Here is a 55,002-nt window from a genome sequence, read left to right on the forward strand (position 1 = left end):
ATCCAGCTTCCGATCCGCCAGACCGCGTTCCTGGAGATTCTCGATACTGCGCGCATTACGTCCGATGAACGCTTCGCCCCGCAGTCGGCGCAGCTCACGGAACTCGGGGTCGATATTGGCGACCTGTTCGAGCAGCACCATCAGTTTCGCATTGCGCTGGTAGGCGGTGAAGTAGGCACGGTTGGAGGCCTCGATGATCGACGCCGGATCGCCGTCCTCGGCCATCCGGGGCATGCCGGGGTGCATCATGTCCTCTTGGGCGACCACGAGCACGGCGGCGAAGATCTCCTCTTTGCTGCCGAAATACGTATAGAAGGTCCCGGCGGAGCATTTCGCGGCCGTGGTGATGTCGGACAGTTTCGTCTCGAGGTAGCCGCGGCTCTCGAACACGCTGCGCGCGGCGGCGATCAGCGCCGACCTGGTCCGCAGACCGCGCGGGGTCGCCGGTAGTTCGCGCAGCAGTGACGCCCGCGCCATCGACGGCGGCGCCTGCTCATCATCGATCTCGGGACCGGGGCTTTCCATGCAGCATTTATACGTCAGCTCGATCGACCGGGTCGGCAGCCGCTCGGCGCCGACGGCGTGGCCGGAACCCCCGTCCGAGTCCGGCCGATTCGAGATGCCGGCGCGAGCGACCAGAACGTGATCAGGCTCACTATCCGATTTCGGTTCCCGTGAGAATGGCTGCTGATCAGCGGTTTCCGAGGACCTCGCGGGTGGATCCGCGGGAAAAGCGGATGATTCGTGTCGGTGCCAACCGGAATACTTACGCGCGCCCGATGAGTTCGAGCGACCGATTCCGTCACAACCACCGTGGCGCCGGGACTCGATCTTGCGGCGTCACAGATGTCCCGCCAACACCCGACTCTCCGGAGGTACCGATGTCCGCCGACCCATCCGCTCCAGCCTCGGAAGGACGGACACCGACCGTCATCCGGGTGCTGGTACTCGCGACCTTCGTGGTGATCCTGAACGAGACCATCATGATCAACGCGATCCCGCGTCTGATGGCGGACCTCGAGGTCACCGAGCGGACGGCGCAGTGGGTGTCCACCGCGTTCATGCTCACGATGGCGGCCGTCATCCCGACCACCGGCTGGTTCCTCCAGCGGGTGTCGACCCGGCAGGCATATTCGGTGGCGATGGGGGTCTTCCTGGCCGGTACCGCGTTGTCGGCCGTCGCGCCGTCGTTCGCGGTACTCCTACTCGGGCGGATCATCCAGGCCGGCGGCACCGCGGTGATGATGCCGCTACTGATGACCACGCTGATGACCGTTGTGCCCGAGCACGACCGCGGTCGCGTGATGGGCAATGTCACCCTTGCCATTTCGGTGGCACCCGCGATGGGTCCGGTGATTTCGGGGTTGGTGCTGCAGGTCGGTTCGTGGCGTTGGCTTTTCGTGCTGGTGCTGCCCATCACCGGGATCATCACCTGGCTCGGCCTGCGTCAGCTGGAGAACGTCGGTGAACCGCAAGCCGGCGCGATCGACCCGGTCAGTGTGGCGCTGGCCGCGATCGGGTTCGGCGGGCTGGTGTTCGGGCTCAGTCGGTTCGAGAGCGACAACCTGGCCGGCCCGGCGCTGATCGTGGCGGCAGGCGCGGCCCTCATCGCGGTGTTCGCGCTCCGTCAGCTGCGCCTGCAGCGCACCGGCACTCCACTGCTGGATCTGCGGGTCCTGCTGGCAGGCACCTACACCAAGGCTCTGGTTCTGATGTCGGTCGCGTTCATGGCGATGCTCGGATCGATGATCCTGCTGCCGTTGTATCTGCAGAACCTGCGTGGTCTGAGTCCCTTGGCGACCGGTCTGCTGGTGATGCCGGGCGGGTTGGCGATGGGTCTGCTCGGACCGACCGTCGGGCGCCTGTTCGATCGGTTCGGCGGACGCATGCTGGTGATTCCCGGATCGATCGGAATCGCCGCGGCACTGGCCGGATTCACCCAGATTTCGATGACCATGCCCTACTGGCAGCTGATCGCGCTGCACATCCTGATGATGGTGTCGCTGGCCGCGACCTTCACCCCGGTCTTCACCCTCGGCCTCGGCGCGCTCCCGCAGCAGCTGTATTCGCACGGCAGTTCCATGCTCGGCACCCTGCAGCAGGTCGCCGCGGCCTTCGGGACCGCACTGGTGGTGACGGTGATGTCGGCTCGCAGCACCGAACTCGTCGCCGACGGTACCGACCCCATCGCCGCCCACCTCGACGGTATGCGCCTGGCCTTCCTCGTTTCCGCGGCACTCGCGCTGATCGTGATCGTGATGGCGGCGCTGCTGCCGAGCCGGGCCGCCGCCCCGGAAGCAGCCGAGGAGCCCGACGCCCCCGAACTGGTCAAGGGCTGAACGGGATTCAGTAGGACGAAGCCCCTGGCGACATCCTTCGCCGGGGGCTTCGTCGTACTCGGGCGTGGTACCTTGCCCCGTTTCAGCGTGAAGCCCACCAGCGTTCGGCGGCTTGCATCATGTCGTTTCCGACGTGTCCGAGGAACTCACCCATGTCGTGGAGCCGGGCTCCGGCGGGGGAAGTGACGCCGAAGGTCTGCGCGCCCTGCTGGACGGCTTCGGCGAGCATGAGGTTGGCGCGCGCACTCGCCAACCAGGAGCGGTACAGGGCGTCGTCGTCGATGATGTAGCGGTCGCGTCGCAGCAGAGGGTCGCGTTCTCTACGAATCATCTGCTGTTCTTCGAGGTAGATGACGGCGTTGGAGATCGACGCCGGGCTGACCTGTAGTTGCTGGGTCAATTCGGCGGCGGTCAGGCTGCCGCTGTCGGTGGTGCACAGGCGGGCGAGGACCCTGGCCATCATGCGTGGGAGTCCGGTCCCTGCCAGTACCGCGCCGAACCATTCCTCGAAGTCGCGTTCCGCCTGAGGTTTTCGCTCGGCGGCGGCCGTGGGCCGGGTAGCCGATCCGCTCCGGCGAGCGCGTTGGCCGGTGGCCTGTTGTGCGTGGTCGGCCCGATAGCCGTCGAGTCCCCCGTTACGGGATACCTCCCGGGCAATGGTCGAGGTCGGCCGTGCGAGGCGTCGGGCTATCTCGGCGAGGGAGAGTCCTTCGGCCAGCCCTTCGGCGATCTGCTGGCGGTCCTCATCGGTCAGCCTTTCTCCCGGCATGCGCTCCTCCTCGGCTTCGATGTCGTCGACAGCATGCACCCGACACTTCCTTCATTGCAACTGACACGCAGCAACCGTTGCATTAAAGATGCATAGTCATTGCAACGATGGTTTCTAATGACCTGGTAATTCATCCAATTTAGCAGATTCTGATTGACAAACTTTTGAATGCAACGTAGCTTTTGCGTCGTACTGAAATTGCTTCGACAGAGGATGAACCCATGGCAACCCCCGCGATCACGGCCACCGGGCTACGGAAGGCCTACGGCGACAAGGTCGTTCTGGACGGCGTCGACCTCACCGTCGACGAAGGGACGATCTTCTCGTTGCTCGGCCCGAATGGCGCGGGCAAGACCACGATGGTCCAGGTCTTGTCCACGCTGATCCGCCCCGACGGCGGCCGAATCCAGGTCGCGGGCCACGACCTGATCACCGACGGTGACGCCGTCCGCGCCGCGATCGGCGTCACCGGCCAATATTCCGCGGTAGACGGCATACTCACCGGACGCGAAAACATGATGTTGATGGCGAACCTGCACCGGCTGAGCCGGGCGGAAGGTAAGCGGCGCACCGCCGAACTGCTGGAGCGGTTCGAACTGACCGAGGCTGCGGACAAACCCCCGGCGACCTACTCGGGCGGCATGCGCCGCAAGCTCGATCTGGCGATGACCCTGGTCGGCAACCCTCGGATCATCTTCCTGGACGAGCCGACCACCGGCCTCGACCCGCGCAGCCGACGCACCATGTGGGATATCGTCCGCGGCCTGGTCGACGACGGCGTCACCATCTTCCTCACCACGCAGTACTTGGAGGAGGCCGATCAGCTTGCCGACCGGATCGCGCTACTCGATCACGGAAACCTGATCGCCGAGGGCACCGCGGAAGAACTCAAGCGTCAGATCCCCGGCGGCCACATCGTGCTGCGATTCGCCGACCCGGGCCTGCTCTCCGCCGCCCGCGCGGCCCTCGGCCAGGGATCCCCCGACGGCGAAGCACTCACCCTGCAAGTCCCCGGCGACGGCAGCAGCGCCTCCCTGCGAGCTCTGCTCGCCCGGCTCGACGAACACCAAATCGCCTTCGAAGACCTGTCGGTTCACACCCCGGACCTCGACGACGTCTTCCTCACCCTCACCGGCACCGCCCGCACCACCGATAAGGAATCCGTCCGATGAGCACTCTCGCCCACACCGCACACGATTCGGCGACGATGCTGCGCCGCAACCTTCAGCACATGCTGCGCTACCCGACCCTGACTTTGATGATCATCGGCATGCCGATCGTCTTCCTACTGTTGTTCGTCTACGTCTTCGGCGGCACCCTGGGCGCGGGTCTACCCGGGCATTCGGGTGGCAGCCGCACCGACTACCTCACCTACATCGCCCCCGGAATCATCCTGATGACAGTGGCTTCCGCGACCACCGCCACCGCGGTGTCGGTGGCCACCGATATGACCGAGGGCATCGTCGCCCGCTTCCGCACCATGGCGATCTCCCGAGCGTCGGTACCGATCGGACACGTCGTCGGCAGCATGATTCAAGCGCTGCTCGGCACCGCCGTCGTTACCGGCATCGCGGTACTGCTCGGCTTCCGCGCCACCACCAGCCCGCTGCATTGGCTCGGCGCCGCAGGCATCGTTGTCCTGTTCACCCTCGGCCTCACCTGGCTGTCGGCCGCACTCGGCCTGATCGCCCCTTCGGTCGAGATCGCCAGCAATATCCCTATGCCGCTGATGCTGCTGCCGCTGTTCGGCAGCGGTTTCGTCCCGACCGACTCGATGCCGACCGCACTGCGCTGGTTCGCCGAATACCAGCCCTTCACACCCATGATCGAGACGGTCCGCGGACTGCTGACCGGCACACCGATCGGCAATAACGGGATCATGGCCATCGCGTGGAGCCTCAGCATCACCCTGGTCGGAGCGCTGTGGGCCAGAAAGCTCTACAACCGCGACCCCCGCTGACCGCACCCCCGAAACAGCCCGTCGTGCAATGCGCGACGGGCTGTGGGCCGTCGGCCGGACAAGATTCGCTGGCATAGGCTCACGGAATGGCAAGCGCGAGTATGTGGTCCGTGATCACTACGACACCTATATCGGAGCTGTCGGTCTCGACTGCCGAACCGTATGCGGCCCGGCAAGGGTTCTCGGTCTGCGGCGATCGTCAGACGCGAATGTTGTTGAGTGCCGCGAGATAGTCGGTCGGGTCGATGGCCTTTCCATCGCGCCTGACCTCGTAGTGCAGATGGGGCCTTGTGGATTTGCCGGTGGATCCCACGGCGCCGATCTGGGTCCCCGCGGGGATCTCGTCGCCGACCTTGACGCGGATACTGCCCTCGGTTTGGTGGGCGTAGATGGATACGGTGCCGTCCGGCGCGCGAACTTAGGTCGACGCCCTCGGTGCGATCACGTTCAGCTCGCACAGCCGCACCAGGGTTTCGGGCACCTCGCCGTCGAAATGGGCCAGGCTGGGTGCGATCACGGCGTCGGCGTCCATCGCCCGGACGGCGTTGACCAGGCGCTGTTCGGGGTCGTCGGTCTGGTCGCCGAATACGACCGTCTTGGCGAGTGCGTAGCCGAGACACTTAGCGCGAGCGCGAATCCCGGTCTCGTCCCATTGCTGTGTGCCGCGCGAGATATCCCTGCGAAGGTAGCCGATCGCGGTCGGCGCCGACCTCATGATGTCCTCGACTGACGCGCCGGGACATCGATGACAGCCCGCCGCGAGTCGACCGCACGAAGGCTTTTCCGCGCTCGCTGAGACCCCACGTGGTCGACCGCAGGGTTGGGACAGCGGTGATCAGTCCGCGGTCAGCGAGCGCCATCACTGCCTTGTGTATCTCGTGCCGTTTCAGCACTTCGATAACTTCACGGAGCTCATCCTCACTGTGCGGGCCGGTAGTTCGGATGGCCCTCACGACCCGGGCCTCGTGTGTATTCATACGATCCCCTCACACCCCTGCTGGCGCGATCCGGTTGGAGGGCTGGCGCGATCCGGTTGGAGGCACCCGACACCGGGGATCGAGCTCGCCGATGCCCGGCGGGACCGGGCCGGTGGGGGCTACCACCAGCACCGCCAGAGGTGGCCGATCACGACGATGAACCCGAACGTGATCCATCCGTCGCTGATCATCGAATCTCGTTGTTCTGCACAGAGATCGGTTCGATGTCGATCACCGGCATAGACACTGCCGCAATCGTCGACGTCACTTCGGCGTGGAGTTCTTCGGGGTCGACCGGCCAACCATCGTCATCGACGAACGACCATGTGCCGTCGTCGTGGTGCAGGAATGTCATGCCGCCATCCGGGGCCAGCGCCAGCTTGCGGAGGTCTTCATCGTCGCGTTGTGCGGGTAGGTCCATCTCCAGCCCCCTTCGCTGTCGGCGTTGGCAATCCCCGCGCTTAGGCGTCCGGCTGGACCCGACGCGGGGGCTGAAACAAACGCTAGGCGTGCGTATTTCGCTCGGTAACCACCTTGCGGTCCACAAGAGTCCACAAGCGCGACAACGCCCGGTTAACGTTGGTCTCATGAACTCCAGCGGGGAGAACGTCACAGGTGAGAGGCTCCGTGCTGCGCGGGAAGCGGCCGGACTCAGCCTGTCCGCCCTGGCGGCGCGGGCGAACTTCTCCAAGTCGTTGCTCGGGATGCTGGAGAACGGGCAGCGCCAGGTCAGGCCCGAGCACATCACCGCCTATGCCCACGCCCTGGGGATCGGATCGGCGCTGTTCGTGGAACCAGCCGACGGTGAGCGGGCAACGGCGGAATGGATTCACCGAGTCGCCGCGTCCGACCTGGGCGGGGACACGCTGGACCGCCTGGAGCTGGCCGTGGACGAACTGGCAGCGGCGTACCCCACCACGCCACCAGGCGAACTCCTGGTGCGTATCCGGCAGCATCTCGGCTACGCCGGACGTCTGATGGACAGCCGGAAGACCTTGATCCAGCACCGCCGGTTGCTGGTCACGGTCGGCTGGATGTCGCTGCTGGCCAGCACATGTCATATCGACTTGGGCGAGCCCTCCGCCGCAGCGGCGCGGGGACACCTGGCGTGGAAGCTGGCAGACGAAGCGGGGCACCGCGAGATCGCCGCATGGTGCCTGGAGACGCGGGCATGGCAACAGCTGATCGGCGGCGAGTTCACCGCTGCGGCAGAGCTGTCCCGCGCCGCGCAGTCCCTTGCCCCGGAGGGCAGTTCGGCGTTCATCCAGGCCACCGCCCAGGAGGGCCGCGTGTTGGCACGGCTTGGGGACAGCAAGGGCACATACGGGGCGCTACGCCGCGTCGCCAGGCTGGTTTCCGGGCTGAGCACGCCCGACCGGCCGGAGCACCATTTCCGGTACGACCCGGCGAAATCGGATACCTACGTGGCCACCACACTGGCGTGGATCGGTGATCCGGCGGCGGAGTCCTACGCCCGGCACGTCCTCGCCGATCTGGTGGGGGCCGCGTCCGTCCGACCGCGTCGCATCGCGATGGCGAACCTGGACCTTGGGCTGGCTCTGGTCGCGGCCGACAAGCCTGATGAGGCGGCGGACGTGGCGCTGGCCGTGGTGACCTCCGGCAACCTGGTGCCCTCCCACTACTGGCGCGTGTCCGAGGTAGTCTCCGGTATCGAACACCGGGATGTTACGGACGCGGCCATGGTGCGCGAAGCGTTCCGCGATACCTACCAGGTTCAGGCCGCATCCACAGCTCGACGCCGAATTTGGAGTTGACCAGAACCGAGCTCAGTCAGCCGTCGTCGTATCGGAGGATTCTTTCGGCCGAGCGGCGGTGATACTTGCTCCCTCAGACCTGCCAGCGCAACGATAACCGGCACCGGCGGCCAACGAGAAGTCTGTGTTCGCCCTGAATCAAGCTGCCTGGGGCGAGCGAGGAGTACCTAGAGGTGTCACCCGATTCCAGAAGATCGCGGTTGCTGCCGCGCGGGAAGACCACTACCGCTGCTCAGTTCCGCTCATCCTGATAGCCTTCCGGTCGGTACCGTTCCGGCTTCGCCGGTCAGTTCTATCGGGGGATAGCATGCGCACGTCCGGACTTTTCGCTGCGGCAATGGTTTTCGCGATCGCCGCAGCTGGATGTTCGTCGGTCTCGGGTACCGCACTGCCTGAAGGCGCTGTCGATCCCTGTTCGGTGCTGCCGCTCGAGGTCGCCGCCAAATACATCCAGGCAGATAAGCCGGTGGCGCTGCGCAAGGGCATCGGCGCGGACGCTCACCATCCGGCTGGTTTCGCCGAGTGCAGGTACGGCACGGTCCTCGACACCGGCGTGACGCTCGGGTTCCCGCTCGGCAAGGCAGCGCCGGACCTCGCGGATCTCGCCAAGTCCGCATACAAGTCCTCCGGCGGCGACACCACTGTCGGTTCCGACAAGGCGTACCTGACAACCACCGAGGTCGAGGCCGTGATCGCGGTGCAGCACGGCTCGGTTCAGTTCGTCGTGCGCTGGCGGCGCCTGAGCCAGGGACAATCCATCACCGAAGATCAGCTCAAAGATCTGGCCACCACGGTGGCCGGGCGGCTCCCGGTCCAATTCACGCTGCCGAACCGAGATATCCCGCCGCAATGCCACAAACTCGCCCGCATCATCGATATCACCGGAGCACCGACAACATCCTTCGGCAGCGCCACCGACGACAAACTCACTTGCGATTTCGCCGGGCCCGACGGCATCCTGCAAGCGGAGTCCTGGGCGGTGTCGGACACGGTGATCCAGGGCTCCATCCGCACGAGTCGCAAGGTAAGTCCCGAAACCGAATTCAACCCGCCGTTGGCTGCTGGAACCGTCACCTTCGTACAGGAAAGCCAATTCGATGGGCTCGCGGTAGAGGTGCTCGGGGAGAAATGCGGCCTGATCACCGTGCGCTTCAAGGCGCCCGCCTATGACCGTAAGCGCGGCAAAGACTTCGACGACGCCGAACGCGGGTTTGTCACCAACTTCATCGGTGCCGCCGAGAACTGGAAGAAGTGACGGCTATGCCGAGATCGAACAACATCCCGACTTCGCACCCCCGCACATCCCGGACCGGCAGGCTCACCACGCTGCTCCTGCTGGCAGCGGTCCTCACCATCTCGGCGTGCATGTCGGTTACCGGAAAACCGGTCCCCTCCAACGATCCGACCACCGGCGATCCCCCCGAATACGCAGCCGAACTGAGCGACGACGACCGCGCAACACTGGCCTATTTCGCCATGATCCGCTCGCTGGATCCGTGCGGCTTCCTCGACGAAACTGCCATGCAGAAACTCGGTGTCCTGCGAAAGTTCGACGCCTCGCAATCACCAGGGGACTGCGAAGCGTGGATCGAGGTCGACCGCGATTCCAACAAGCAACTCGAGGTCCGCACCACCATCTACCCGAAGGACAACGGATACGCCAAGAAGGCGAAACCCATCACCGTCGCCGGCCAGCAGATCGCGGAAGCGATCGAGTACGGGCCCGGCGAGGCCAAAGGTAACAACAGCTGCCGCAACCTGATCCCCTTCGATGACCGCAGTTCGCTGTTCATCCAGGTCTTCCGCCGCACCAACGATGCCCCATGCGCGGAAGCGCACCGTATAGTCGAAGCGTCACTGGGATTGCTGCATCGACGGCCACAACGAATGGATTCGACCAAGAAAGCCCGGCACGCGGTGTCTTTGAAGGACCCGTGCGAAGCACTGGGGACGCTGTCCGAGGAGCACCAAATCACCCTCTCCTCCGGAACACAGGTTCGCGAATGCAGCTTCCAAGTGGGCAGCGCCGCGGATGCCCGCACCATCAAACTGGATTGGACCACCCTGTCCACCTACGACAACCCATACGGCGGCAGGCAGACCACCGTGGAGGGGCGCAAAGCCATCGAGTCACAGCCCGGACGCACCTGTCGGGTAGAAGTATTCGTTCCCGATCCCAGTGACGGAATCCAATACGACCCCGTAGGCGATCCTCGGTACACCTCCAGTACCGTGGCGGCGACCGCCAAAACCTGTGCCATCGCAACAGAAACCGCCTCGCTCGCGGTACGCACATTCTTGCAGTAGACGCGCCGATCTCGAGCTACGAGGGCGCCACGATTACCTCCGACCGCATCCCCCGACGATATCGTCCGTGTCCCGCGACGAGACGTTATGCCGGGGTCAATCGACTATCTGATGCAAGTACCGGAATCCTTTGTGCGGCGAGTGATTTACGACTTCAACAAGAAGTGGTTCGACGCGACGCCGACCTCTCGTTGGTCGATGTGCGGCCGCGTTCGCGTTCAGGGCAGCCGGTCGAGGAATCTGCGGACCTGGGCGGTTTCGCAGCTTCCGGTGGTCGGCAGGCGCGACAGCGGGAAGTCGTAGCGACGGCAGATCTCGTTCTTCAACGCATCGCGGGCGAGCTGCTCCGGATTTGCTTCATGGGTGCTGAAGCCGTCCACTTCGATGGCGCAAAGGTTCGCGTTGGTGATCCGCTCCCACACACAGCGAGACAACCGATTCCGCACACGGCCGAAACCCGCCGATACCGGAGTGACCCACACAAGCGGCAGCGAGTTCGAGCAGTTCTACTGACAGCAATTGGGATCGAGAACCAGGCACAGCGCCGACAGCGCATCACGGAGAGCGCGATGATAGGTGTTCATACCCCGGCGTTCGGACTCGATCAGACCGGCCTTCTTCAGCTGACCGAGATGATGGCTCACGGTGGACTCGGCCAGACCGACCAGCCCAGCGAGATCACCGGTGTTCTCCTCGGCACGCGGGCTGGTGAGCAGTAGCGACAGCAGCTTGACGCGGACCGGGTCGGCGATCGCCTTGAGTCGCAATGCGATTTCCAGCGCCGCGGCATCGTCCACCGGGGCGGCGGCGACGGGGGCGCAGCAGACCGGGGCGGACATGTCGATCACGGGCAGTGCCTTGGGCATGCGATCAACTCTACCCACCTTCTTGACATATGTCGAAAAGGTGGCGCAGACTCGAACGTGTCAGATTTTCGATATATGTCTCACAAGTGGAGGTACGACCATGTCCCGTGTCCAGCTCGCCCTCAATGTCGACGACCTCGACCAGGCGGTGACGTTCTATTCGACCCTGTTCCGGGCCGAGCCCGCCAAGCGCAAGCCGGGGTACGCCAATTTCGCCATCGCGGAGCCGCCGCTGAAGTTGGTGCTGATCGAGAATCCCGGCCATGGCGGCAGCCTCAATCACCTCGGTGTCGAGGTGGAATCCAGCGATCAGGTGCACACCGAGATCGCTCGCCTGTCGGAGGCGGGCATGTTCACCGAGGAGCAGATCGCGACCACATGTTGTTTCGCCACGCAGGACAAGGTGTGGGTGACCGCACCGGACACCGAGCGCTGGGAGATCTACACCGTGCTGGCCGACAGTGAAACCTTCGGCGTCGCACCGCAACTGGCGACCGGCGAAACAGTAAGCGACGAAGAAGCGGTCTCGGCGTGCTGCGGCACCGCGGAGGAAGCTGCCGCCGAGGGCGCGTGCTGCGGTAGTGCCGCCAAGGCCGACGCCATTGCGTCCGGCGCATCCTGCTGCGGGTGAACCCGCGCTCCCGCGTTCGTTCACTCGTTGTTCGCTTGCCTTCGGATTCGATAACCATCAATATCGATGCGTGTCGAATCGAGAGCTCCCGCTGACCGACGTGACCTCGCCCGGTTGTGAGGTCACGCCCCTGGCCCGGCAACCCTTGACCCCGCACGCCGCCACCGAGCTCGCGGCGGTGTTCAAGGCGTTGTCGGACCCGGTTCGGCTGCGACTGCTGAGTCTGGTAGCCAGCCACACCGGGCAGGAAGCCTGCGTCTGCGATATCTCCGCCGGGTTCGACGTCTCTCAACCCACCATCTCCCACCATCTGAAGGTGCTGCGCGAAGCCGGGCTGCTGTCGAGTGAGCGGCGCGGCTCGTGGGTGTACTACCGCGTCGAACCCGCTGCCTTGCAACAACTCTCGACACTGCTCAAGATCGCCGCTCCCGCGGAGTTCGCCCGATGACCGTACTGGCGCGGCGGCTGCTCGCCGAATTCGTCGGCACCGGTCTGCTTGTGTGCATCGTCGTCGGGTCCGGCATCGCCGCACAGCAGTTGTCACCGGGTGATGTCGGGGTGCAGTTGCTGGAGAATTCGATCGCGACCGTGTTCGGGCTCGGCGTCCTGATCCTGGTGTTCGGCCCGATCTCCGGTGCGCACTTCAATCCCGTGGTCTCAGTGGCTGATTGGCTGACCGGACGCCGTCGCGGAACCGGACTGACCCCTATCGAACTCGGCGCGTACATCGGTGCGCAGGTTCTCGGTGGTGTAGCCGGGGCAGTGCTGGCCAACATCATGTTCGACCAGTCCGCGATCCAGATCTCCACTCATCACCGAGCCACGACCGGGCACCTGGTCGGTGAGGTCGTTGCCACGGCGGGGCTGATCGCGGTCATCTTCGCTCTCGCCCGCACCGGTCGCGCAGCGCTGTCGGCCGCGGCGGTCGCCGCTTACATCGGCGCGGCATACTGGTTCACCAGCTCGACTTCCTTCGCCAATCCCGCCGTCTCGATCGGCCGTATCTTCTCCGACACCTTCGCCGGTATCGCGCCTGCCACAGTGCCCGCGTTCATCGCCGCCCAAATCGTCGGCGCCGCGATCGGACTCGGCTTGATCGGGCTCATCTACCCCGACCCGGCCCCTGCCGAGAACGTCGTCACTCCCCACCCCGAACGTCCGCTCACCGATCCCCGGATCACACCGTGATCGATCGGATGGCGCCCGGCCACTTCACCCATCTCGCCGCAGACGCGGCGATGACCTGGTCCGGCGGCTCCGAACCCGGCGAGCAGATCTGCGGTGATGCGTGCCCCATCTACCCCCGGCCGCCGCTGGGACCTGCCCGACCTCGACGGCCCAAACCCTCGAGACCGTGCGCGAGATCCGCGAGCAGATCGAAACCCGCGTCCACACGCTACTCACCGAACTCAGCATCCCCGCCCACTGAAAGGTGAACTCCACCAATGACGTTCATCCCCAGCGTGCTGTTCGTTTGCGTCCACAACGCTGGACGCTCCCAAATGGCCGCCGCCTTCCTCACCCACCTCGCCGGTGACCGCGTCGAAGTCCGCTCCGCGGGTTCCGCACCCGCCGACCAGGTCAACCCGGTAGCCGTGGAGGCCATGCACGAAATCGGCATCGACATCTCCACCGAATCTCCGAAGGTGCTCACCACCGACGCTGTCCAAGCCTCCGACGTGGTGATCACGATGGGCTGCGGCGACACCTGCCCCTACTTCCCCGGCAAGCAGTACCTGGACTGGAAACTCGACGACCCCGCCGGACAGGGCATCGACGCGGTCCGCCCCATTCGCGACGAAATCGAACAGCGCGTGCGCGGGCTGCTCGACGAACTCGGCATCACGGCACGATCATGAAGTCGTAACTCCCGCACCGCCGTTGTGCATCGAACCGATGCGATCCGAACACATCGGATGCTCGTACATCAAGCCGGACACTACCGGCCGGTCGTTGCCGTGCAAGCGATCCATGCGCGCCCACTTCCGCGTCCGGGTTCTCGTGCGGCCTGACATGGCACCTCGTCGGAATTAGACACACCGCCGCGCCCGCGTTCCTGATCTCGCGATCGGTGGTTACCGCAGCATTGCTCGCCGAGCGTGCCCCGCGTCGGCTGCTGCGCGGCGCAGCTCTGCGCGCCAAGCGGATTCGGCCGCGAATCCGGATCCGCTTGGGTAACAGCCTGCGAATGCCGCCTAGGAGATCCTGCGGCGGTACGTGGTCATGGCGAAGAAGTACGCGACGACGAGGATGCCGACGCACCAGGCGAGGGCGATCCAGACGTCGGTACCGACCGGCTGTTGCGTGAATAGATCGCGAATCGTATTGACGATGGACGTCACCGGCTGGTGTTCGGCGAATGCACGCACCGGGCCGGGCATCGTGTCGGTCGGCACGAATGCCGAGCTGATGAACGGCAGGAAGATGAGCGGGTAGGCGAACGCGCTCGCGCCTTCCATGGTGGTCGCGGTGAGACCGGGGATGACGGCGATCCATGTCAGCGCCAGGGTGAACAGGATCAGGATGGCGGCGACCGCCAGCCAAGCCGACACTCCCGCGCCGGAGCGGAAGCCCATGAGCAGGGCGACGACCACGACGACCACGAGCGAGATCAGGTTGGCGACCAGCGAGGTCAGCACGTGCGCCCACAGCACCGACGACCGCGCGATCGGCATGGATTGGAATCGCTCGAAGATGCCGTTCTGCATATCTTGGAAGAGCCGGTATGCGGTGTAGGAGATGCCCGAAGCGATGGTGATGAGAAGAATGCCGGGCAGCAGATATTCCACATACGAATCCGACCCCGAGTCGATCGCGCCGCCGAACACGTAGACGAACAACAGCATCATGGCGATCGGCGTGATCGCGGTCGTGATGATGGTGTCCACGCTGCGCGTGACATGGCGTAGGGATCGTCCCAGCAGGTAGGCGGTGTCGCCGAAGAAATGCGTGTTCATCGTTGTTCCTTACTCGCCGGTGCCGGCGCTGCGGGATTGCCGGTGTCGCGGTCCTTGCCTTCGTCACCGACGATGGCGAAGAAGACGTCCTCGAGGCTCGGCTGGTTCTCGACGTATTCGACCTTGGCCGGCGGGAGGAGTTGCTTGAGTTCGGCGAGCGTGCCGTTCACGATGATCCGGCCCTCGTGCAGGATCGCGATCCGGTCGGCGAGCTGTTCGGCCTCGTCCAGATACTGTGTCGTGAGCAGCACCGTGGTGCCGTGGTCGGCGAGTTCCTCGACCGCTTTCCACACCTCGATGCGCGCCTGGGGGTCGAGCCCGGTCGTCGGCTCGTCGAGGAAGATGACCGGCGGATTTCCGATCAGGCTCATCGCGATGTCGAGGCGACGGCGCATGCCACCCGAATAGGTCGACACCTTCCGCGCGGCCGCGTCGGTCAGCGAGAAGCGCTCGAGCAGGTCATCCGCGACCGCGCCTGGGTTCTCGACGTGGCGCAAGCGGGCGATCAACACGAGATTCTCACGCCCGCTGAGGATTTCGTCGACAGCGGAGAACTGTCCGGTGAGGCTGAAGGATTCCCGCACCTTCGCCGGCTCCGTGGCGACATCGAAACCGTTGACGCCCGCTGTTCCCGCGTCGGCTTTCAACAGTGTGGACAGGATTCTCACGACCGTGGTCTTGCCCGCCCCGTTGGAGCCGAGCAGGGCGAAGATGCTGCCCCGGTCCACGTGGAAATCCACGCCGCGCAGCACACGCAGCTTCCCGTAGGACTTCTCCAGCCCCCGTACCTGGATCGCCGGAGCATGTTGTGTCGTCATCGAACGGCCCTACCCTCGGTTTCCGGTGGCTTCACCGGCCGCGCGCTCGATGGCGCCGATCAGCCGTTGCCGTTCGCGGTTGATCCACGACTCGTCCTGGTAGTTCCGCGCGAACGTTTCGATGAACTCCACCGGGTCCTCCCCCACGACCTCGCGGATCGGGGTTCGGTCCGCGGCGCTCTGCTCGAACAGATCGATAAGGTCTTCGAACAGCGCAACGCCGCCCCCCGAGCCGAAATACATCAGGTACCGCTCGAAAGCATCGACTGCCGTGCGATAGGGCTCGGGAAGCTGTTTCGCGCGTGCCTTGTACTGCCACCACCGACGCTTGTCGCCGAGATCGCCGATCACCTTTTCGATGAACATGGTTATTTGCCTCCTTCGTGGAGCTGTTCGAGCCGTTCGGAGAGGAAGCTCCAGGTCCTCCAGAACTCATCGAGATACTCCTGTCCCTGCGCATTGAGGGAGTACACCTTGCGCGGCGGCCCCTTCTCCGACGGGATCTTCTCCACGTCGACCAGGCCCCTTTTCTCGATCCTGACGAGCAGGGCATAGACAGTGCCCTCGGCGATGTCGGAAAAGCCCTGCTCCCGTAGCCACGCCGTGATCTCGTAGCCGTACGCGGACCGCACGGACAGGATCGCGAGGACGATGCCTTCCAGCGTCCCCTTGAGCATCTCCGTTATCTGCTTGCCCACGGACCACCACCTCCTCACACTACTCAGTGTTGCTGACTACCAGTACATAGTAACACTGAATAGTGGCGACGCAATCTACCCGTGACGGCGGGAGGTGTCGGCTCTTGCCACCGGAAGGTGGAACCACGGATCGGGTGCGGCGAAACCAACCGGCATAAGCTGTTTCTTCACGAAATCTTGACTGCGATCAGGCGTGACCAGCGATCTACGCTGAAATGGCAGGAAGGCATATGGCCGGACCACATGCCCGAACACCTGCTACCGAGGGGCTGGTCATGAACGCCATCAGCCGACCCGAAGTTTGGGCGGCCCAGTCAGTGGATCTGCCCACCTACAGCACCACCGCGGTCACCATCGGCACCGCGATCATGCTGATCATCATCGTGCTGATCACCGCCGCGATCCTGCTGGCCGCCCGAACCGGACGGCAAAGGTAACGCCCGTACAGCACGGCCGTTCACACCGGTGTGACCAAACGCGAACCGCCCGTCGACGGGATCGTCCGCGATATATCGGAGCAGGTCGGAACGAGCTTTCGGCGCCGTCGACGGTGCAGAACGCGACTTGTGTCTTCAGCCTTCAACGCTCGCCCAGGTTCGACGAGTCACCCCGTCGGCACGGCTCTGGTGCTATCACGGAAGAGACGGTCGATCGCGTGAGGAGGCCGACATGGACGTCCGCTTCATCTCCGACGGCGGTGTGCGTGCGTATCCGGCGACTGACCTGAAGGAGTTGCTGGACCGGCCTGACGGACTGGTCTGGGTGGACGTCCCGACCTGGGACGATCAGGCCGCCCACGTATTGACCGACGTCTTCGGATTTCATCCCCTCGCCATCCGGGACTCGATGAACCGCAACCAGGTGCCCAAGGTGCACCGGTACGCGAACCACATGTTCCTGGTGCTGCACGCGCCGCAGTCGGGGGCGCACGGACACGTGCACTACGTCGAACTCGACCAGTTCATCGGCGACCGTTACCTGGTAACGGTGCACGGACCGCTGAATCCGGCGATCGATCAATCGACCGCGATGGTCGAGGTGAACGCCGTATTGGGCCGCCTGGAATCCGGCAGGCTCCAGCCCTGCCACGCATTCGAACTGTCCCACGCCCTGCTCGCCGCGCTCACCGCGCGAATGCGGGCCTACACCGCCGAGCTGACCAAGGACGTCTGGAAGCTCGAGCAGCAAGTCACCGCCGGACATCTCGGCGATCCGGAAACCTTCCTCGACGAGATGTTTCGGGCCCGGCACGGCCTGCTGACTGTTCGTACCATGGCCTCGCTGAGCCACGCACTCTACGGCCGGATGGTCACCATCGAGGCGTTCGGCACCGACACCGGCCAGCAGCTGCTGCTCGACGCAGTCGATCAGTTCGAACACCTGACGGTGATGGCCGACGGCCAAAAGGACTACCTGCAGGGCACGATCGAGTTCTATCAGGCACGCACGAACACCAAGATGACCATTGCCGCCGAGCGCCTCGCCGTCATCGCCGCCGTCACGCTCCCGATCACGGCCCTGTCGTCCATCATCGGCATGAACCTGATCGTGAACGAACGAACCCAATGGAGCTGGCTCGCCCTGGCCCTGCTCGTGATGCTCGCGATATCGACGTACCTGCTCATCTGGGCGAAACGCAAAGGCTGGTTCTGACCCTACTTCCGCGTCGAGCGCTGGAGGATCCACTGGGTGATGGCCGCGACCGCCGCGATCATCGATGCACCACAGGCGATCAAGGCGGCACCGGTGAAACTGGTGGTGGAATATCCGGAGGGACGAACACCGGGCAACATCAGGTCGCCGCCCGAAAAGGCCCACTGTATCCAGGAACCGATTTGGCCGCCCCCGTCCCAACCGCGAGAGGTCATGTCCAACAACGCCGATGCTCGGCTATCGAGGTGACGCATGGCCAGCAGCACGAAAATCGCCACCGCAATTCCGGAAACGACCGCTATCCGATACAGCGCGGTCTTATGGAGTCGGAGATTGGTCACCACCACGGTCACCATCACGATGATGGTGGCCGTGGTGAGGATGGCCCAGGTGCCGCTGATATCAGCGGTGCTCGGACCCGATCCCGACCACGCCATCAGATAGCTGGTTGTGGCCTCGATCCGGCCGAAAGCATTGGCCCGGGCGGTCCCATCGGGTCCGGTGACGGTGATCCAAGGCCGGAACAACATGACCAGTGTGACTAGGTTCGCGGCAGCGGCCACCGCATAACCCGCGTTCCCCCGTAATGACGCTGTCCATCCACTGTGTAGCGCCCACTGCACCACTTGCGCCCGGGGTGTGGCCCTGACCCGGGTGACGTGCGCGATACGCGGAGATTCGCGCAACTGCCAAGGTGTCGGCCGAGTCATTTCAGCCGCCACGCGGAGTCCGTGACCGAAGCCGGTGAGCATCGCCGACATTTGTGCGCACATACCCGTTCGCGGCCGAAAAGTCCCTGATAACAGACCATCTCAGCATGCTATGAACGGGTTGAAGCCCTTCGTCCCGCTCCATACGAGGCCTTTACCGCGACTCGGGTCGACCGATGAATTCCTTGATGAATTCCTTGCAGTTTCCGCCGCACCGCCTGACCCTGCCCACGAAGGAGACCACCGTGCCAACCACCAAGCGCCGCAACGACACTCCCGCCGCGAAGGTCGAGGGCGGCTCCGAAACGCAGGTGCGAACGGCCGCGGAGTCGTCGGGTACGAACCTGCTCGGCCTCGGCATCTCACCTTCGTCGAGCGCTCGATGTTCCTCGGGACCGGGTCACCAACTGGCAGAGAACATTCCAGACTGCACCGACCTCGTCGTCCGCTATCGCGCGGCGGTCGAGCGGGCCGACGAAATACCAGAGGGCTGTACCGATCTCGGCGCACCGGTTCCGCGGCCGGGACGTCCCGCGCCCAGCCTCCGCCGTGCCCGCACGCACAGGATCGAGGCGACCGGGCGCCACGCGGGCCACGCGGACATCATCCGCGACTGATCGACGGCACGACCGGCCGCTGATTTCATCCAGGACGGGACCACATGATCACCGCGACCCGGCCGGATTGTCGGACGTGTCAGCCTTCTTGCTCTCCCAGCGCGGCCGTTGTCAGGGTGAGGTGTCGAGTCAGTATGTCGGCGGCGGCGTCGGGGTCACGGGCCAGCGCGGCCTCCTCCAATCGGCGATGCTCGTCAATGCCATCGCGCTCAGGGTTACGGTGTGCCGACCAGCGGCGGGCCAGCTCGCTCGCGACCCACATCCGGTCGACGGTTTCCAACAACACCGGGTTGCCACACCCTTCCAACAGCGTGCGATGGAACACCCGGTGGGCCTCGGCCCACGCCTCGCTGTAGTACTCGCCATCCTCAGGGGTGAATACCGGCGTGCGCGCCAAGCGGTGGTGGGCAGCTCGGACGTCGCCCTCCCAGTTGACGTCACCACGTTCGATCGACATGCGCAGCACGACCGGTTCGATGGCCCGGCGGGCCTCACCGATCTGCTGCCAGCGGTGATCGGAAAAGGCTGGGACCGCGAAGCCGCGATTGGTCAGTCGTTCGGCCAGACCCTCACCGACCAGCCGCACCAGCGCCTCACGCACCACAGCCAGGCTCACACCGTGTTGCCTGGATAGATCCTGCGGCTTGAGCGCGTCACCGGGCGCGTACATGCCGCGCATGATCGCGTTCCGCAAGTGTGCGTAGACCTGCTCGGAAAGCATCTGCTTCGCCGGCGAGGTCGGGGTGTGGACCGTCCGAGTCATGATCCGATCATAGACGATTTGCAAAATCATCGATTATTTCTGATATCGTCGATCTTGCACGTCCGGCCCGACTCGAAAGGCGCGACACGATGAGCGCAAACAATCCCTACGCCCGCCTCCCCGAGGCAGCCTCCTTCACGGTCACCAGCACCACGGTGAGCGACGGCGCCGCCTGGCAACCCGCACAGTGGTCCTCCGGCGCCCCGGGCGGCAAAGACGTTTCCCCGCAACTGAGTTGGAGTGGCGCCCCAGCAGGCACCAAGAGCTACGCCGTTACCGTGTACGACCCCGACGCCCCCACCGGCTCTGGCTTCTGGCACTGGGCTGTCGCCAACATCCCGGCCACGACCACCAGCCTTCCCGAGGGCGCCGGAGACGACGCGGGCACCGGTTTGCCGGTCGGCTCCTTCCAATTGCCGAACGACGCGCGCCTACCTCGATACATCGGTGCGGCACCGCCGGCCGGGCACGGTAGACACCGCTATTTCGTCACCGTGCACGCTCTGGATGTGGACGACATCGGCATCGCCTCCGACTCCACGCCCGCTCTACTCGGGTTCACTATCGCCAGCCACATCCTGGGCCGGGCGATGCTCGTCGCGACGGCGGAGACGATGCAGTGAATTCCGTTCGAGGCGCCGGTTCCGTCACCAGCGCGGATTCGTCGTCATGTGCGGCTTCCAGTGGCTGAGTCGATCCCCTGCGAGATCGAGATCATTCGTCGCTCGCGGCGCGACGGCGACGCCATCGTCCGCTGGGTCGAGGTCATCGTGAATGGCATACCGATGCCGGCCACCGGCGAGCCGCGCGTCGTGCACACGCCTCTCGGCACACACGTCGCGCTCGACCTGACCGCCACTGCGGTCAGCATCAGGACCGAGGACGGAAAATGAGCTTGCAAGGAAAGGTTATGAGCGACAACGATATCGATCACATGATCGATCGCACCGTGCTGATCACGGGCGCGACGGACGGGCTCGGTCGAGAACTCGCGGTGCGGCTCGGCGCCGCGGGTGCCCGGCTGATTCTGCACGGCCGCAACGCCGATCGGGCCGCGGCGCTCGCGGCCGAGGTGACGGCCGCGAGCGGGCCCGTGCCGGAGATCATCCTGGCCGACCTGTCGCGGCTCGCCGAAGTGGACCGGCTGGCCGACGAGATCATCGCCCGCACTTCACGATTGGACGTGCTGGTGAACAATGCCGGCACCGGAGGCCCGCCGAACGGCAGACGCGAACTCAGCGCCGACGGCAACGAATTACTGTGGGCGGTCAACCATCTGGCCCCGTACCGGCTGACGAGGCGGTTGCTTCCGCTACTGAGGGCATCGGCTCCGGCGCGGGTGGTGAACGTCGCCTCCGCCGGACAGCAGAAGATCGACTTCGACGATCCGAACCTCGAGCACGACTACAACGCGCACACCGCCTACTGCCGCGCCAAGCTGGCGATGATCATGGCGACCATCGAATACGCCGAGGAACTCGACGGGACCGGCGTCACCGTGAACGCCCTGCACCCGGCCACCCTCATGGCGACGACCATGGTGCTGAAATCCGGAGTCACGCCGATCAGCACGGTCGCCGAGGGCGCGGATGCCACTCTCCGGTTGATCTGCGACCCGAGCCTGGCGCAGACGACAGGCCGGTATTTCAACGGCACCAGCCAAAGCCGTCCGCACGCGCAGGCCAACAATCCGAAGGCGCGCCGTCGCCTGCTCGAAATCAGTGACACCGCAGTCGTTTCGGCGGTGGGACGAGGTGGTGCGCCATGAGGTCGCGCGTCGCGTCGCCTACCAGAGTCAATGCCCCTATCGCCACATGGTGCGCATCAAGGCCGTCCGCCCAGACGTGATACGCGCCAAGGATGCGATCCGCGTTCATGACGGGCGATGGTAGCGTTCCGTTCCACGGGCAGGAATCCGGTTCCGGGAACGAGGTGGCCGAGGTGGTTTCATGGCGCGAAAGTGCCTCTGCGGCAGCTCAGGCGGATCTCGACGGGTTGCTCGAAGCCGCACTCGACATGGCCGAGTCACGGGTAGCCGAGAGTGGCGAGTTCTACCCTTTCGGCGTCGTGGTCGACAAGCACGGCCGGACCGAGATCATCGCGGCCGGAGTCGGCTCGGCACAGGAGGCACAGCGATTCGTGTACCGCGCCATCTCGGATCGGCGGCGAGATCTACGTGCTGCCGCCGTCGCGACCGACGTACGTCTGCCGGAAACAACAGGTGATGCAATCGAGGTCCATCTCGAGCACGCGGAGGGAACCGCCCTCGGCGTGCTCGAACCCTATCGAATCGAGGGCGAAGACGTCGTAACCAGCTCGTTGCGAGCGTATTCCGAGGCTCGGAAAATATGGATGTGAATGTTGGCTCGGATCAGTCGTTGAGGTAGCGCAATATTCTTTCAGCGGATCGTCGATGCCATTTGTTCTTCGATCTCAGGAAGGGTTCGACCTGGTCCCGGACTCCTTGGGCGCGCAGTTTCGACAAGGCGTCGAGAGCGTGGCCCAGTACGCTTTCATCGTCGAGTTGACTCAAAACAACCGTCGCCGCTTCTGGCTTCTGCGACTTTCCAAACCAGTTGACAACCATCTGCCTGTCACCACCCAGTTCACGGTTTCCAGCAATTTTTGCCATATCACCGAAATAACTGTCGTCGGCCGGAATGTCGTACAGGGAATTTCCAGCAGTCCACAGGATGAGACTGTTGGCTTCTCTTCCGGTGTCGAATTGTGAGATCAGAGCTGGAACCGCAGCGGTGCCGCGCGCCTTGCGGTTACCGAGGGCTCGAATCAACGAAAGCCGGGTCAGGTGCCGATCCGGCGTTTCGTCCCCTGGCCACAGCGACTCGAGATTCGTGAGCCAGTGGGCCAGGACTGCGATAGCTTCTTTCGTCTGGCCGCGCTGATTTGCGATATCTGCAACATCGCTGGCGTACCCTCCGGCCAGACTGTACTGCCGCAGCAATTCCGCACTCGGAGTCTGAGCTTCCCCGGTCAACTGTTCAAGTCCAATGGTTTCAATTTTATTTTCCCTTGATCAACCTGTTTCTGCAGTTCTGGGTCTAGTTTGGTCCTTTGGTCGACAACCAGCTCGAAGGTGTATCCGTTTTTCTCGGCGTACTTCTGGAAGTCCTTGATCTGGTCGGTGTACGCCTGATAGTCAACGTTCTTGACCTCGACTATACGCTTGTTGGCATCATCGAGGTCGTCAGGTATTCGCCTAGAAGCGGTTCCCGTTTCGGATTTTATCGACTTCTTGGTTTTTGTCGGATCGATACCCGCGCGTGCTTCGGCTCGCGCGCCGCGCGCCTTGTTCTCCCGTGCTTGTTCCGATTTGGTCGGCTCGGGCGGTCGCTGTAGCTGCTTCTGCAGAACTGGGTTGAACTTGGTACCTACCGCAGTCGTCAATGTGCCATGCGCGCCATCGAGCACTGAGATGGTAAGGTTCCGCGAGGTCGTGAGACCCTTGAGTATTTCTTGAATCCGATTCCGGGTGACGTCTGCCTCCGCCTCGGCCAGCTCGCGAGCGGCCTTGGTCAGCGTTCCTCCGCTCACAACTGCGCCAAGGACATCCAGCACACCAGCTCCGGCCAGTAGGGTGAGATGCCTCTCGATGCCGTCTTGGGCAGCCGCCAGGACGTCGGCGTATCCGCTCGTCGCGCTGCCCACGTTTCGCATCGAGTCCGAGAGCAGCTCCAATGCATCGAGCACGGATTTATTCGTTTCGTCGATGTCGGGGGTTTCCTCGGTCTTCGCGAAGTTCAACAACTGCGTCATCTTGGGTTTGATCCCGTTGTCGAGCGCCCCGTAAGCGCTGGCCAACTTCGTCCACTCATCGGCAGCCGCCTGAAGCTTGGTAGTGTCGCCGTTGATCCACTTCTCGGCACCCATGACGAGAACCCACCCGAAAGGTACGGGCCGGGATCCGCCACCCGGATTTTTCAATGGTCGAGCAAAAAGCGTTTGCCCTCCAGGATCAGCATCCGGTAGTGCACCGTTGGGTTTGTTGTACTCTTCCGCCATTTCGGACTGGTCGTGATTGACCCCGCTTTGCCGGATCAGTGCGGCCATGCGATACAGCACCTGTGTGCCCACGCTGGCGGAGACGGTCGCTTCGGCACCTACCCACCCGTATTTCTTCCCCCATTCCGCCCCGCCGTCGTCATCGCCTGACATCTGAGTGGCCGTTCGCAGCGCCTTGTCGAGAGCATCGAGTGCTGCCACCGCGGTCCGGCTGGCCAGGCTGTACGCACCGGCGGCCTCGTAGAATAGTTCGGGGTCGACATCGAGTTCAGCCATACGATCAGCTCCGCCACATGGCGACATTCGCGGCGATGGCGGCGGTGTATCGACCGTGTGCGGCGGCGGCGGCTTCACGCATGTCGCTCATACCCTCGTGGATCTCCTTGGCGGCTTCCATGAGTTTCGCGTGCGCTGCGGCCTGCGCGGATGCCGCGTCTCCGTCCCAGTTGGTCTGGAGGTTGGTGACCGCCTGATCCAGGGCATTGATCTGCTCGTCGAGGAAGCCCTCGAAGCCCTTGAGGCGGCCCACCACTGCGTCGAGCTGATCGAGATCTACGCTGTGCCGCATCACAGATCCAACGAGGAGCGGGCCGATTCGACAGCCTCGGCATTCGCGTGATCTCGACCGAGGTACTGCTCGGCACTGGCGTCGAGCGCCGTCGTGATCTCTTCCAGCGCATTGAGCAGGTCCGACAGGCCTTCCCGCACCTCACTCCACCCGGTCGCGAACACAGTGCCCTGATAGCCCACCCAGTTGTCGGTCAGGTTGCCGACGTCCTGATCCAGCGATCGAAACCCGCCCGACAAGTTGTTGAGTAGATTCTTGATCGCCCTTGCCGCAGTGACCAATTCGGCTGGTACAACAGATAGAGCGACTTCGCCCGCCCCGGAGTCCCCCACTATCCGCACTCCCTCCCCGTTCGGGCCTGACTTGTACGGCCCTGCCCGGAAGGGAGCAAGGACACACGAGGATTTCATCCTATCTACGAAACATGCTGCTGCTCAAGCAGATAGCCGTGGAGCACAATAGAATGTGATGTGCATCAATCGATTACAGTGGTTTTAGCAGCCACAACGTCAATCAGCTACCCGCTGGGCGCCTGCGCCACGACGGTGGCGGTGACCTACGGGATATCGTGCCAACCGTCCGAGTTGGCGAGCTCGTGGAGGCGGCTGAGAGTCCGCGGGCGCGACGTCGAGCTGGTCCCGGACCGGGCGGATAAGGTTCGCCCTGCGATCAGCGGGGCCACCACCGAACCTCCCCACCCGGACGTGGACGTCGATCGCTGCCGGGCCGAGGCTCGCTAGAGCTGTTGGTACCGACCGTATCCAGGTCAGCGAGGTTCCGGTCTGCTCCGCGAATTCGCGATAGGCCGCAAGGACTCTGCCGACCACAGCGTCGGGAATGCCGCCCTCGTTGAGTTGGTACGGCACAGTCAGCACCACCCAGCCCCGCAGGACCAACCAATCGCAGCCAAATTCTCTCTGTAGTGCCCGAGTCGGCGCGTGAGGTGGGCAAGTACGTCTACGAGCTGGCCGGGGCGCTGCGCATGGCGCTGGATACCGCGGCGAAGGAAGTCGCTTCCCTGACCGGTGGCAGCTGGACCGGGGATGCAGCCGCGGAATTCTCCGAGGGCTGGACCGAGGTCCGCGACGGAGGCACTCAGATCATTACTGCCCTGACCGGGATGGCGGAAAAGCTGGGCGTCACCACCAACACCTACCAGGCCAGCGACGAGTCCCACGCCGCCGTATTGGGCACTGCGAGTTCGAGTTTGGATCTGCCATGAGCTCAGAATTCACCGTCGACCATCGGCGAGCGTTGCGATACCTCAGCTCGACTCAACCGGAAAGGTGCATGGCGAAATTCCGGGGTACATGCCAGACAGCTGGACCGAAGAGCAACTCGAAGATTTAGCGCAGGACTTGGAGAAGAGCATCCAGACGCGACAAGACGAACAGCAGCGATTAGGTGAGGACGGGCCGCACCGGGAACGCCTCCGCCAAGAAGAGCAGCTGTTGCGCCAGATTCAGAAGAAGCTGAGTGGGTCATGACCGGGAGCATCGGAGACCGTATGAAACGAGGAGACGCTCTGGTCGCCCGGATCGAGGCCGAACGGGACTCAGAAGATGAGAGGACCTCCGCCACAATGGAACTCCTCTCATGTCTATCCGCCGGCTATCCCATCGAGCGGATAGGTCCGCTGCTTCGAAGCGACAACATCATGGCCGTCAAGTCCGGGGCATTCCTCGCGTCGGAAATGTCGAATCGTGCGGCTCCGCTGGTCGATGACATCCAAAGGCTGCTCGCCAGCCCGGTGCCCTGGATCCGCCATGATGCGATCCAGGTGATCTGGGCCGCTGCGACAGCCAGCAATGGACGAGCCGTCGCGCAGGCCGCGAGCCTCGTCAACGACCCCCACGTAGTAGTCCGCAGTGACGCGATGCACCTGCTTGCGAACACGAGGGACGACGTGCTGCGCAGCGCCCTCGAGTACCTCGATTCCGCGCTTGCTCCTTTGACCTCTTGGCTTCTCGACGAGGCACCCGAGCGAATGGCCGAGGTCGCGCGCCACCGGCTCGACGATCCCGACCCCTTGACCCGACGATTCGCCGCGATTGCCTTGGTGCGCCACGCGGGCTCAAACACTGGCCTGCTTGCTGATGCGGCGAACTCGAATGACGACGACGTAGCGTCGTTTGCATCAGAACGACTCAAAAGGTTGGAGATGGAGAAAACCAACCCGCAACGCAGTCGCTGCGCCCCACTTTCAGCCCGAAACCCCTGAGGCGGCCCGACCAGACACCGACCCAATAGCGGTCATGTGTGACACGAGAGCGCCCTGCCGACCTTGGCAACGTCCCCGCCCACTCCCCAACCGAATAGGACACCCGCACAGGCTGTTTCGACTAAACGAGGGGTAACCGTGAGGTTGACCGGACCGCCACTGCCCTGTTCGCGGCGGCCATCGCGAGAATGCGTTGAGCGACCCGGATCGCGACGCCCTGAAAGCTCCGGCCGCCGCGGCTTCCAGATCGAGTTGACCTTTCAACCGATGAGTTTGCGGGTTCCGGCAGGTCTGCTCTCTCGAGGACCCATCATCGAGTGAAGGAGAAACTGTGAACGATGTCTGGGAATTGGTGCATGCGGAGCGCGCGGCGCTGATCGACGACCTTGCCCGAATCGACGACGAGCAGTGGGACGAGCCTTCGCTGTGTGAGGGCTGGACCGTGCACGATGTGGCCGCACATCTGGTGGATTCGGCGTACACCACGCGGATCGGCTTCGTCATCGCGCTCATCCGCGCAGGATTCGACTTCGACCGGCAGAATACGAATGGCATCGAACGCTGGCGCGGCGACTCTCCTCGAGAGACTCTGGAGCGGCTTCGCCACGCGGCGTCACGCCGATCGACGCCCCCGGCGCCCCTCGACAGCCGACTCGTCGAGGAAATCGTTCACGGCGAGGACATCCGCCGCCCCTTGGGGATCAGGCGCATATACCCATTGCAGGCCATCGTCAGATCGATTCACCTGCAAGCACGCACACCGGTGTCCTTCGGCGGAGCCAAAGAACTGATGGCCCGCGTCCGGATATCGGCCTCCGACGCGGACCTGTCGATTGGGAGCGGCCCGGACGTGCGGGGTACCGCACTGTCTCTGCTGCTGGTCATTTGCGGACGCCAGGTGGCACTGGACGCTCTTGATGGGCCGGGAGTCGACGCGCTCGTCCGCAGCTCCTAGATTCTGTTCGGAGTGGCTAGTGGGCTGGTCGGCTCGCCTTTACGGGTGTCGCGGCCACCGGTTGACGGCGGGCAGCGGATCGGACTCGAAATCGGCAGCAGTGACGCTGTCAAGTCCAAGATTGAGGCACTGCTACCGGACACATCACCGATCAGTGGGGGCACTGTCGAGGTCGGACCAACCGTTCGGGTCAAGCTGCTGGTGGACCCGTCCGATGCGGAAGTCACGCCGTCTGACGCGGTAAGCGCGTCGACCGGCAGCAACATCCAGATGTTATGGACATGGTTCGTTCACCCTAAACACCCGACATCGGCGTTGCTGCTGACCGCACACCTGGAGGTTCCCCTCAGCGACGGACATGTCATCAGCAACTACATCTCGCTGAGAATCCCGGTCCACCGCACCCTGGGCTATACCGCAGGACAGATCTTCAGCAACTGGGCGACCTGGTCGGCGATAGCTGTGAGCGGAATCGGAATAACCGGCTGGCTGCTACGTCGACGACACGCCAAAGCCAAGGCGGTTCCCGCCGCGCCGACACGGCCGCATTGAGCAGGCTGACCGACGATGCCCCACGGCCCCGTGTGTCCGGGGCGTCGTGATGCCCAACTTGTGTTCAACGATTGCGTTGTGGCACTCCAGTACCCGGGTGTCGATCGGGAGTGCGCAGAGGAGCGCCGACGTGGTGCAGGTGTCTCAGCGCTTCGCGGTAAGAGGAGATCAGCCCGGTTTCGTGGTAGGGCACGCCGATTTCGGTGCAGTAGTCGCGGACGATCACCTGGGCGTGACGCAGGTTCGGCGTCGGCATGCTCGGGAACAAATGATGCTCGATCTGATAGTTGAGCCCGCCGAGGGCGAGGTCGGTCAACGCGCCACCCCGCACATTGCGGGAGGTCATCACCTGGCGACGGAGGTAGTCGAGGCGTTCGTCGCCGGTCAGGGTTGGCATGCCCTTGTGGTTCGGGGCGAAGATGCAGCCCATGTACAGGCCGAAGAGGCCCTGGTGGACTGCAAAGAACGCGAAGGCTTTGTCGGCGGGCAGAACCACGAACAGTGCGGCCAGGTAGGTGGCGAAGTGGCCGAACAGCAGTGCGCCCTCCAATCCGCGGTGTTTGACCGATCGATTTCTGAGCGCACGTACTCCGGCCACATGGAGGTTCAGGCCCTCCAGCAACAGGAGGGGGAAGAACAGGAATGCCTGCGCCCTCCCGATGAGACGAGGCAGACCGCGGCTGGACCGTGCCTGCTGTTGTGACCAGACCAGAATGTCGGGCGCGACATCGGGGTCGAGTTCCTCGTGGTTCGGGTTGGCGTGATGCCGGGTGTGCTTGTCCTGCCACCAGCCGTAGCCCAGGCCGATGCCGGCGTTGCCGACGAGTCGTCCCACCAGCTCCGTCGGCTGCCGTAGCCGGAAGACTTGGCGGTGGGCGACATCGTGCATGACGAGTGCGATTTGAGCGAACGTCACGGCCATGAATGCCGCGACCAGCAGCGTCCACCACGAATCGCCGATGAGGACGAACGCCGCCCAGCCGGCTGCGAACGCGACCCCGACGAGGCTGAGCCGGACGGCGTAGTAGACGAGACGTCGGTTCATCAGCCCCGCGTCGGAGATCCGGCGCAACAGACGGGCGTAATCACCGTCGGCGCCGCGCCGCGGTGACCGTGGAGATGGCTCGGGGACCAAGGCGGGTGTCGTCATAGATCTTCCTGAGAGCTGAGTCGGAGACGCCACCTCCGTCCGCCGACGATGTCGGTCGGTCGACGGCGAAGCGGAGCGCCGATTTCGATACCCCGAAGCTATCGGCCGAATTCTCGTTACCCGTAACCCTTTGGTATGACATGGAATCGGACTGCGGTGTGATATTGGATGCCTACCGCGGACCGAGGCGGCTGACCAGTTGTCGGCCAACACATCCGGGTCGCCCGGACCGGACGTCCGCTTCTGCCGCTGATCTGAGCTGCACAGCGGCGACCGAGCGAGCATTGCCGTGACCGTTCACGGCGGGGATCTCCGCGCGCCGCCAATGCACCGAGTTCGCGTCTGACACCAGTCGTGACAAACGGCAGAATGTGATGTGCGTCAATCGATTACAGCGGTTGTCGCCGCCGTAACGTATATCAGCTACCCGCCGGACACCTGGGTACCTGTGCCACGACGGTGGCGGTGACCTGTGTCCGCCCGTCGGCCGGAATATGGTGCACCGCAGCGGCGTAGGCGCACAGCCGAGCGGCGAGGGCTGCGCAACAGGGCGTATTCGGCGGTGCTGAGCACGGTCGGCGGCAGATCGTGCGGATCCGCACGCCGCAGATCGACCGCCGGATCCGTGCTCAGTGCGCGGACTCGCCCTTCACGCGATCTTTGTCGCAGAGAGGATGGCTGGCACGGGAATGACGTCCGACGGAAGGTCGGCGGAGCTCTTGGTCATCGCCCTGGTGACATTGAACCCACATTCCTCGAGCCAACTTTGGTAAGTGGACAGCTTCTGCGGTCCGCCCTGGCCCATCGTGCAGCCGAGGAAGAAGGCTGGGAAGAAGTCGGCGTTGTAATTGTCCGAGTCTTTGATGTTCTCGGGGTAGACGGGCACCATGATGTGGACCTGACCACCGACCTCCAGCGAGCTGTTGACACCCTCGAGGATCTTGAACACATCGTCCTTGTCGAACATATCCAAGAAATGCTTGATGAGTACGGTGTCGAAGCCCTTCGGGACGCCATCGAAAACGTCACCGCCGATGAACGAACAGTGTTCGTCCACTCCATGAGTCCTGAAGTTTTCCAGACACTCCCTTTCCTTCTCGGGCAGGTCGAAAGTGGTCACCCGAAGCCCGGGCGAGGCCTTCAGCTGGTAGGCGTGAATCGCACCGACGCCAGTGTTTCCAGCCAGGTCGAGTACCTGCGCGCCGGATGGTATGTCTACGTTTCCGAAGAACCAGGGATCGATGCGGGCGGTGACGGCGTCCATCAACGTTGCCCAGGACTCACGCAGATCCGTGTGCTCGGCCACGGCACCGTACAACGTTCCATCTGATCCATAGAGCTCTTTCAGGCCGACGAGCGTCCCCCTCCGCACACTGTCGGCGAGATAGTACAACTGCCTCAGCGCGACAACCTTGATCATGTTCATGTAGGTGAGCGCTCGCTGCAGATCGACCTCGGCGACGCCCGCAAGTGCATCGAGGGAGTAGGCGCCCGAACCTTCGTCGCGCGCGACGAAACCCTCCTTGACCATAAGATGCAGAAGTTGTTCGACGGCATCCGGTTTGGCGCCGATGGCTTTGCCGAGCTCGGCCGCCGTAATCCCCGGGCTGTCTCGGAGACTATCGATAATGCCGAGCTGGAAGCAGGACAACAGGGTCATAAACCGTGTCGGTCCCACCATGTATTCCCGAAATCGAGCGAGTGTTTGTTCCGGTGTCATTGTGGCAATTCTCATTTCAGTTAGTAGTCGGCTGTTCCCCGAACCGACGCGACAGCGCAATTCGCTGCACCTTCAGCGTGGCGGTTCGAGGTAGCTCGGCCTGCGGTACCTGGATCGGGTCGGCCAGCTGAGGGAAATCGGCGACGGCCTTGCGCCAGCGACCCCGGTCCACCGGCCGGTCGCCGTGCGTGCAGATCACCGGGACCGCCTCGGACTTCCGACCTCGCACAACGACGAGTTCGCTCAACTCTTCCAGCCTGCTCAACAAGACATCCTCGACTTCGAGAGCACTGCGCACGCCCGGGATCATGTCTACCTCCCGGTCGAGCATGTGCAGGCACCCGCGCCTGGTGCGGTATCCGACGTCCCCGGTCCGCCACCAGTCGCCGAATCGGTTCGCGTCGTACCGATCCTGCTCGGCAAGATAGGTTTTCGCGAGGCCATCCCACGCAACCTCGATGAAACCGGGGTTCGTCTCGGACGGCCGCGAGCCGTCCCGGCTCACCACTCGAACCTTCGCGCAGCCCGGCATTGCCCAACCAACACACCGCCCGTCCGCTCGGCGAGCGGACTTGCGGACATAGGCTCGCCCGACCGCCGGCCCAACCTCGCTCTGCCCGTATATCTGGAAGTACAGCGCCCCTCGGCGCTCGGACGAATTGACGAGGCGACTCATCGTTCTGGGATGGATCGCGTCGAATGTGCTGCTGAAGTATTTCACCGATGCGAACGGCTTACGCGGATCCTCGGTGAGGCATTCCCATTCCATCAACGAATTGGGAAGAGCCTCGATGAATCCTGGCCGGTGCTCGACAAAGAACGCGGCGACTCTGTCAGGATCGGATTCCTTCATGAGCAGGACCGGCAGCTCTTTGAGCAGCGCCAGAGCCATCGCTGCGAACATCCGCGAATGTACGAAGGAGATGTGGATCGCGATGGTCTCGCGCTTCCTCATCAGCGACAGCAACCACCATTGCGGCTTGAGCCGGGCGGCCATGCTCCGTGGGGTGTGCACGACGAGCTTGGGCAGGCCGGTCGTGCCGGACGTGTGGGTGATCAGCGCGGGTTCGTCCTTTGGTCGAGACACCGGCTCGACTCGGGGAGTCCCGGCAAGTCCGGCGAGCGATATGGCACCCGGCCTGTCTCCGGACACGGTGATCACCGGCTTGGCGAGGTCCATCACCGGCACGTCGGCAAGTGCGTCGAGCTTGTGCAGATCGGTGAGCAGGGCCGGCTGGTCCAGTCGGCGGAGCAGGGCACCGACGGTGGCGCCATCTAGGGCGGGCGACAGCATCACCGGAACTGCTCCGATGCGTGCGGCAGCGGTCGCGAGCACCCACACATCGAAGTTGGCGGCCTTGTGGATCGCAATGTGCCGGCCTGGTCGAATCCCGGCCGACCAGAGCCGGCCGGCGAGGTCGTCCACGTGGTCGGCGAGCTCGGCCACAGTCAGTCGCCGCCCCGCCTCGGGAAGGACATCGAGATCGTGATCAAGCGTGAGCGGCGTCGAGCTCTTCCGCGCAGCAGCCGTTTCCGGCACTGTGCCGAGAAAGAGACCTCGCTGGCGTACCGATCGCCAGATCGTGAAACCGTTCATTCGACATATCTCCTCTTCAAGGTGTCGCCAACCCGTTCAGGCGGCGGCACGTCCGGCCTTGAGTGCCGCCGCGATGTCGACGACGCGGCGGCCCTGGTGATGCGCCGCTCGCAGGGTCGCCTCGCTGGGTGAGCCACCGAAGGCCGTGTGGGAGGTGCCGTACGGATTGCCCGTCTCGAACTGGACGGGATCGGTGTAGCCGGGAGGCACGATGATGCCACCCCAGTGATAGAACACGTTCCCCAGCGCCAGCAGCGTGGACTCCTGCCCGCCATGGGCGGTGCCGCTGGAGGTGAAGGCCGAGCACACCTTGTTGGCGATTGTGCCCTGCCGCCACAGGGCACCCGCGCCCTCGATGAACTTCGTGAGCGCGCTGGCCGGCGTGCCGAAGCGGGTCGGGGTGCCGAACAACACCGCGTCGGCCCACCCGAGGTCGTCGATGGTCGCCTCGACGACCTCGGCGGTGTCCTGAATGTGTTTGCCCCAGGCGGGGTTTGCCTCGATAGCCGCCGCCGTTGCCAACTCGGCGACCTTGCGCAGTCGCACGCGGGCTCCGGCCTTCTCCGCACCCTCGGCAGCGGCTTGCGCCAGGGCGTGTACGTTGCCGGTGGCGCTGTAATAGATGATTGCGGCGTTCACGGGTTCCATGATGGGTTTCCTTTCTTCGGGGGTTGCGAGCTGCTACAAGTACGCTCGCGCGGTCTGGATGAACAAGCGGGCGTACTCGCCTTCGAAGTCGAATGACCGCTCCAGCAGAGGATTTCGCCGACCCGCGGCAAGCAGCGCCCAGCTCTGTAGCGACCCCGATACCAGTTCCGCAGCGTCGCCCTTGCCCAGCGAATGGACACGCCCGGAATCTTCGTCGACCAGAATCAGCCGCACGTCCGGCCACCGCTCGACCGTGACGCGAGCCTTCGCCAGCGCGTATCGCACGGAATACAAGGACAATTCGGCGACACAGATCGCCCCCTCGACCGACCCGCTTCCGCTCATTCCCAGCGCCGTCCGGATATCGCTGTGATGGGTCCAGTACTCCATGGTGCGGCCCATCACCAGATGCGTGGCCTGCATACCGAACCCCCAACGCACGCGCTCGGTTCCGATGCAGTCGGATAGCGCGGCCACGCACGACTGCGATGCCGCCGCCGACCACTCGCGAAGGTCGGCCAACGTCATATCCCTGCCTCGATCGCAGCCCGCTCTCGTGAAAGCCTCAGGAGTCGGGAACTCGTGGACCACGCGAGCGAACGCACGCGGCCCCTCGCGCACGGTGTCGGCCGCGACCTCATCCGTATCGGCAAGGTGGGCGACCTGATCGCGCACAGTCCAACCGGGACACCGGGTTTCCACGCTCAGATCGCGATATCCCAGCTCCGCGGACGTGTCTTGGAAGAGCTGGATCTCGCGACGCAGAACATCCAAGCGCTGTCGATGCGGAATCAACGCCGTACCTTACCGGCGTCACCGTCCACGGTGACCCGTTCCAGGGAGCCCAGTGCCTGTGTGCCTGTCTCCGTGCCTGTCACACAGGGAATTCCGAGCTCCCGCGCAATGATCGCCGCATGGCTCAGCCCACCGCCGATATCGGTGACGATCGCCGACGCCTCGGTCATGAGCGGCACCCAGTCGATCGACGTGAAGCGAACAACGAGAATATCGCCGTGCTCCCAGGCCTCATCCGCTGGCGACAGCATGACTCGCGGCCGTCCGGTGCTGACTCCCCCGGCCGCCGCGAATCCACTCACCAGGACATCGCCCTTGGAATCGCCGGATAGGCCCACCGGAATTCGAGCCGTCACAGGCCGACACTGCAACCAGACCAGCTGCCCGGCGTGCACACAGAACTCCAGATCGCATACCGCACCGACGGCCTGCTCCACGATCAGACAACGAGCACCGACCTGCTGCCCCTCCGCATGAAGTGGATTGCCGCTCACGAGTTCTCCCGCCCGCCAAACCTCCCGGGAGGGCGTGACGGTCCCCGCGACGACAGCCTCGGTCCCCGACGACGACCATTCCAGAACTCCGCCACCCGCACCGTCGCCGATCCACACTCCGGCCAGCGCGACATCCAGGAAAGGTTGCAGCACAACGGGAATCGGCCCCCGATCGGCCTTGTGATATACAGCTCGCAGCCGTGCGTTCGTCCCTGAAGCACGGACGCGAGCCACCGCCGCGGGCACGGCGGTCGGTTCGACAGCCAACTCCGACGAGAACAACCCGGCGAAAGACCGCTGTTCACCGTCCTCACCGGCGCCGGACGAACGAACCGCCCACCGAGCCACCTCCGGGTCGAGCCCGGCGCCATCGATCGCCTCCACTCCGACGGACGGCGGCACGAACCACGTCGGCGGAGTCGCAACCCCCGAGCGCCGTAGCCGAACCAGCCCCGCCGCCTTGCCGCCGAACTCCGCCGCGATCTCGGCGAACGGCAGCGACGATTCGGCGATCGTGTCGATTGCACGGATCTCGTTCACTTCGATTCCCGTCAGTAGCCGTCCGCGTCCGTGCGCACGCGCCCGTTCAGCTGCAGCAGCTCGGCGTGCAGCTCCATCCAGACCGAGTGGAACGATTCGGCCCGAATCCCCGACAGCGCCGCGGGATTGCCGCCTTCGGCGCGTTCGACCACCTCCGTCAGCCGTGCCCGATACGTCTCCAACAGCCGCGCGACATCGCCGTCGCCGCCCACGGGAAAGGCGAGATCGCCTACCGCGCTGCGCAATTGGGCGGCCACCTCGCGCACGAGTTCCTCGCTACGATTGGCCTGCCAGTTCGAGATAGCGGCCTTCACGATCTCGTTGGTGGTCAGGAAATGGCGATCGAATTCCTCGATCAAATCCAGATCCGTCCGCGGCGCCCGGTCCCGCCACCGGTGTACGGCCGCGTCGTCGGCGGCAATACCGTCGGCCGTGACGATGAAACTCCCCCGCACCGACCGTACATACCCCACCTTGCGGATCCCATCGACCAGCGCCCGGGCATCGTCGCCCGGTACACCGACCAGATCGGCAAGTTCTTCGACGCTCACGCCGGACCGGAAGCGAATGACGTGCAGCACCGCGGCTGCCTTCGTATCGAACATGCTGGATCCTTACGCCACACGGCCGGTTCGCAATTCGTTGATCAGATCGATCAGCTGCTGCACCTTCTCGACGCCCACGATCCTGGGGTTGTCGATTAGGCTCACCCCGAATCGACTCTCCAGCAGGCACATCATTTCGATGCTCGCAACAGAATCGATACCGAGATCCTTCGCGAACGAATCGTCGGGCCGCAGATCCCGCGCGATCTTGGTCGCCGTGGCAAACGCCTCGGCGATATCCGCGACACTCACCTTGGTTTCACTCATGATTCTTCACCTTTCCTGTCCCGCCATTGATGGCGATAACGGCTCCGGACGGGATACTGTCGATATCCGCACCGACGACGCAGGGTATGCCGTATTCCCGGCACAGAATGGCCAGATGTGACATCGCGCTGCCCCGCCGGCTGACCACACCCGAGGCAAATCTCAGCAGCGGAACGACATCCGCGTCGGCGGCCTCGCAGACGATGATGAATTCCTCGTCGGGGACGTCTTCCTCCGGCCGAACCGCGATTCCGCTCGCGCTGCCGCCCGAGACACCGCGCGGCTGCACCCGCACCGCGGCCGCGATCGGCTCGATAATCTCACCGTCGGGCAGGATCTCGATATTCTCCGGCAGGACCACTGCAAGGGCTTCCTCGCACAGCGTGACCCGATCCTCCACGATTTCGCGCAGGTCGCCACGCGGCGTGTTCACCAGCTCCTCCACGGTGAGGAACGGCCACTGCTCGTCCGTAATCGACTGCGCGGCAGCTAAAGCCGGACCGAGGGTGCGGAAGACGTGCAGCACTCGCATCACCATCGATTTCGAATGCTCGCGACACGCCATCGTCTCGGCGACGGTCTTCGTGACACCCGCGATCACCCGATATCGAACGCCCTTGTACATCCCGGCAATCGCATCCGCCGGTGCCAGAAACGATTCGAACAGCTCGGTGCCGTCGGACTCGACCTGAAACCGGTGGGAATACTTCGCCCACAGTGGGTGCCGATACGCGACCTCGTAGAACGGATGGTTCAGGAACTCGGCGGAGTTCAGGTCACCGGTGGTGGTCAGCCGGTGCAGCCGCTTCCACACCAGTTCGTCGGGCCGGGTCAGCAATGCGACGATGTCTTCCGGCTCGTCGCAGACCCGCTTCAGGATCCTTTCCTGGTATCTGGTCAACGGCACCAGTGCCATGGTCGACAGAATGTGCTCGTACCAGCACGATTTCAGCAACGATATGGCTTCGCTCGCCAGCAATCGCACGTCGAATCCCGCCTCGCTGGCCCGCGCCTCCAGCTCGAAGAGACACTCCTCGAGGTTGCGGATGCGGACGACCGCCAGCGAGACCTCCCGCGCGATCGTCACGACGCCCTTCGCCTTGATCAGTGGATTCTCGACCAGAGCGTCGTACGGTTCCGGTGCGGGAACGCCCTCGAAATACGCCTTCCCGACATCGTCCGCCTCGATTCCCGGCACCGAGGCCGCGATCTGCCCGTAGGCCGAATAGTTGTGGTACGGACGGCATTTGATGTATCCGAGAAAGGTGAAGAACTCCCCCGACATCCACGCCCGCTCACCCCACATCTTGGTCGTCATCCGACGGGTCGCCGCCTCCATCGGCGGGCCGACGAGCGACCAGGAAAACGGGGACAACCGTTCGGGGGCAACCTCGCCGAAGTTTCCGGCGGAGTAGGTGCGAAATACCGGATGCGGATCGGTGTCGAGCGGGCCGACCACGCCGAGCCTCTTGGGTTCACGCATGGGCATACCTCGCCTCGATCCGGGCGGGCCACACCTGGCCCGCCATGGCGGCACTCATGGCCTGGATGTAGTCCTTGCGACAGCGCGCGGCCCCCGTATTTTCCAGGTCCGCATCGCAGTGGACCTCGATCCAGGGGTGCGCGTAGTCGGCGAGGTTCGCGTCGGTTCCGATGCGGCGCATGGCCATTCGAAGCAGCCACTCGGCGCGTTTCACATCCGCCCTCAGAACGCGGGGATACTTGCCGAACGGGAGACAGACCCGGCTCAGGATCTCGAGCAGGCTCGGCTGCTCCGGGTCGAACCAGGTGATGGTGCGGCCGTGCGCGGTCCACTCCACCATGTCAGCGACCAACTCCGCGGCACCGAGCACGTCGCCGACATAGCAGGGATAGCGACCTCCGTCGGTGATCGGGAGCGGATAGCCGGCCAATACCAGCGGAAAGATCGCGGGCAGGCCGTCGCTGGTGGACGGCACCGTGCGGTTGTGTCCCAGGCCGAGCAGCGGGCCGAATCGCACGATGTTGTGCTGCGTATTCGAGTGCCGCACACGATGTTCGGCCACGTACTTGCCGTATTCATACCAGTTTCGGAAACGCTGCCCGACGTAGAGCTGGTCGCTGGTCACCGGTTTGTCCGGCTCGCCGAGGGCAAGGATCGAGGATACGTGCACGATCCGCGGCGCCCGCTTCGCGGACTCCACCAGCCGCAGCAGGGCCATGATGCCCCGATCGTGAATCTGCAGGCTTTCGGTACTGGTCGCCTGCCACGAAACACTGCCGGCGGCGAAGACACAGACGTCACTCTCGGTGATCACCGCGCGCGTATTCTCGTCCATTCCGAGGCCCGGCGCTGTGAGATCGCACCGCCGATGCTCCCAGGTCCCCAACCCCGGATTGCGGGACAGCGCGACAACCTGGTGTCCGCGCGAGTCGCATATCTCGGCGACGAGTTCGCCGAGATAGCCACTGCCGCCGAAGACAGCTACTTTCATGCTCCGAACCTCACAAGCGAACGATGTTTCGGCGAGACGATCGACTCGCGACCGGGATGCAGGCCGAAGGTCAGCCGTGCCGCTGCTTCCAGCGAGATCGACGGTGCCACAGCCGATTTTCCGAGCGCGTTGAGCGCTGTGAGCAGGTTGCCCCGGTCGAACGAGCGGTCCAGGCCGATGTATCGCAGCCCGATCAGCGTGTTCTGCCATTTGGCGCTCAGACGGCCGAAGCGCTCGCCGAGGGCCGACACATTGACGACGTGGTCGCGGCCGGCCGCAACGATGCGCACCCACTTGCCGAAGGCGTGCTGGTCGATCATGCGGGCCGCCTCCACCAGGGCGCGCAGCGCGGGCGCCTGAGCGCCGTTGGTGATGTGCACGATTTCGACATCCGAAAGCGACTGTGTTGCAATGCCTTCCGCAAGGGCAATCAGCACCTTCGCGGCGGTGTCACGTGGCACGCAGTCCACGCGCGCGTTCTTCATCGCGGGCAGCAGCCCGAACGGCAGGTCGTTCCAGCGCTCCGACAACAGGTACAGCGAGTTCTTGTACAGGGTCTCACCCGTCCGCGAGTCGCCGAGCAGGGCGGGCAGGCGGGCCAGCAACAGTGGCACGCCCAGCTCGGCCGCCCGGCGCAGCACGGCTTGTTCGCCCATCCATTTGAAATGCTCGTAGCGCGTACGATCACCACCGGCGCCGAGCCGGGTCTCGGGCACGACGCCCACCGCCGACCCGGCCACATACGCCGTCGAGGTCTGCAGGTACGGCACCGGGCGGCCGGAGATTTCGGCGAGCCGGGCGGCGAACCCGACCCCGTACACCGCACCGACGACGTTGCTCATCTGCAGCGACTCCGCAGTGCCCTGCCAATCCGTGCTCCCGGCGCAATTGACGACGCAGGTCACCGTCTCGGCAAGCCTCTCCAGCGCTGCGCGGTCGAGTCCCCAGTCGCGCGCGGTGATGTCGCCCTCGACCAATTCGATCTCCCGCGACCGGGATTCGATCCGCCGCCGCAGCCGAGTGGTGCCGGTCGAACGGCGCACGAGACCGATCGTCTTCGCCGGAACGTGGTCGACCAGTGCGTGCCCGAGTTGTCCGCTGAGGCCGGACACGAGGATGGTCATGGCACCCTCACGTCGGAGTCGTAGCGATCCTCGCCCCGCAGGCCGCCGGCAACCATCTCCAGCATCATCTCGTCGCTGCCCCCGCCGAGCCGCGCCAGGCGGGCGTCGCGCCACAGCCTGCTCAGCGGGGTCTCGTCCTCGAGATAGCCGGAGCCGCCGAAGATATGCATGCACTCGCTCATAACCCGCTCACCCAGCCGGGCGGTTGTCACCTTGAGCCCCGCGACATCGCGTGCGCCACAACCGCTTCCGGCAGCCAGCCGCTCCCCTGCCGCATAGACCGCGAACTCCGCCATCCGCACCTGGGCCGCCAGCTCGGCCAGCCGCAGCCGCAACGCCTGGTGATCGATCAGCGGTGTGCCGAACTGTAGGCGTTTGCGCGCATGCGAAACCGCCAATCCCAGGGTGTAATTGCAGCCGCCGACCAGCTGGGCGACGACGGACAGCCGCTCGTGCATCAGCGCCCACGAAGCCACCGCCAGTCCGCCGCCGATCCGGCCGAGGATCGCCTCGTCGCCCACCTCGGCATCGATTCGGACCCACGACGTGTCCAGGCAGGCGGTGCCCGTCTTGGTATGCCGCTTCACCGTGGTGATCGCGGTCGACGGCACGGTCACCGTCGTCAGCAAGGGCGGCCGGTTCTCCTCGACCATGTACTTGCCGAGAACGACTGCGAAGTCGCACACCTCGCCCAGCGACAAGTACTTCTTCTCGCCGCGCACCCTGATGCGACCGTCGCCGAGCGGCGTGATCAGGGTTTCGATCCCCAGCAGATCGGATCCGCCCACCGGCTCCGACGCCCCGAACGCGCCGATCGTCGTGCCGTCGAGCACACCGTTCAACAGCCGCTCGTGCTCGGCGTTCGCGCCGAATCGCCGCAGCGCGGAGGCACAGGTTTCCAGTTGCAGGCTCAGGCCCACCGAGATGCCGAACAGGCCCTGGTACGCAACGCGTTCGGCGATCAGCAGTCCCACGATCGGATCGCCGACCGTCGAATCCTGCGGCCACCGCTGCCGGAACAGCCCCTCCGCCGCCAGTTCCTCGACGAGTCCGCGCGGGAAGGTGCCCGATCGCTCGGCCTCGGCGCCATAGCGATCGACGGCCGCGCCGATGATCTTGTCCAGGCGCGCCCGCTCGGCGTCACCCTCGGTCCCCGCATACCTCATATCCGGTCCCCGCCGACACTCGTCACCGTGGTGCCCGCATGGTGGCGCAGCCATATTTCGCGACGGCGAGGTTTGCCGCTTGTTGTCATCGGCAGATCATTGGCTTTCAGTTGCAGCCATTCGACTTTCGGTGCATCACCGAGGATTCCGGACAGAATGCGCTGAATTTCCACGCGCTCTGCCGGTTCGAGGGCGAACTCCGTCACGATAATGACGGCGGGCCCCTCGGCCGAGTTCGAACCCACGACGCACGATCGGCGAAACAGGCTGGGCTGCAACACATCAACGAGCTGGCCCTCGAGATCCTCCATGTGGACCGCCTCGCCGCGGACCTTGATCGAGTCACCGATTCGGCCCACCACGTAGAGCTCGCTGTTGTAGACGAATCCGCTGTCGCCGGTACGCAGCCAGTCGCCCACCCGATCGGTATCGATCACGCCGCGCTCGGTCGAATAGCTCCGCGCCACAGACGCTCCCCGCACCCAGATCTCGCCAACGACACATTCGGGCAGCTCCTGCCGATCCTCGTCACGGATCGACAGCTCCAGCCCCCGCAGCGGCATGCCGCAGCTGACCATCCATCCGGCCCGAACCGATTGAGTGCCATCGATTTCGGTCTCATTCAGGATCGTGACGCGTCGTCCGAACGGCGCGATGGTCTGCCCGAGGTCGACCGCCAACGCGCGCTGTCCCGGCCGCACTCCGGTCACCGCCAGCGTGCCCTCGGCCAGCCCATAGGCCGGCGTGAGCGCGGTGAACTTGAAACCGCCCGGCTGCAGCAGCGCGCCGAACTGCGAGAGCGTATCCAGCTGCACACGCTCGGCCCCGCTGATCACCGAACGGATAGCCGAAAAGTCGCAGTCCTGCAGTTCCTGCGGCTGGACCCGCCGTACGACCCATTCGAACCCGAAGTTGGGCATGACCATGACCTCGTACCGCTTGTGCCCGTACTCGCGCAGCCATAAGAGCGGGTCGCGCACGAAGTCCCCGGGCGACATCAACTTCGCTTCGGCCTGTGTCGTGACCGGCGTCAGCATGCCGCCGATCAGTCCCATGTCGTGATACAACGGAAGCCAGGACACCCCGAACTGGTCGCCGAAGCCCGCCCATTCGCGTAACATCGCCAGATTCGCCTCGACGTTTTCGCGAGTAATGCACAGCCCCTTCGGGTTTCCGCGGGACCCCGAGGTGAATTGCATGATCACGGGACCGTCATGGGACTGCTCGCCCGACTCGGCGCACGAACTCCACCCCAGCTCGAGGGGACACACCTCCCGACCGGAGGAATCGAAAGCGGCGGTCAGGGTTTCGCGATAGCGCTGCTCCGATACGAAGTGCCGCATGCCGCTGATTCCGGCGATGCCCGCAACAAAGGGCGCGTATCCGCTCGTCCCCGACAGCGCCTTGGGTCCAGGCAGTACCGTTGGCACCGCACCCATCCAGATCAGCCCGAAGAAGCTCAGGATGAAATCTGCGCTCTGCCCGAGCACGATCGGCACGACTTCGCCCGGCCGCACCCCCGCCTCGCCGAATTCGGTGGCCTTGCTGCGGACACCGGCGGCCAGCTCAGCGTAGCTGTGCCGCTGCCACTGCCCATCGCGCCAAAAGCTCAATCCGCGGTCTGGCGCGGGATGGTCGATCCATGCTGTCAGAGTCATTTGTCCCTCCGATTCGGTAGTGCTGATGCGCAGACCCGGGACCAGGCCGGCGGCGAAAACGAAGAGACCGAGGGTTGCCAGCAGGCAATCCTCGGTCTCGGTTCGGCTCGCGGAAGTTCCGCCTGCCGAGTAGCTCAGTCCGTCCGAGCGAACTCGCGAGGAGGTTCCTCCTCGGCGAGCAGTGACTTCTCAGGCCGCTGGGCAAGAACGCTCGGCCACCAGATCGCCGGACCGATGTCCAGGTTCAGTGCCGTCACCAGGATCGAGCGCACGATCAGTGCGTCGAGCAGCAAGCCAACGGCCACGAGTACGCCGATCTCGGCCATGAACACAATGGACAACGTTGCGAGCACGGCGAATGTACCGGCCAGCACCAGGCCGGCCGAGGTGATCACATTTCCGGTCGAGGCCAGCGCGATGAGCGCTCCGCGGCGTGTTCCGTGGTGCGCTGCTTCTTCGCGCACCCTGGACATCAGGAAGATGTTGTAGTCGACGCCGAGTGCGACAAGGAAGACGAAGCCGAGCAGCGGCAGTGAGGGATCGGCACCGTTGAATCCGAACAACTCGAAGAGCCACTGGCTCACACCGAGCGCCGCGAAGAACGACAGCACCACCGTTGCCATCAGCAAGACGGGCGACAGCACCGCGCGCAGCAGGAGCATCAAGATCAACATGACCATGACGAGCACCAACGGCACGATCACCTTGTTGTCTCGCACCTGGGCACGCTCGGTATCGAGCGTGACGGCCGTATTTCCACCGACCTTCGCTTCGGCACCATCGATCGCATGCACCGCGGAACGGGCACGGTCGATCGTGTCCTCCGCGGCCTTGCTGTCGGGAGGATCGGCGAGTGTGCCTTCGATGTAGAACTGCCCGTCCTTCACCACCGGACTTTTGACGGGTCCGATGCGATCGACGCTCGTCAATGCGGACTGGACGGCCGATACGTGGTCGGCAGAGCCAACGATGAAGAACGGGTTGCCGGCGCCGATGTCGAAGTGCCGACCGAGAATCTCCTCACCGGCCACTGCGTCGGCCTCGCCGACGAACGAGTCCCTGGTCGCGATTCCGTCCGCTTCGAAGCCGATCACGCCGATTGCCGCCACGAGCAGTACCGCTACTGTGCTGATCCATACTGTCCGCGGCCGAGTCGCGACCGCGTTGCCGATACGTTTCCAGATCCCGTTTTCGCTCGGTTCGACGGAACCAACCTCAGGGTGACGTGGCCAAAAGATCCATCGACCAGCAATCACCAGCAGCGCGGGCAGCAATGTGATCATCACGGCGAACGAGACCACAACGCCGATTGCGCAAACCGGTCCCAGCCCCTTGGTCGAGTTCATGTCGGCGGCGAGGAAAGCGAGCATTCCCACCACGACCGTCGCCGCGCTGGCCATGATCGCTGGAGCGGCCCGCTGCAGCGCGATCGCCATCGCCTCGTGGCGGTCCTCATGCCGTCGCAGTTCCTCGCGATAGCGCGCCACCAGCAGCAACGCATAGTCGGTGCCCGCGCCGAATACGAGCACCATCAGCGCGGACGCACCCATCGCGGTGACCGTCACGTCGGCCTTGGTCGCCAAGTACACGGCGCCCTGCGCGACCACTAAGCCGAGTAACACTGCGATGAGCGGCAACAACCACAGCACGGGACCGTAACTGATCAACAGGACAACGATGACGACAGCGGCCGCCGCGAAGACCAGGACACCGTCGATAGCACCGAACGCCCATCCGTAGCCCGCCTCGTACCCGACAGGGCCCGTGATATGGAACGCGAGGCCGTCGGTCCGCGGAGGCAATTGCTCCTTGAGCTCGTCCACGATTTCCGCGATGTCCGGCCAGGCACCGCCTGCCGTGTGTATCGGGAGCAAGACCTGTAGCGCCTGTCCATCCTTCGACGGCACCGGCCCGACAACCTTTTCCGCGATGACATGCTCGCTCTTCCTGAGCGCTGCGACGTCGGCCTCGGCTGCCGACACGTCGGCGGGTGTGATGCCGCTCGGACGTTCGTACACGAGGACGGCGGACGATTCGTCCGCATCGAGGAACTTTTGCGAGGCTTCGAAGGCGCGGGTTGATTCCGCGCTGCCGGGCAACCACTCCACCGCGTCGTTCGTCTGGGCGCCTTTCAACTCGGAAGCCAATCCGCCGATTGCGACCAGCGCGATGATCCATGCGATAAGAACGACCCACTTGGACCTTCTGCCAGTGGGGATTCGCGCGAGTCGGCCAAGGGTACCGGTCGCGTCGAACGTCGAACGACTCATCGATTCCTCCGTCGTGAACTACAGCGGATCGCGTCCGATCACCGACATCACAAGCGTGACATACACATTCGGAACCTGTCACGCCGTGTGTCAGGACGCGGACTCTCGCCTTTGGTTGGAGTGCAGTGTCGGGTTACGGTGGTGGCCAGGCGGCGAAGAAAGAAGGGCCGAAGCGACCCTTCTTCCCGGCTAGCCGACCAGATAACGCTGGATAGTTGGCGCGATGACGCCGAGGATCTCATCGGGCGCCGCCGAGGCAATCGGCTCCACCTGCACAACGTAGCGCAGCATGATCACGCCCATCACCTGCGACACCGCCGCGTTGAGGTGCAACGGCGGCACCCCGAGCAGCTTCGCCGTCTCCTCGATAGTCTTGGGCGGGTCCTCCATCTTCCCGACCGCCTGCGCAAACACCGTAGAGGACATGAACTCTCGCATCTGTGTCGCACCCGCGTCGCTGGTGAACGCGGCGCGATACCGCTCGAGGAGCGACGGCCTCAGCTGGGGATCGTCCCAGAACTGCAGAAAGGTACGGATGAGATTCTCGCCCAACTGCTCTCGTTCCCCGGTGTCCGACCCGACCGCGGCCGCGGCCAGCGCCTCCCCGTATGCGGTCAGGGCGTCCGACCCTTCCGTATCGGCTGCTGTGGACATTTTCCCTCCATCTATCAGCCCCGCTCGAGCAGGGACTCGGTAATTCAAAGGTCACTATGGTGATCGAAAAGTAACTATGCCGACTCGCGCTATACGCTGTCCTCGATAGCGTCGAACACTTCCAATTTCCGCCACGTCGGATGCGGCTCCTGAAAATACCAGCCGAGTTTGTAATTCTCGCCATTGGACGACAGTACGCCACCGTAGACAATGATCCGCTTGCCGGAGTACGAGTACGGAGCATCCTTCATGAATCGGCTGATTGCCGGCCCGGCCGGCGTCGGAAGCGGTATCGGCTCCGGAGTTACGGCGGAAAAGCATATCCGCTGGACCTCCGGAGCATCCCAGCTGAAGGTCGGATATATCGAGAAGGATTTCTGGACGAACTCCATCATTTGCTCGCTCGGTTCCGGAAGCCCGAGGTCGCGAAGCATCGATGAGACCGTCTCCGGCTCCAGGATGCCTTCGGGAAGCCCGCCGAAGTACACATTGATCGTCCTGGACTGGTAGTCGATCGCGAGCATCGAGACGTTCTCATCCAGGCCATAGCGTGCGAGACACTCGGCATTCGCCGCCAGACCGGGCGGAATGGACGGCAGGCCGGACAGCGTCGCAAGTGTTTGCCAGTTGTCGAGCGGAAACCCGACATAGGATTTCCGGAAACCGCGAATCACTCCGCAGTCGACACCGTAAGCGGTAATGTCACATCGATCTCGTATTTCCGAGAGCAGCGTCGCGGCGGGATGGCCGGTCTCCGCAATGAATCCGTTCAATACCGCAAGGTCGTATGGATCGACATCGCTCGGGGGCACGCTGAAGGTAATTTCGATCTCACCGCTGCGTGGCTCGTCCGCGTCGATGCCGAGGACGACCATGGATTCCGCGAGTACGTCTCGGTACGCGGTGAGAACCGGCGAAACCTTGTCGAATGAGCAGGCCACACCCAGCGACCGAGCCGTTTCCTCGACGACCGACAAAATCACAGCCGCTCTGTCGGTATCAGGCATTTTGCCTCCAAGGAGTTGAATTGTAATTACCGGGCGAAAATCAACGTTGCGGGCGATGGCGTCGGGTGGAATGCGACGTCGTCGAAGCCGGCCTTGCTGAGCCAGGTGTGGTAATCGGCCCGCCGCCAGGTCCCGCCCTGCCGGCTCTTGAGCAGCATTTCCGCGCCGAACATCAGAGCGAAGGGCGGGCCGCTGCGGTCGTCATCGACAACGAAGTCACAGATGATCAATGTGCCGCCGGGCTTGAGTGCCGCCCTGAGCTTCGCGAAGATCGCGACGTTCTCCTCCGGACCTTCCTGGTGCGCGATATGGGAGTACACCGCGACGTCGTACACGTCTGCGCCGAAGTCGGTGGTATGGAAGTCACCGTCGATGCAGGTGAACCGGTCTGCCACGCCTCGCCCGGCAAGCAGTCGGCCGGCGATTGCGTTCACGGGTGCCCAGTCGAGTTGAGTCGAGCGCGCCGCGGGGTTGCGCTCGAGCCAGATCGCCGAGTAGATGCCCGAACCGCCGCCCACGTCGAGGATGGAGATCTCGCCGGCAGCCGCCAGCTGCAACAGGTCTGCGGCGAGCGTCGCCACCGGAACAGACTGCGCGGCAATGGCCGGGACAACCTCCGCCCAGTGCGGATTGTCGGCCACCTCCACCGCCGGATTCGCCATCGGCCCTCCCCCGCGGACGACGTCGGGCAGAGTCGCCAAGGTGCCCATCTGGGTCAGCTTGAGTGTGGCGAATCTGCTCAAGCAGGTGGGTTTGCCGTCGACCAGGAACGCGGCCGCTTCTGCGGTGTTGCGGTACCGACCATCGCGCAGCTCGACCAGGCCGAGGCTGACCAGCCCGTCGAGGAGGGTTCGCGCTCCCCGCTGGGAGATCCCCGCGCGGACGGCGAGCTCGTCGGCAGTGTCCGCGCCGCCTTCGAGGTGGGTGAACAGCGAGTGGCTCGCCGAGGCGCCGACGATGCCGGTGGCCCAGTAGCCGTTGATCAGCTGCATGATCCTATCCGGGGTCGGAAGAATCTCGGTCATGCTGTGTCCTTTCTGGCTGCCGCCTCCGGGCCCTGACTCGGTCATGCCGCCCCCTCTCGTCTTCCGTATGAGCGTGCGTGGGTTCGGACCGCCGCTCGCAGCGCCTCCGCGACCCGTTCGACCTGGCCGTCGCTGAGCTCGGCGTGCATGGGGATGGCGAGGTTGCGTTGGAAGAGATCGGCCGAGACCGGGCACGGCTGCTTCGGCTCGTACACGGGCTGCAGGTGGCACGCCCACGCACCGTGCCCGCAGCCGATGCCCTGAGCTCGGAGATCGGCCGCGACACCCGCGCGGTCGACCTGCGGATCCAGCGTCACCAGGTAGGACTGCCATGCGTGGGTGCGGTCCTGCGGCACATGCGGAACGGTGAGGAGTTCTTCGTCGGCGAACAGCTCCGCATAGCTCGCTGCGACGGCGCGCCGACGATCCAGCAGGTCGCCAGTTCGCGTGAGCTGTACCTGCAGGATCGCTGCGGCGATGTCGGACAGCTTGTAGTTGTAGCCGACCTCGGTGAATATCGGGATCGGCAGGCCAACGACCTGTGCGTCCGCGAAGATGCTTCCGATACCGAATGACGACCGCAGCCGCACGTCGTCGGCGAGCGCCGGATCGGCCGTGAGCAGGGCCCCGCCCTCGCCGCTGGTGATTCCCTTGCGCCCGTGGAAGGACAGGCAGGACACCGGTGCCAGGGCACCCGCCTGTACCCCCTGGTAGGTCGCACCTACGGCACATGCGGCGTCCTCGATCAGAAACAGATCGCGGCGATCCGCGATCGACCTCAGCTCCGAGTAGTCGGCGGGGAGACCGACCGTGTCCACCACGATCACACCCACTGTTCGTGGACCAACGAGATCCGCTACCGCCCGTGGGTCGACGGTGCCAGTATCGGCACGCACATCGGCGAAGACCGGGACCGCGTCGACGTAGCGCACCGCGTGGGCTGGAGCCGGGAACGTGTAATCGGCAACAATCACCTCGTCACCCGGTTCGACCCTGAGCGCAAGCAAGGCGAGGTGTAGTGCCGCGCCGCAGCTGCTCAATGCGACCGCGCCACCGACTCCATAACGCTCGACCAGCTCGACCTCGAGCGCCTTCCCCCGCGGGCCCTGACCGGCCGGCCAGCCCGAGGCGAATACCTCGGCGACGGCAGCCAATTCCCGCTCACCCAGACTTGCGCGCACCAGAGGAATGGTGTTCATCGTGATTCACCTCCCGCTGCTCGGTGGTTCGTAACGTAGCGGCGTGATCTGGTTGATGTCGTAGCGGTCACGCAGCCGCTGAATGGCGTCGACATCCACCGACCGGCCGGACTCGAAGATCGCGACAATCTCCTCGAAATAGACTTCGTGATCGGGGGATGGGTAGCTTTGAAACAACATTCGAACCGGCTTGTCGGTGGCATTCCTGAATGCGTGCGGACATCCGGCCGGAACGAACATGCAGCTACCGGGACCCCCGCGGACGACTCGATCGCCCTCCGGCGATTCCCAGTCGTGCCAACCGTCGGGCGTACGTTGATTCGGCTCGAAAGCCAGCAGGTCCAGCTCTCCTTCCAAGACGTAGAAGAACTCCTGCGAGTTGCGATGGGAATGCGCCCCGACGTCGAAGCCGGGCGGAACCACCACCTCGAAGCTCGATACGGCGGACCCGTTCGCCCCGGTGACCTTGAAGGTGATTTCCTGCTTGGCTGTGATCAGCCTTCGACCCTCGCCGGGCCGGATAACAACACCGCTCATGTCATTTCTTCCTATGTCAGTCGATATCTCGCTGTAGGCGTGGGCGACGCGCCCGGTTGTCATCGATTCATGCCGCTCGGCGCGTCAACGGTCCATCGACCTACCGACATCTCCGCAGTGATGCCGGGACCAAAACCCGCGATGACGCCCTTGGCGCCGGGCATCGGCGGGTCTTCCTCGAACAGTCGGCGCAGCGCGTCGAATACGACCGCGCTGGCGATGTTCCCGTACTCGGTCAGAGTCGCCCAGCTATGCCGGAACATCGTGCGTTCGACATCGAGGTACCCGCTGAGGTCGTCGAGGATCCGCGGACCGCCCGCGTGAATGATGTAGTAGTCGAGCTTGCCGATGTCCCAGCCATGGTCGGCGACGAGCTCACGCAGTATCGGCGCCAATGGCTCCATCGTCCCGGGCACCCGGCGATCCAACTGGAAGTGGAAGCCGGTCGCACGAACGGCGTAGGAGATCCAATCCTCCGTGTTCGGAATCAGATACGAGGCATTGCGCTCCAGCGCTACACCGGTACCGCCGTTTCCCCGAACTACGGCAGCCGCGACCGCATCACCGAACAGTCCGTCGGACAGCAGCGAACCGACATCGTCGTCGTCGGGTTGGTAACACAGCGAGCAGAGCTCGCACGCCACGATCAGAACATTGCTCCCGGGGTTGGCCAGGCAGAAGTCGTGGGCGCGATTGATCGCCGCGGCACCTGCCGCGCAACCCAGCTGCGCGATGGGTATTTGGCGGGTGTCCGACCGAAACCCCATGGTGTTGATCAGCCATGCGGTCAGCGATGGCATGAGAAATCCGGTACAGGACACATAGATGATCGCGTTGATTTCCCGTTCCACAACACCCGCGTTCGCCAGGGCCTTTTCGATGACCTCAGGACATCGCTTCTTGGATTCGCGCTCGTATATCCTGTTGCGTTCCTCGAATCCAGGGTGGCGCAGGGTGCTATCGATATCCTGTACGATATGCCGCTTCCGTACGCCCGTGTTCTGGATCAATTTGAGCGCCAAAGGCAGATTAGGATTTCCGGCGTGCATCCTTTCGGCGAATTCCAGAGTATCTTCCATGCTCAGGACGTTTTCCGGCACACTCACCGACGGTTTGCATAGCGTCGACATGTCTGGAATCTACTTTCTCGACCGGGGTCAAATTTTCCGGATGAAATCTTCGATACGAAAATGCCGCTGCCCCACGTCTCCCAGGATGGGGATAGCGCAAGGCCATGGCTATAGGAGAATTGCGTTGCGCCCGAACGATCGGGAATCCGCACACTGCAGCGGAAGGCATGTCGATCAATGCTTTCGCACATGGATCAGATGTGCGATCTCATCGATATCGTATTCGGCTCTGTCGCGCAATCCATATCGAGTCAGCCGCCCTCGCTTGGCCCATTGACGGATCGTTGCTTCCTGAATTCCGAAGGCTTCTGCGGCAACCTTCGTCGGCAAAGTTCGCCGTTTCGGCTCTTCCGCCGGGGGGTCGGTGATCAGGCGTTCATCGGACAACCATTCATAAACGGTCCAACGATGTCCCAGCTTGCATCTGACGACAGCGCATTTGTCGATACTGTCCAACTCTACGGTCACCGGCGCAATGCATCGAGGATCGCGACACTTCCCGCTCACCGCTGCCGAGCCGTGTTCTCGCTCCACGAATCGCAAGATGTCGCGGAAGAGATCGCCGATCTCGACGACAAAGTCCGCGGCACTCGGATGGGCTGCCAGCCAGACGGTCCGGCCGACGAGGAACTGCGCTGTCGACGCCGTGTCGCGACGGGGAGGCGAGATCGTGGGGCATTCACTCAGGACGAGATCCACCCATGAGTCCAGGATCGAGCTGATCCAGACCCGCAAGGCGATTGCGCCCGATGAAAGCGGCAGTGTGCGTTGATCACTCCGACGTCCGTGGCCAGCATCCCAATACCCCCATTGGGACGGACCGACACATTGCGCGGCCAACCATGGGAGCGCGGCGAGCCGTTGTTCTGTCGCAGCGATGCAGTCTCGGCACAACCGGAGCGCGATCCCCGCACGGGCTGGAGGCGAGCCGGTATTGTGGCGGTCGACTTCGCATAGCACCGTGCGGTCCGAAGCTGCGGGCATGACATTACTGGTCGGTATTATTTTCATCTACTGGACCTCGTGAATATCGTTCTCGACTCAACCGTCGGCTACGGCATCTCGCCCTGCCGATCAGTCTCCGTGAAGTGCAAGTCATCGTCACCAAAAAAGTGACACATCAACATGCAAGTAAACTCCCGTAATGTTCAGTAATTCTGTTCGACCCATTGCAGTCAGCAGACGAGTTCAGCCCCGAATTTCCGAGGTCGAACTCCCGAAAGGAAACCTACTCGGCGAGCCTGCTCAATTGTCGCGCAAGCATTTCCGCCCGGAGCACGGATGTCCACTCCAGAATTTCCGGGATTCATTTTCTTTCACGTGTGGGACGAAACTCGAACCTGCCCCGAAGACCGAGAACGCAACCGACAATGCTGAACTCGGTAGCGACACAGCACGACGCTGCATTGCAATCGATGGAGGTCACAGCGAATACATCGAAGCCACTACATCAGAACCGCTGAGTTGGGCATGCTTCCGCCCCACAGACAGCGTGACAGAGCCATTGTTCGGCGTCAACTCGACCGCGTCGACTCATCAAAAGTTCCGCGTAGATCGATTCGTCGCGTGAAAAAGTCCGGATCGGTCCGGCGCGCCTCCGTCTGCAAACTGCATGTTTACGGTTCATCCGCATGATGGAGCTGTCGATGGTGAGTCGGAGGGCGATCACACGGTCGGAGGTGTGCGGTATCGGAACGGCACGAAGGCGGCGATTCCGAATTCGGTATGCGCGGTGACCGGTTACCGCCCGGTGCTATGCGCGAGCTGGTGTACGATCCGGATGTTGTTGCGGCACTGGATAAGTGCTGGGTTGTAATGGAACGCGCTGGCTGGTGAGCGGCCGGGCGCCGGCATCGGCGCAGATCGCGCCGTGCTACGCCAGTTCGGGGAGTTGTCGATCGACGACACAGCGGCGTTAATGGTGGGGATGTCGGCGACCATGATCGACTGTCGTTCGGCGGGCCAGTCGCCGCTGGCGGTGAAAGGTCGTTCACATATCAAGCCGGGCTCGTTGCTGACGTCGCGAATCCCGATGCGTACGTGGGCTGATTATGTGGACCGAGAACCGGGCGGTGCGCGACAAGGCCCCAAATGCATGTGCTCGCCGTAGGTACCGATGTGCGATATCGGCCAGGCAAATGATTTGAAGTGGTGCTCACCCCCACAAACATTCAGCGATCCGTCCTTTTCAGGACGCGACAGTACCGCCTGTGGGAGCGTCAGCAGTCTCGTCGGCCAGCCGCAGTCGGGCGCGGTCCGCGAGTGCGGACCAGAAGTGGGCCTGACACTGGGCAACCTGGACGATGGCAGCTGTGCGGTGCTGGGGGACGGCGCTCACAAGAGCTTCGCACTGCGCGGAGGCCGCGACGGATATGGTGAGCAGACGAATGACGGCCCGCCCGCTTTCGCTCAACCGCATCGCGGGATCGCGCCGCAACCGCTGAAGAACCTCCGACACGGCGAGCCCGGCAACCGGATTCGACGTCTGCGCAGCCGACGGGTGTCGCGCACCCGTTGACGCCGTCGCCCGGTCGCGCTCGGTGACATCGTGATGCATGCCTTCGACAGGCGACCGCTGACCAACGAGCAGCGGACTCTCGCCGCGCCCGAGTCGCAGGCGGACGTCTCGAGCGGTGCCGATCGACAGCCCTGATTGCCGCGCGATCTCCGACAGTGAAGCGTCCGGGTCACGGCGGATCGCTTCTGCGGCTAAGCGGCGGCCCGTGGCCGTGGAGGCTGGGCGGACTTTGCCGTCTCGCCCCAGCCGTTCGTACAACTGGCCATCTTTTCCAGTTGCACGGCGCCGAATCGTGCCGACGGTGTTGTGCGACAGTCCGCTGGCGCGTGCGATCAGCCGATCCGACCACCGCGGATGTTTCTCGAGCAGTCGCTCGGCCGCTGCCTTGCGCTCCTTCAGTGTCAGCGGCATGCCGTGCCCGACGTTCGCCCGCACCGACAGTGCGAACAGATCGTCATGGTCGCCGTCGTACAGCCGCGCCGCCAATATCTCCTCGCCACGACGAATCGCCGCTTGCACACGGTACATGCCATCGATCACGCGCATCGTCGGTCGGTGAACGAGAATCGGCGGCAGTTCGCCCTCGGACTCGGCGATCGCGGCGACATACGCTTGGTCCTTGTCACCCAACCGTGGCGTATCGGCAGGACGCAACTGTGATACAGGTAGCGACTCGATCGGAAGCCGACCGATGAATTCATCCCACCCGTCGACCACGGCCTTCATGCTGAATCCAGCAAAACCGTCGATCACGTTGTCCATACCCACACCCCAGGTCCGGTGAAAATCAGGTACACAACAGCGGAAACCCGGAAGTTTATGCTGCCGCAAAATTATAGTCGAGGGTGCGATCCCTGACGTTGACAGACAACGAATGGTTTCCGGCTGGAACTCGTCAAACTGATGAACAACAAGCCCTCGAGGTATGTTTCGGGTGAGCAGTCTCCGGGCATTCGCAAACATCCCTCGATCGGGCCCAGCCAAAGACCACTACAGCCGACGACGAGCCCGCGGCGATCGACACCCCCGCCGCCTTCCGGCGCCTGTTCGATCGGATGCTGGGCGAGCTCTAAACCCCCGCCTGCCCACTGGTGAAACCTATGACCCCATCAAGGCTTTCGGACATCCCGCGGCGCCCCGGTCACCACCGTTCGGGCAACTCGATCCGCGGCGAACACCCTGCCCGCTCCGCGGTGTCGGCCCGAACCCGTCTTCCTGTGCGCCGGGCCCACTCGGCCTGCGCGTCGAGCCGGACACGGTGCAGGCGTGTGGTTGGCGCGATCAGGTCGGGCACATCGCGACTGTAGCTAGTGGGCCGGGTTCACGGCAGGCGGTCGCATCGGGTCGCGGTAGGGCTGTTTGTCTTTCAGCATGGCGTAGCGGATATCGCAGCGGCGTCGGGCCAGGCGGATGAGTGCAGCATTGTGCTTCTTTGCTTCGGCGCGCTTCTTGCGTAGTACGCGGCTGGCCGGCTCGTGCAATGATGCGAACACCGAAAGGAACAGGGCGCGTCCGAGTTTGTGGTTGCCCGCGCCGAATCGGTCATCACACCAGCCTTGGATCTGCGCTACTGGCGTAACCTAGCCGGACCACGAACATCCGAACCATCCATTTCCGGCCGAATAGGGTGACTACCGCTACGGGCCGCGCTCACAGCCCGGAGTGCCCGTGACGCAACGGATGGCAGGCCCCACACGCCCAGCCGATGTTCAGGGATCCAGTCGCGGGTGACACCAGCATCGGCGAGATCACCTGTGGCCGTAGATATTTTCGGAAGCGGAGTTCATCGGGGCTGTGATCGCCGTCGTGCGCTGGTTGACTTTGGTGGTGGCCGATATCGCGAGTGGGCCCACGACCCCGTGTGGGCAGCAGATGGTGTCGTGGCGGACGATTTGGCCGATGCCGCGCCGGCCGATGACCGGGTTGAGCTCTGGCATAACGATGCCGACGCGCGAGAGCTTCATCGTCTCCGAGGGTTGGACGGCGCCCGGCGCCTGCCGCATCAGAGATCGCTACCTCGCACGCCTGCAGAACCTACCGAAGATCCCGGGCGGAGAAATTTGTCGATGTCGATGTGCCTGTCGACGATTCGCTCGAACTGCGCCGCACGGTCGGCGGACTCGTCGCACTCGATCGCGCCGAGCACCTGGTGCCACAGCCAATAGGGCTACCCGCCTCACCGGAGCAAACCACCATGTGCGGCCGTCCACCGACTGCCTCGGTCAGTGCGTTCCGGAGCAGAACGAGTTCGGCGGCACGGCCGATCAG

At 64.0% G+C, this 55,002-nt stretch carries 60 protein-coding genes and 3 pseudogenes (1 of these 63 only partly in view); 22 read left to right on the forward strand and 41 right to left on the reverse strand.

Annotation, left to right across the window (positions count from 1 at the left end; translation table 11 throughout):
* On the reverse strand, positions 1-525 hold the 5' portion of the coding sequence (locus AB0H61_RS21160) for a TetR/AcrR family transcriptional regulator (RefSeq protein ID WP_357307021.1). Its footprint begins 153 nt before the window's first position; 525 of the gene's 678 nt are visible here — the first part of the coding sequence; the start codon lies at positions 523-525; the stop codon falls past the left edge of the window.
* Positions 526-881: 356 nt separating this feature from the next.
* On the opposite strand from AB0H61_RS21160, the gene AB0H61_RS21165 reads away from it, so the two are divergent.
* Entirely contained in the window at positions 882-2,339 is a 1,458-nt protein-coding gene (locus AB0H61_RS21165) for an MDR family MFS transporter (RefSeq protein ID WP_357307023.1), read from the forward strand.
* 82 nt (positions 2,340-2,421) lie between these two features.
* Here the strand turns inward: AB0H61_RS21165 and AB0H61_RS21170 are convergent, their stop codons facing one another.
* Positions 2,422-3,147 carry a helix-turn-helix domain-containing protein gene (locus tag AB0H61_RS21170; protein ID WP_357307025.1) on the reverse strand — a complete coding sequence of 242 codons (726 nt, stop codon included), beginning with the start codon at positions 3,145-3,147 and terminating at the stop codon, positions 2,422-2,424.
* 182 nt (positions 3,148-3,329) lie between these two features.
* On the opposite strand from AB0H61_RS21170, the gene AB0H61_RS21175 reads away from it, so the two are divergent.
* Together AB0H61_RS21175 and AB0H61_RS21180 are read left to right on the forward strand one after the other, a co-directional pair.
* Positions 3,330-4,280 carry an ATP-binding cassette domain-containing protein gene (locus AB0H61_RS21175; RefSeq protein WP_357307027.1) on the forward strand — a complete coding sequence of 317 codons (951 nt, stop codon included), beginning with the start codon at positions 3,330-3,332 and terminating at the stop codon, positions 4,278-4,280.
* Positions 4,277-5,068, forward strand: a complete 792-nt coding sequence (locus tag AB0H61_RS21180) for an ABC transporter permease (RefSeq protein WP_357307029.1) — start codon at positions 4,277-4,279, stop codon at positions 5,066-5,068. The genes AB0H61_RS21175 and AB0H61_RS21180 overlap by 4 nt, the downstream gene beginning before the upstream one ends.
* A gap of 199 nt (positions 5,069-5,267) precedes the next feature.
* Here the strand turns inward: AB0H61_RS21180 and AB0H61_RS21185 are convergent.
* From AB0H61_RS21185 to AB0H61_RS21195, 3 genes and pseudogenes are all read right to left on the reverse strand, one after another.
* Positions 5,268-5,471: pseudogene (locus AB0H61_RS21185) on the reverse strand (M23 family metallopeptidase); the annotation flags it as partial.
* Positions 5,472-5,486: 15 nt separating this feature from the next.
* On the reverse strand, positions 5,487-5,783 hold the full coding sequence (locus tag AB0H61_RS21190; protein WP_357307031.1) for a hypothetical protein: 297 nt from the start codon (positions 5,781-5,783) through the stop codon (positions 5,487-5,489).
* Positions 5,784-6,232: 449 nt separating this feature from the next.
* Positions 6,233-6,466 (reverse strand): hypothetical protein, encoded by a 234-nt coding sequence (locus AB0H61_RS21195; protein WP_357307033.1) that lies wholly within the window; start codon positions 6,464-6,466, stop codon positions 6,233-6,235.
* A 166-nt stretch (positions 6,467-6,632) separates the two neighbouring features.
* On the opposite strand from AB0H61_RS21195, the gene AB0H61_RS21200 reads away from it, so the two are divergent.
* From AB0H61_RS21200 to AB0H61_RS21210, 3 genes are all read left to right on the forward strand, one after another.
* Complete coding sequence (locus AB0H61_RS21200; protein WP_357307035.1) at positions 6,633-7,820, forward strand: helix-turn-helix transcriptional regulator; 1,188 nt, start codon at positions 6,633-6,635, stop codon at positions 7,818-7,820.
* Between the two features lie 124 nt (positions 7,821-7,944).
* Positions 7,945-9,075, forward strand: coding sequence for a hypothetical protein (locus AB0H61_RS21205; protein ID WP_357307037.1), 1,131 nt, complete (start codon positions 7,945-7,947; stop codon positions 9,073-9,075).
* A gap of 5 nt (positions 9,076-9,080) precedes the next feature.
* Complete coding sequence (locus AB0H61_RS21210; RefSeq protein ID WP_357307039.1) at positions 9,081-10,127, forward strand: hypothetical protein; 1,047 nt, start codon at positions 9,081-9,083, stop codon at positions 10,125-10,127.
* 218 nt (positions 10,128-10,345) lie between these two features.
* On the opposite strand, the gene AB0H61_RS21215 is transcribed toward AB0H61_RS21210, so the two are convergent.
* Both AB0H61_RS21215 and AB0H61_RS21220 read right to left on the reverse strand, forming a co-directional pair.
* Positions 10,346-10,549, reverse strand: coding sequence for a hypothetical protein (locus tag AB0H61_RS21215; RefSeq protein ID WP_357307041.1), 204 nt, complete (start codon positions 10,547-10,549; stop codon positions 10,346-10,348).
* An 84-nt stretch (positions 10,550-10,633) separates the two neighbouring features.
* Positions 10,634-10,993, reverse strand: coding sequence for an Rv2640c family ArsR-like transcriptional regulator (locus AB0H61_RS21220; RefSeq protein ID WP_357307042.1), 360 nt, complete (start codon positions 10,991-10,993; stop codon positions 10,634-10,636).
* A 100-nt stretch (positions 10,994-11,093) separates the two neighbouring features.
* On the opposite strand from AB0H61_RS21220, the gene AB0H61_RS21225 reads away from it, so the two are divergent.
* The 5 genes and pseudogenes from AB0H61_RS21225 (at position 11,094) to AB0H61_RS21245 (ending at position 13,483) form a co-directional block, all read left to right on the forward strand.
* Positions 11,094-11,624 (forward strand): ArsI/CadI family heavy metal resistance metalloenzyme, encoded by a 531-nt coding sequence (locus AB0H61_RS21225; protein ID WP_357307044.1) that lies wholly within the window; start codon positions 11,094-11,096, stop codon positions 11,622-11,624.
* Positions 11,625-11,694: 70 nt separating this feature from the next.
* Entirely contained in the window at positions 11,695-12,072 is a 378-nt protein-coding gene (locus tag AB0H61_RS21230) for a metalloregulator ArsR/SmtB family transcription factor (RefSeq protein ID WP_357307046.1), read from the forward strand.
* Positions 12,069-12,812, forward strand: coding sequence for an MIP/aquaporin family protein (locus AB0H61_RS21235; protein WP_357307048.1), 744 nt, complete (start codon positions 12,069-12,071; stop codon positions 12,810-12,812). Before AB0H61_RS21230 ends, AB0H61_RS21235 begins: the two co-directional genes overlap by 4 nt.
* A gap of 5 nt (positions 12,813-12,817) precedes the next feature.
* Positions 12,818-13,053: pseudogene (locus AB0H61_RS21240) on the forward strand (arsenate reductase ArsC); the annotation flags it as partial.
* Positions 13,054-13,069: 16 nt separating this feature from the next.
* The gene (locus AB0H61_RS21245) at positions 13,070-13,483 is read left to right on the forward strand and encodes an arsenate reductase ArsC (RefSeq protein ID WP_357307050.1); all 414 of its coding nucleotides are present in this window, start codon (positions 13,070-13,072) and stop codon (positions 13,481-13,483) included.
* A gap of 336 nt (positions 13,484-13,819) precedes the next feature.
* Here the strand turns inward: AB0H61_RS21245 and AB0H61_RS21250 are convergent, their stop codons facing one another.
* From AB0H61_RS21250 to AB0H61_RS21265, 4 genes are read right to left on the reverse strand one after another with little or no spacing between them, the layout of a single operon-like run.
* Positions 13,820-14,581: an ABC transporter permease gene (locus AB0H61_RS21250; protein ID WP_357307052.1), complete on the reverse strand. Its 762-nt coding sequence runs from the start codon at positions 14,579-14,581 to the stop codon at positions 13,820-13,822.
* A complete protein-coding gene (locus AB0H61_RS21255; protein WP_357307054.1) occupies positions 14,578-15,399 on the reverse strand; it encodes an ATP-binding cassette domain-containing protein in 822 nt (273 codons plus the stop codon). The genes AB0H61_RS21250 and AB0H61_RS21255 overlap by 4 nt, the downstream gene beginning before the upstream one ends.
* Before the next feature lie 9 nt (positions 15,400-15,408).
* On the reverse strand, positions 15,409-15,750 hold the full coding sequence (locus AB0H61_RS21260) for a DUF1048 domain-containing protein (protein WP_357307056.1): 342 nt from the start codon (positions 15,748-15,750) through the stop codon (positions 15,409-15,411).
* A gap of 17 nt (positions 15,751-15,767) precedes the next feature.
* Positions 15,768-16,097, reverse strand: a complete 330-nt coding sequence (locus tag AB0H61_RS21265) for a PadR family transcriptional regulator (protein ID WP_357307058.1) — start codon at positions 16,095-16,097, stop codon at positions 15,768-15,770.
* A gap of 275 nt (positions 16,098-16,372) precedes the next feature.
* Here AB0H61_RS21265 and AB0H61_RS21270 point away from each other — a divergent pair, with 275 nt between their 5' ends.
* Both AB0H61_RS21270 and AB0H61_RS21275 read left to right on the forward strand, forming a co-directional pair.
* On the forward strand, positions 16,373-16,534 hold the full coding sequence (locus AB0H61_RS21270) for a hypothetical protein (RefSeq protein WP_357307060.1): 162 nt from the start codon (positions 16,373-16,375) through the stop codon (positions 16,532-16,534).
* A gap of 232 nt (positions 16,535-16,766) precedes the next feature.
* Positions 16,767-17,750, forward strand: a complete 984-nt coding sequence (locus tag AB0H61_RS21275) for a magnesium transporter CorA family protein (protein WP_357307062.1) — start codon at positions 16,767-16,769, stop codon at positions 17,748-17,750.
* 2 nt (positions 17,751-17,752) lie between these two features.
* Here the strand turns inward: AB0H61_RS21275 and AB0H61_RS21280 are convergent, their stop codons facing one another.
* Positions 17,753-18,280 (reverse strand): hypothetical protein, encoded by a 528-nt coding sequence (locus tag AB0H61_RS21280; RefSeq protein ID WP_357307064.1) that lies wholly within the window; start codon positions 18,278-18,280, stop codon positions 17,753-17,755.
* Between the two features lie 425 nt (positions 18,281-18,705).
* On the opposite strand from AB0H61_RS21280, the gene AB0H61_RS21285 reads away from it, so the two are divergent.
* Positions 18,706-19,077, forward strand: a complete 372-nt coding sequence (locus AB0H61_RS21285) for a DUF664 domain-containing protein (RefSeq protein WP_357307066.1) — start codon at positions 18,706-18,708, stop codon at positions 19,075-19,077.
* A 79-nt stretch (positions 19,078-19,156) separates the two neighbouring features.
* Here the strand turns inward: AB0H61_RS21285 and AB0H61_RS21290 are convergent, their stop codons facing one another.
* Complete coding sequence (locus AB0H61_RS21290) at positions 19,157-19,840, reverse strand: GntR family transcriptional regulator (RefSeq protein ID WP_357307068.1); 684 nt, start codon at positions 19,838-19,840, stop codon at positions 19,157-19,159.
* Positions 19,841-19,929: 89 nt separating this feature from the next.
* Here AB0H61_RS21290 and AB0H61_RS21295 point away from each other — a divergent pair, with 89 nt between their 5' ends.
* The 4 genes from AB0H61_RS21295 (at position 19,930) to AB0H61_RS21310 (ending at position 22,198) form a co-directional block, all read left to right on the forward strand.
* Positions 19,930-20,463 (forward strand): YbhB/YbcL family Raf kinase inhibitor-like protein, encoded by a 534-nt coding sequence (locus tag AB0H61_RS21295; protein WP_357307070.1) that lies wholly within the window; start codon positions 19,930-19,932, stop codon positions 20,461-20,463.
* A 60-nt stretch (positions 20,464-20,523) separates the two neighbouring features.
* Positions 20,524-20,733, forward strand: a complete 210-nt coding sequence (locus AB0H61_RS21300; RefSeq protein ID WP_357307072.1) for a hypothetical protein — start codon at positions 20,524-20,526, stop codon at positions 20,731-20,733.
* A 17-nt stretch (positions 20,734-20,750) separates the two neighbouring features.
* Positions 20,751-21,608 carry an SDR family NAD(P)-dependent oxidoreductase gene (locus AB0H61_RS21305; protein WP_357307074.1) on the forward strand — a complete coding sequence of 286 codons (858 nt, stop codon included), beginning with the start codon at positions 20,751-20,753 and terminating at the stop codon, positions 21,606-21,608.
* A 107-nt stretch (positions 21,609-21,715) separates the two neighbouring features.
* Positions 21,716-22,198 carry a hypothetical protein gene (locus AB0H61_RS21310; protein WP_357307076.1) on the forward strand — a complete coding sequence of 161 codons (483 nt, stop codon included), beginning with the start codon at positions 21,716-21,718 and terminating at the stop codon, positions 22,196-22,198.
* A 13-nt stretch (positions 22,199-22,211) separates the two neighbouring features.
* On the opposite strand, the gene AB0H61_RS21315 is transcribed toward AB0H61_RS21310, so the two are convergent.
* The 4 genes from AB0H61_RS21315 to AB0H61_RS21330 are packed head-to-tail and all read right to left on the reverse strand — an operon-like array spanning position 22,212 to position 24,760.
* The gene (locus AB0H61_RS21315) at positions 22,212-22,835 is read right to left on the reverse strand and encodes a HEAT repeat domain-containing protein (RefSeq protein WP_357307078.1); all 624 of its coding nucleotides are present in this window, start codon (positions 22,833-22,835) and stop codon (positions 22,212-22,214) included.
* The gene (locus AB0H61_RS21320; protein ID WP_357307079.1) at positions 22,832-24,136 is read right to left on the reverse strand and encodes a putative toxin; all 1,305 of its coding nucleotides are present in this window, start codon (positions 24,134-24,136) and stop codon (positions 22,832-22,834) included. Before AB0H61_RS21320 ends, AB0H61_RS21315 begins: the two co-directional genes overlap by 4 nt.
* Before the next feature lie 4 nt (positions 24,137-24,140).
* The gene (locus tag AB0H61_RS21325; protein WP_357307081.1) at positions 24,141-24,428 is read right to left on the reverse strand and encodes a WXG100 family type VII secretion target; all 288 of its coding nucleotides are present in this window, start codon (positions 24,426-24,428) and stop codon (positions 24,141-24,143) included.
* Positions 24,428-24,760 carry a WXG100 family type VII secretion target gene (locus AB0H61_RS21330; protein ID WP_357307083.1) on the reverse strand — a complete coding sequence of 111 codons (333 nt, stop codon included), beginning with the start codon at positions 24,758-24,760 and terminating at the stop codon, positions 24,428-24,430. Before AB0H61_RS21330 ends, AB0H61_RS21325 begins: the two co-directional genes overlap by 1 nt.
* A 578-nt stretch (positions 24,761-25,338) precedes the next feature.
* Between AB0H61_RS21330 and AB0H61_RS21335 the strand changes: the two genes are divergently transcribed.
* From AB0H61_RS21335 to AB0H61_RS21350, 4 genes are all read left to right on the forward strand, one after another.
* Positions 25,339-25,650, forward strand: a complete 312-nt coding sequence (locus AB0H61_RS21335) for a WXG100 family type VII secretion target (protein ID WP_357307295.1) — start codon at positions 25,339-25,341, stop codon at positions 25,648-25,650.
* A gap of 285 nt (positions 25,651-25,935) precedes the next feature.
* A complete protein-coding gene (locus AB0H61_RS21340; protein WP_357307085.1) occupies positions 25,936-26,649 on the forward strand; it encodes a hypothetical protein in 714 nt (237 codons plus the stop codon).
* A gap of 331 nt (positions 26,650-26,980) precedes the next feature.
* The gene (locus tag AB0H61_RS21345; protein ID WP_357307087.1) at positions 26,981-27,604 is read left to right on the forward strand and encodes a maleylpyruvate isomerase family mycothiol-dependent enzyme; all 624 of its coding nucleotides are present in this window, start codon (positions 26,981-26,983) and stop codon (positions 27,602-27,604) included.
* A 12-nt stretch (positions 27,605-27,616) separates the two neighbouring features.
* Entirely contained in the window at positions 27,617-28,156 is a 540-nt protein-coding gene (locus AB0H61_RS21350; RefSeq protein WP_357307089.1) for a hypothetical protein, read from the forward strand.
* A 64-nt stretch (positions 28,157-28,220) separates the two neighbouring features.
* Here the strand turns inward: AB0H61_RS21350 and AB0H61_RS21355 are convergent, their stop codons facing one another.
* The 24 genes and pseudogenes from AB0H61_RS21355 to AB0H61_RS21470 form a co-directional block, all read right to left on the reverse strand.
* A complete protein-coding gene (locus tag AB0H61_RS21355; protein ID WP_357307091.1) occupies positions 28,221-29,306 on the reverse strand; it encodes an acyl-CoA desaturase in 1,086 nt (361 codons plus the stop codon).
* Positions 29,307-29,955: 649 nt separating this feature from the next.
* On the reverse strand, positions 29,956-31,026 hold the full coding sequence (locus AB0H61_RS21360) for a methyltransferase (RefSeq protein WP_357307093.1): 1,071 nt from the start codon (positions 31,024-31,026) through the stop codon (positions 29,956-29,958).
* A 16-nt stretch (positions 31,027-31,042) separates the two neighbouring features.
* Complete coding sequence (locus AB0H61_RS21365; protein ID WP_357307095.1) at positions 31,043-32,623, reverse strand: AMP-binding protein; 1,581 nt, start codon at positions 32,621-32,623, stop codon at positions 31,043-31,045.
* Positions 32,624-32,659: 36 nt separating this feature from the next.
* The gene (gene wrbA, locus AB0H61_RS21370) at positions 32,660-33,271 is read right to left on the reverse strand and encodes an NAD(P)H:quinone oxidoreductase (protein ID WP_357307097.1); all 612 of its coding nucleotides are present in this window, start codon (positions 33,269-33,271) and stop codon (positions 32,660-32,662) included.
* Between the two features lie 33 nt (positions 33,272-33,304).
* Positions 33,305-34,066 (reverse strand): maleylpyruvate isomerase family mycothiol-dependent enzyme, encoded by a 762-nt coding sequence (locus tag AB0H61_RS21375; protein ID WP_357307099.1) that lies wholly within the window; start codon positions 34,064-34,066, stop codon positions 33,305-33,307.
* Positions 34,063-35,100, reverse strand: coding sequence for a PEP-utilizing enzyme (locus AB0H61_RS21380; RefSeq protein ID WP_357307101.1), 1,038 nt, complete (start codon positions 35,098-35,100; stop codon positions 34,063-34,065). The genes AB0H61_RS21375 and AB0H61_RS21380 overlap by 4 nt, the downstream gene beginning before the upstream one ends.
* 11 nt (positions 35,101-35,111) lie before the next feature.
* Positions 35,112-35,705: a hypothetical protein gene (locus AB0H61_RS21385; protein WP_357307103.1), complete on the reverse strand. Its 594-nt coding sequence runs from the start codon at positions 35,703-35,705 to the stop codon at positions 35,112-35,114.
* 9 nt (positions 35,706-35,714) lie between these two features.
* Positions 35,715-35,972 (reverse strand): acyl carrier protein, encoded by a 258-nt coding sequence (locus tag AB0H61_RS21390; protein ID WP_357307105.1) that lies wholly within the window; start codon positions 35,970-35,972, stop codon positions 35,715-35,717.
* On the reverse strand, positions 35,965-37,455 hold the full coding sequence (locus AB0H61_RS21395) for a PEP-utilizing enzyme (RefSeq protein ID WP_357307107.1): 1,491 nt from the start codon (positions 37,453-37,455) through the stop codon (positions 35,965-35,967). Before AB0H61_RS21395 ends, AB0H61_RS21390 begins: the two co-directional genes overlap by 8 nt.
* The gene (locus AB0H61_RS21400; RefSeq protein WP_357307109.1) at positions 37,448-38,446 is read right to left on the reverse strand and encodes an NAD-dependent epimerase/dehydratase family protein; all 999 of its coding nucleotides are present in this window, start codon (positions 38,444-38,446) and stop codon (positions 37,448-37,450) included. Before AB0H61_RS21400 ends, AB0H61_RS21395 begins: the two co-directional genes overlap by 8 nt.
* The gene (locus AB0H61_RS21405; RefSeq protein ID WP_357307111.1) at positions 38,443-39,570 is read right to left on the reverse strand and encodes an SDR family oxidoreductase; all 1,128 of its coding nucleotides are present in this window, start codon (positions 39,568-39,570) and stop codon (positions 38,443-38,445) included. The genes AB0H61_RS21400 and AB0H61_RS21405 overlap by 4 nt, the downstream gene beginning before the upstream one ends.
* The gene (locus AB0H61_RS21410; RefSeq protein WP_357307113.1) at positions 39,567-40,736 is read right to left on the reverse strand and encodes an acyl-CoA dehydrogenase family protein; all 1,170 of its coding nucleotides are present in this window, start codon (positions 40,734-40,736) and stop codon (positions 39,567-39,569) included. Before AB0H61_RS21410 ends, AB0H61_RS21405 begins: the two co-directional genes overlap by 4 nt.
* A complete protein-coding gene (locus AB0H61_RS21415; protein WP_357307115.1) occupies positions 40,733-42,394 on the reverse strand; it encodes an AMP-binding protein in 1,662 nt (553 codons plus the stop codon). The genes AB0H61_RS21410 and AB0H61_RS21415 overlap by 4 nt, the downstream gene beginning before the upstream one ends.
* Positions 42,395-42,528: 134 nt before the next feature.
* Positions 42,529-44,664, reverse strand: coding sequence for an MMPL family transporter (locus tag AB0H61_RS21420; protein WP_357307117.1), 2,136 nt, complete (start codon positions 44,662-44,664; stop codon positions 42,529-42,531).
* A gap of 189 nt (positions 44,665-44,853) precedes the next feature.
* A complete protein-coding gene (locus AB0H61_RS21425; RefSeq protein WP_357307119.1) occupies positions 44,854-45,318 on the reverse strand; it encodes a hypothetical protein in 465 nt (154 codons plus the stop codon).
* A gap of 89 nt (positions 45,319-45,407) precedes the next feature.
* Positions 45,408-46,325, reverse strand: coding sequence for an aromatic prenyltransferase (locus AB0H61_RS21430; protein ID WP_357307121.1), 918 nt, complete (start codon positions 46,323-46,325; stop codon positions 45,408-45,410).
* 26 nt (positions 46,326-46,351) lie between these two features.
* Positions 46,352-47,317 carry a class I SAM-dependent methyltransferase gene (locus tag AB0H61_RS21435; protein ID WP_357307123.1) on the reverse strand — a complete coding sequence of 322 codons (966 nt, stop codon included), beginning with the start codon at positions 47,315-47,317 and terminating at the stop codon, positions 46,352-46,354.
* 74 nt (positions 47,318-47,391) lie between these two features.
* A complete protein-coding gene (locus AB0H61_RS21440; RefSeq protein WP_357307125.1) occupies positions 47,392-48,549 on the reverse strand; it encodes a DegT/DnrJ/EryC1/StrS aminotransferase family protein in 1,158 nt (385 codons plus the stop codon).
* Positions 48,550-48,555: 6 nt separating this feature from the next.
* Positions 48,556-49,149, reverse strand: coding sequence for a cupin domain-containing protein (locus AB0H61_RS21445; RefSeq protein WP_357307127.1), 594 nt, complete (start codon positions 49,147-49,149; stop codon positions 48,556-48,558).
* Positions 49,146-50,165 (reverse strand): type III polyketide synthase, encoded by a 1,020-nt coding sequence (locus tag AB0H61_RS21450; protein ID WP_357307129.1) that lies wholly within the window; start codon positions 50,163-50,165, stop codon positions 49,146-49,148. The genes AB0H61_RS21445 and AB0H61_RS21450 overlap by 4 nt, the downstream gene beginning before the upstream one ends.
* A 225-nt stretch (positions 50,166-50,390) precedes the next feature.
* Positions 50,391-50,915 carry a hypothetical protein gene (locus AB0H61_RS21455; protein WP_357307131.1) on the reverse strand — a complete coding sequence of 175 codons (525 nt, stop codon included), beginning with the start codon at positions 50,913-50,915 and terminating at the stop codon, positions 50,391-50,393.
* 1,489 nt (positions 50,916-52,404) lie between these two features.
* Entirely contained in the window at positions 52,405-53,496 is a 1,092-nt protein-coding gene (locus tag AB0H61_RS21460) for a ParB/RepB/Spo0J family partition protein (protein WP_357307132.1), read from the reverse strand.
* A gap of 545 nt (positions 53,497-54,041) precedes the next feature.
* Positions 54,042-54,266 (reverse strand): annotated as a pseudogene (locus tag AB0H61_RS21465) (IS110 family transposase); the annotation flags it as partial.
* A gap of 216 nt (positions 54,267-54,482) precedes the next feature.
* Entirely contained in the window at positions 54,483-54,698 is a 216-nt protein-coding gene (locus AB0H61_RS21470) for a hypothetical protein (protein ID WP_357307133.1), read from the reverse strand.
* Between the last annotated feature and the right edge of the window lie 304 nt (positions 54,699-55,002).

Source organism: Nocardia sp. NPDC050710, assembly GCF_040654375.1.
Taxonomy (GTDB): domain Bacteria; phylum Actinomycetota; class Actinomycetes; order Mycobacteriales; family Mycobacteriaceae; genus Nocardia.

What these genes read in the sequence shown, in the direction of transcription:
- AB0H61_RS21165 (WP_357307023.1), top strand. Translation starts at nt 882, where the DNA reads ATGTCCGCCGACCCATCCGCTCCAGCCTCGGAAGGACGGACACCGACC.
- AB0H61_RS21175 (WP_357307027.1), top strand. Translation starts at nt 3,330, where the DNA reads ATGGCAACCCCCGCGATCACGGCCACCGGGCTACGGAAGGCCTACGGC.
- AB0H61_RS21180 (WP_357307029.1), top strand. Translation starts at nt 4,277, where the DNA reads ATGAGCACTCTCGCCCACACCGCACACGATTCGGCGACGATGCTGCGC.
- AB0H61_RS21190 (WP_357307031.1), bottom strand. Translation starts at nt 5,783, where the DNA reads ATGAGGTCGGCGCCGACCGCGATCGGCTACCTTCGCAGGGATATCTCG.
- AB0H61_RS21195 (WP_357307033.1), bottom strand. Translation starts at nt 6,466, where the DNA reads ATGGACCTACCCGCACAACGCGACGATGAAGACCTCCGCAAGCTGGCG.
- AB0H61_RS21200 (WP_357307035.1), top strand. Translation starts at nt 6,633, where the DNA reads ATGAACTCCAGCGGGGAGAACGTCACAGGTGAGAGGCTCCGTGCTGCG.
- AB0H61_RS21210 (WP_357307039.1), top strand. Translation starts at nt 9,081, where the DNA reads ATGCCGAGATCGAACAACATCCCGACTTCGCACCCCCGCACATCCCGG.
- AB0H61_RS21220 (WP_357307042.1), bottom strand. Translation starts at nt 10,993, where the DNA reads ATGCCCAAGGCACTGCCCGTGATCGACATGTCCGCCCCGGTCTGCTGC.
- AB0H61_RS21225 (WP_357307044.1), top strand. Translation starts at nt 11,094, where the DNA reads ATGTCCCGTGTCCAGCTCGCCCTCAATGTCGACGACCTCGACCAGGCG.
- AB0H61_RS21235 (WP_357307048.1), top strand. Translation starts at nt 12,069, where the DNA reads ATGACCGTACTGGCGCGGCGGCTGCTCGCCGAATTCGTCGGCACCGGT.
- AB0H61_RS21245 (WP_357307050.1), top strand. Translation starts at nt 13,070, where the DNA reads ATGACGTTCATCCCCAGCGTGCTGTTCGTTTGCGTCCACAACGCTGGA.
- AB0H61_RS21250 (WP_357307052.1), bottom strand. Translation starts at nt 14,581, where the DNA reads ATGAACACGCATTTCTTCGGCGACACCGCCTACCTGCTGGGACGATCC.
- AB0H61_RS21255 (WP_357307054.1), bottom strand. Translation starts at nt 15,399, where the DNA reads ATGACGACACAACATGCTCCGGCGATCCAGGTACGGGGGCTGGAGAAG.
- AB0H61_RS21270 (WP_357307060.1), top strand. Translation starts at nt 16,373, where the DNA reads ATGAACGCCATCAGCCGACCCGAAGTTTGGGCGGCCCAGTCAGTGGAT.
- AB0H61_RS21275 (WP_357307062.1), top strand. Translation starts at nt 16,767, where the DNA reads ATGGACGTCCGCTTCATCTCCGACGGCGGTGTGCGTGCGTATCCGGCG.
- AB0H61_RS21280 (WP_357307064.1), bottom strand. Translation starts at nt 18,280, where the DNA reads ATGTTGTTCCGGCCTTGGATCACCGTCACCGGACCCGATGGGACCGCC.
- AB0H61_RS21290 (WP_357307068.1), bottom strand. Translation starts at nt 19,840, where the DNA reads ATGACTCGGACGGTCCACACCCCGACCTCGCCGGCGAAGCAGATGCTT.
- AB0H61_RS21295 (WP_357307070.1), top strand. Translation starts at nt 19,930, where the DNA reads ATGAGCGCAAACAATCCCTACGCCCGCCTCCCCGAGGCAGCCTCCTTC.
- AB0H61_RS21305 (WP_357307074.1), top strand. Translation starts at nt 20,751, where the DNA reads ATGAGCGACAACGATATCGATCACATGATCGATCGCACCGTGCTGATC.
- AB0H61_RS21310 (WP_357307076.1), top strand. Translation starts at nt 21,716, where the DNA reads ATGACGGGCGATGGTAGCGTTCCGTTCCACGGGCAGGAATCCGGTTCC.
- AB0H61_RS21320 (WP_357307079.1), bottom strand. Translation starts at nt 24,136, where the DNA reads ATGGCTGAACTCGATGTCGACCCCGAACTATTCTACGAGGCCGCCGGT.
- AB0H61_RS21325 (WP_357307081.1), bottom strand. Translation starts at nt 24,428, where the DNA reads ATGCGGCACAGCGTAGATCTCGATCAGCTCGACGCAGTGGTGGGCCGC.
- AB0H61_RS21340 (WP_357307085.1), top strand. Translation starts at nt 25,936, where the DNA reads ATGAAACGAGGAGACGCTCTGGTCGCCCGGATCGAGGCCGAACGGGAC.
- AB0H61_RS21355 (WP_357307091.1), bottom strand. Translation starts at nt 29,306, where the DNA reads ATGACGACACCCGCCTTGGTCCCCGAGCCATCTCCACGGTCACCGCGG.
- AB0H61_RS21360 (WP_357307093.1), bottom strand. Translation starts at nt 31,026, where the DNA reads ATGACACCGGAACAAACACTCGCTCGATTTCGGGAATACATGGTGGGA.
- AB0H61_RS21365 (WP_357307095.1), bottom strand. Translation starts at nt 32,623, where the DNA reads ATGAACGGTTTCACGATCTGGCGATCGGTACGCCAGCGAGGTCTCTTT.
- wrbA (WP_357307097.1), bottom strand. Translation starts at nt 33,271, where the DNA reads ATGGAACCCGTGAACGCCGCAATCATCTATTACAGCGCCACCGGCAAC.
- AB0H61_RS21385 (WP_357307103.1), bottom strand. Translation starts at nt 35,705, where the DNA reads ATGTTCGATACGAAGGCAGCCGCGGTGCTGCACGTCATTCGCTTCCGG.
- AB0H61_RS21390 (WP_357307105.1), bottom strand. Translation starts at nt 35,972, where the DNA reads ATGAGTGAAACCAAGGTGAGTGTCGCGGATATCGCCGAGGCGTTTGCC.
- AB0H61_RS21395 (WP_357307107.1), bottom strand. Translation starts at nt 37,455, where the DNA reads ATGCGTGAACCCAAGAGGCTCGGCGTGGTCGGCCCGCTCGACACCGAT.
- AB0H61_RS21400 (WP_357307109.1), bottom strand. Translation starts at nt 38,446, where the DNA reads ATGAAAGTAGCTGTCTTCGGCGGCAGTGGCTATCTCGGCGAACTCGTC.
- AB0H61_RS21405 (WP_357307111.1), bottom strand. Translation starts at nt 39,570, where the DNA reads ATGACCATCCTCGTGTCCGGCCTCAGCGGACAACTCGGGCACGCACTG.
- AB0H61_RS21410 (WP_357307113.1), bottom strand. Translation starts at nt 40,736, where the DNA reads ATGAGGTATGCGGGGACCGAGGGTGACGCCGAGCGGGCGCGCCTGGAC.
- AB0H61_RS21415 (WP_357307115.1), bottom strand. Translation starts at nt 42,394, where the DNA reads ATGACTCTGACAGCATGGATCGACCATCCCGCGCCAGACCGCGGATTG.
- AB0H61_RS21420 (WP_357307117.1), bottom strand. Translation starts at nt 44,664, where the DNA reads ATGAGTCGTTCGACGTTCGACGCGACCGGTACCCTTGGCCGACTCGCG.
- AB0H61_RS21425 (WP_357307119.1), bottom strand. Translation starts at nt 45,318, where the DNA reads ATGTCCACAGCAGCCGATACGGAAGGGTCGGACGCCCTGACCGCATAC.
- AB0H61_RS21430 (WP_357307121.1), bottom strand. Translation starts at nt 46,325, where the DNA reads ATGCCTGATACCGACAGAGCGGCTGTGATTTTGTCGGTCGTCGAGGAA.
- AB0H61_RS21435 (WP_357307123.1), bottom strand. Translation starts at nt 47,317, where the DNA reads ATGCAGCTGATCAACGGCTACTGGGCCACCGGCATCGTCGGCGCCTCG.
- AB0H61_RS21440 (WP_357307125.1), bottom strand. Translation starts at nt 48,549, where the DNA reads ATGAACACCATTCCTCTGGTGCGCGCAAGTCTGGGTGAGCGGGAATTG.
- AB0H61_RS21445 (WP_357307127.1), bottom strand. Translation starts at nt 49,149, where the DNA reads ATGACAACCGGGCGCGTCGCCCACGCCTACAGCGAGATATCGACTGAC.
- AB0H61_RS21450 (WP_357307129.1), bottom strand. Translation starts at nt 50,165, where the DNA reads ATGGAAGATACTCTGGAATTCGCCGAAAGGATGCACGCCGGAAATCCT.
- AB0H61_RS21460 (WP_357307132.1), bottom strand. Translation starts at nt 53,496, where the DNA reads ATGGACAACGTGATCGACGGTTTTGCTGGATTCAGCATGAAGGCCGTG.
- AB0H61_RS21470 (WP_357307133.1), bottom strand. Translation starts at nt 54,698, where the DNA reads ATGAAGCTCTCGCGCGTCGGCATCGTTATGCCAGAGCTCAACCCGGTC.